A 57,671-nucleotide genomic window follows, 5' to 3' on the forward strand; every position below is an offset into this window, starting at 1 on the left:
ACCGGGGTTTCCGGCGGTTTCTGCTTCGCGGCATGGAGAAGGTGACGCTTGAGGTCGGCTGGCTTTCACTTGCCCATAATGTGCTGAAGCAAGCCGCAGTGGACCAAAAACGCAAAGCAGCGATTCTCCAATAACGGGAGAATCGCTGCTTTGCTGACTTTTGTGGTTTTTTTAGAATGAGAAGGGTTGTCTCTAACGTCGAAATCTACTTTTGGGACAGCCCCTTCTTTTGTCTTTTACTATAATATGACGCTATATTAAATCATGATTAGCTATATGGCATTATTGCCGGGTTCCTCCTGAATCCATTGGCTTGGCAGCGTCTGATAAAAGGCCAGCAAGGATAACACCGATAAGCACCGCGATCATGGCGTGTAAGAGACCGAAAGACTCTCCCAGAAATCCTAATCCTGGGGGGCCTACTAAAAAGGCAATGTATCCGGTGGTAGCCACTGCACCCACTCGCTTTTGACAATGCTTATTAAAAGTATAATAATAAACTATACTATAATTTAATATCTGGCATTTGTCCAACTTCATGGAGTGAAATGAAAACCTTTTAAACAGGAAGGAAAGTGTACATGGCAACGAATAAAGATAATATGTTAGAAGGCAAATTATATATGGCTGGTGGAAAAGAATTAGCAAAGGATAGCAAGAAATCGAGAATGCTTACCCGCTTGTTCAATAACAGTACGGAAGAGCAACAGGAGTACCGGGTAGAGCTACTTAAACAACTGTTCGAGTCTACAGGTCAGGAGATATATATCGAACCCCCATTTCGCTGTGACTATGGCTGTCACATTACAGTGGGCAATCAGTTCTATGCCAATTATGACTGCATCATTATTGATGTTGCGAAAGTAACAATAGGGGATCATGTTTTTTTCGGCCCCAGGGTAGGTGTATATACGGCTGGGCATCCGATAGATTCAGATGTACGCAACACCCTGCTCGAATTTGGTAAACCGATAACGATTGGGAACAGTGTATGGATTGGCGCAAATACCGTAATCACTCCAGGAGTGAATATTGGAAATAATGTAGTTATCGGGGCGGGATCTATCGTTACCAAAGACATTCCTGATAATGTGGTTGCCGTAGGAAATCCATGCAAAGTGCTAAGGGAAATTACAGATGAAGACAGACGGTACTGGGAAAAGCAAAAAAATGATTATTACGCTGACATTGAGGACTAAGGTACAAAAAAACTCATCTGAACGGTTTATATAAGCAGAGGAAAGGCTCGCGATTCTGTGTATATATTTTTCCATCCATGCTACAATAAAAGTATCTAAATAATTGCCTGTAATCATACATAAATAGATCGGTTACCGTGTTCGGGAGCGGTCTTATTTGTGTTTTCAGACCAATGTAAATACATGAAGTGACCTAAATGAGGTGGGACATAGATGAGTAATGTGGAAAATAAATCTGAAACACCTGAGAGTTCCGGCAAATCCGGTTCTTTGCTGCCTGCTGCACGCACAGGTGAACGGAAAATAGAGCATGTCCGCCTTTGTTTGCAAGAGGACGTGGCAAGCCAAGGCATCACGAATGGACTGGAGCGCTATGCCTTTAAACACTGTGCACTGCCTGAACTGCATTTTGATGAGGTACGTCTGGACACTACTTTTCTGGGGCGCGCAGTGCGAACGCCGCTGCTGATTAGTTCCATGACAGGCGGCAGCGCGGAGACGGGAGCGATTAATGAGCGCTTGGCAGAAACAGCGGAAAAACGCGGCTGGGCGCTGGGAGTAGGCTCGGTGCGAGCTGCGGTGGAAAAAGAAGAACTGGCTCCGACCTTTGCGGTTCGTCGCTTGGCACCGAATATTCCGATCCTTGCCAATCTTGGAGCAGTGCAGTTGAACTACGGATTTGGCGTGGACGACTGTCGCCGTGCGGTAGAGATTGCCGGAGCGGACATGCTTGTACTGCATTTGAACGGATTGCAGGAGGTTTTTCAACCTGAGGGGAATCTGGATTTTGGCGGATTGCTTGGACGTATTGAAGAGCTGTGCCGCCAGCTTTCAGTGCCCGTAGGCGTGAAGGAAGTAGGCTGGGGTATAGATGGCGAGACGGCTTCGAGACTGTATGATGCGGGTGCAGCTTTTATTGATGTCGCGGGCGCAGGCGGGACAAGCTGGAGTCAGGTGGAAAAATTCCGCAATTCTGATCCTGTACGCCGTGCGGCGGCGGAAGCATTTGCGGATTGGGGAAACTCCACCGCAGATTGTATCGTAGAGGTCAGGGCGGCGCAGCCGAATGGCGCAGTGATTGGCAGTGGCGGACTGAGAGACGGTGTCGATGCAGCCAAGGCGCTTGCCTTGGGCGCTGATATGGCGGGTTTCGGACGGTCGCTGCTCGGATCGGCGGTCGCCTCCACAGAGGCGCTGGAAGCGCGGCTGGAGCAGGTGGAGCTGGAACTGCGCACAGTCATGTTTGGCATCGGGGTAGATGGGATTGAAAGTCTTAAAGATACGACTCGATTAAGAAAGAAGGCGAACAGATGAGTGGATTCATCAGATTCATTCCTATGAACGACGAGCAGTATGATCGTTTTGAGCAGCGCTCGCTTGTGGATTACGCAGAGGACAAAATTCAAGCAGGGACGTGGACGGTGGAGGAAGCACCGGAACGGGCTAGGGAAAGCTTTGGCAAGTATTTGCCAAAGAGACTGGATACTCCCCATGCTCACCTTTACATGCTAATGTATTCGGATACGGATGTTGTGGAGAGCCAAGAGGAAGCGGGCTATATCTGGTTCAATATTACGGATAGTGCACAAGGAAAAGAAGCTTTTCTGCTGGATATTCTCGTCTACGATTCATATCAGGGGCGGGGGCTAGGCACATTGGCGATGGGGGCTTTGGAACAGGAGGCTCGCAGGCTGGGAGCCGTGCGCATCGGTTTGCATGTATTTGGGCATAATGAACGGGCTTTGCATGTGTACCGCAAGTCAGGCTATCGGGTTACGGATATTCAGATGAGCAAAGAGATTTAAATGAAGAAGTAGAGGATATAGCAAAATCCTGAAAGTCACAGTCGTATGCTTGCCGCAGGTATAGGTTCTCATATATAATGTGGGTTGGTAAACTAACGGATGGCATAACGCACATTTTATATAAACGGGAGTTGTTCTGATTATGGCTTTAAAAGCGGGGATTGTGGGCTTGCCGAACGTGGGCAAATCAACACTGTTTAACGCAATAACGCAGGCGGGTGCGGAATCCGCAAACTATCCATTTTGTACGATTGATCCGAATGTAGGTGTAGTTGAAGTACCGGACGAACGGCTGGATAAGCTGACTGAACTGGTTGTGCCGAACAAAACGGTGCCGACGGCTTTTGAATTTGTTGATATTGCAGGACTTGTACGCGGCGCGAGCAAGGGCGAGGGTTTGGGTAACAAGTTTCTGGCTCATATTCGTGAAGTGGATGCGATTGTGCATGTGGTACGTTGTTTTGAAGATGAGAACATTACCCATGTGGATGGCAAAATCGACCCGATCAGTGACATTCAGACCATTAATCTGGAACTGATTCTGGCAGATATCGAAAGCGTAGACAAGCGCATTGAGCGTTCCCGCAAAAACATGAAGGGTGGCAACAAGCAATACACCCAGGAAGTTGAAGTGCTGGAGCGGATCAAGGAATCATTGTATGCTGATAAGCCTGCGCGCAGCGTGGAATTGTCGGATGAAGAACAGTTGATTGTACGTGATCTTCATTTGCTTACGATGAAGCCTGTACTGTACGCAGCTAATGTCAGCGAAGACGGTGTAACGGAAGCCGACAGCAATCCATATGTGCAAAAGGTACGTGATTTTGCTGTAGCGGAAAATGCAGAAGTGGTGCCGATTAGCGCCAAAGTAGAATCTGAAATTGCCGAGCTGGAAGGCGAAGACAAGGCGATGTTCCTGGAGGAACTGGGACTGGCTGAATCCGGTCTGAATCGTCTGATCAAAGCCGCTTACCGCTTGTTGGGTCTGTATACGTATTTCACAGCAGGTGTGCAGGAAGTACGCGCATGGACCATTCACAAAGGAACTAAAGCACCGGGTGCTGCGGGCGTTATCCACACGGATTTTGAACGCGGATTTATTCGTGCCGAGGTTGTATCCTACAATGATTTGGTCGCTGCTGGCTCTATGAATGGGGCTAAGGAACGTGGTCAGCTTCGTTTGGAAGGTAAGGAATATGTGGTACAAGACGGAGACGTTATGCATTTCCGTTTTAATGTATAACATTAGGTTTGCAGTATAAAACATTGTTCTAAATAAAATAGTCGCTGCCTGTGTTGGGTGGCGGCTTTTTTTATTGAAATTATGGTTGTTATTCAATTCATGAATTAGAAGTATTTTTAGTAGCTAATTAATTAATTAGTTGGTATAATAAAGAGCTGTAGCCAGTGAATTTGAATCTGGCTTCATATTAATTTAACTGAAGAGGTGAATCGCTTGTTGGACCGATTGCAATCATTGGCGGACCGCTACGATAAACTGAGCGAACTGCTCTGCGATCCGGATGTAGCGAACGATAGCAAGAAACTTAGAGATTATTCCAAAGAACAGTCTGATTTACAGCCTGCTTATGAAGCATATACCGAATATAAAACTGTCGTTGAAGAGCTGGACGCTGCTAAAGCCATGCAGGCGGAAAAGCTGGACGACGAGATGCGTGAAATGGTGAAAATGGAGATTGATGAGCTCAGTGCCCGCAAGCGGGAGCTGGACGAGAAAATCCGCATTTTGCTGCTGCCGAAGGACCCGAATGATGATAAGAATGTGATTATCGAAATTCGCGGTGCAGCGGGTGGTGACGAAGCGGCATTGTTCGCAGCGGATCTGTACCGGATGTACACTCGTTATGCCGATACCCAAGGCTGGCGTGTAGAGCTGATGGATGCGAACATGAATGACCTTGGAGGTTTTAAAGAGGTTATTTTCATGATTAACGGACGCGGCGCATACAGCAAAATGAAATTCGAAAGCGGAGCACACCGCGTACAGCGGATTCCGACGACGGAATCCGGCGGACGTATTCATACATCTACATCTACGGTATCCGTTATGCCTGAGGCCGAAGAAGTGGATGTTGAAATTTCCGACAAGGATATCCGCGTAGATACGTTCTGCTCCAGCGGTGCTGGCGGTCAGTCCGTTAATACGACCAAGTCGGCGGTACGTGTAACGCATATGCCAACAGGCATTATGGCAACCTGTCAGGACGGCAAATCCCAAAACTCCAACAAGGAGAAGGCACTCCAGGTTTTGCGTGCCCGTATTTCGGATATGCTTCGTCAGGAAGAGGAAGCCAAATATGCAGGCGAGCGTAAGAGCAAAGTGGGTACCGGAGATCGCAGTGAGCGCATTCGTACCTACAACTTCCCGCAAAGCCGTGTAACAGATCACCGCATCGGGCTGACCATGCACAAGCTGGATCAGGTGATGAACGGGGAGATCGAAGAAATCGTATCGGCGCTCACGATTGCAGAGCAGGCTGATTTGATGGAACAAGAGGTTTAAGTTTTGGGACACGAACGCGATCTTGTGTATCGAATGTCGTCGGAACGGAGCATGAGTATCAGAGAAGCCTTAGTTGAGGCTTCTTCTTTTTTAGGGAGCTGCGGCGTGCTGGAGCCGCAGCATAACGCCCGCCTGCTGCTGGAGCATGTGCTCGGGCTGGAAGGCACGGCGTTCTACGCTGCGCTGGGCGATCCGTTCCCAGCCTCGGGCAAAGAGGCGTGGGAAGCGGTTATAGCCCGCAAAGCAGCGGGTGAGCCAGCGCAGTATATTATCGGACGGCAGGAGTTTTATGGCCGTCCGTTCGCGGTTTCGCCGTCGGTGCTGATTCCGCGCCCTGAGACAGAGCTGCTCGTCGAGGCCATACTTCAGCACGGCGACCGGCTGTGGCCGGACGGCGCTCCGCAGGCGCTCGATATCGGCGCGGGCAGCGGGGCGATTGCCGTCACGCTGGCGGCTGAGCGGCCCCGTTGGCGCGTGGCGGCGGGGGATATTTCCGCCGCAGCGCTGGAGATGGCGGCGCATAACGCCGCTGCCAACGGCGCAGCCGTAGAGCTGCGCGAAGGCGACCTGCTGGCGCCGTTCGCGGGAAAGGCGGTGGACATCCTGGTGTCCAATCCGCCGTATATCCCGGCCGCCGACATCGCAGGCTTGCAGCCGGAGGTGCGCGATCATGAGCCTCGCATGGCACTGGATGGCGGGCCTGACGGGCTTGGCCCGTATCGGGCGATGCTGGAGCAGCTTGAGCTGCTTCAGGCTCCGCCGCGGCTGATCGGATTCGAGCTGGGCATGGGACAGGCCAGAGACGTGGCTGGACTGCTGGAGCAGGCAGGTCATTGGAATACGATTCTGATCGTTCCGGACCTTGCTAGAATCGAACGCCATGTCCTGGGCGTTGCGGAATAATGCTGCATTTTCTTTTTGCGAGTCTTTCCTTTAGAATAAAAGGAGTATGACCGAGAAACGGCTCAGGGGGAAATCATGCTTCAGAAATTGAAAAAAATTGACGGTCCGGTTATCTTCATTCTGGTTTTGCTGATGGCGATTAGTATCATAACGGTGTATAGCGCGGGTAGAGGCCCTACCAACATTGTGGAGCACGGAAACGACTACCAGAAAATGATCGGGTATTATATATTGGGTTTTGTGGCTGTTTTGGGTTTGGCGTTGGTGGATTTTCGTATTTTTATTAAAAAGCGCTGTATGTATATGGCGGCGGAATATTCCTGTTGGCTCTCGGCTTTTTTGGCGGGACGGTTAACAACTCTCAGGGCTTTTTGAAAATTGGTGGCTTGAACCTTCAGCCTGCTGAGGTATTCAAGCTAGTGCTTATTATTTTTCTGGCTTATATGCTGATAAAGAAGCGCAAGAGCAAGCTTTACTTCATACAGGATGTACTTCCAGTTGCTTTAGTGAGCTTTGTACCGTTCGCTATGGTCATGGCGCAAAATGACTTGGGTAATGCGCTCGGGTACATTGTCATCGTTCTCGGTATGCTGTGGATCGGTAATGTGAAGGCCTCCCATGCATTGATCGGATTTACGATTTTTGCAGTTGCCGCAGGCGGCGGGATCAAAGCGTATATTTCCTTCCACGACCAGATTGATACCTTTATGAAGGGCATTGGCCGTAGTCACTGGGTAGAGCGTCTGGACCCTTGGCTGGTACCGGAAGAAGCGACAGCGAAGGCATCTTATCATACGAAAAACGCCAAGTTGGCCATTGCCTCTGGTGGAATGATGGGCAAAGGCTTTTTGCAGGGGACTTCGGTGCAATCTGGTCGTGTGCCTTACACCTATGCGGATTCTATTTTTGTGGTCGTAGCGGAGGAATTTGGCTTTGTCGGCTCATCGGTGCTGCTGCTGCTATATTTTATTTTGATACACCGTATGATCCTGATCTCGCTGGAATGCCGTGATCGGGCTGGACCCTATCTTATCGTCGGCATTGTGTCCATGCTGCTGTATCAGATTTTTGAGAATATCGGCGCGTTTTTGGGCATCATGCCACTGACGGGGATTACGCTCCCTTTTATAAGCTATGGGGGTACGTCGTTGCTCATTAACATGGCTAGTATTGGCTTGGTTATGAGCATTAAGGTACACGGTCAGGAACTGGAGGACGATCTGCCACAGCCTTCCAGAGTGAACTTGACGAAGGCGAAAAAAGCTTAGTGTGTACAGATTGTGGATAGATACAGCTTTGTGTTTTATGGTGAGAAAAATAGTGAGATGCAAAAGGGTCCAGATTGTGAAATCTGGGCTTTTTCGTATACGCGGGTTACTCCCAAGCTTTGGTACGCAGATCCATGTTGCTCGATGTAGGGCTATGGATGTTTTTTTAAATCTTCATGAACATTTTACGAGATTGATAGGTTTAGCCTCTCCCAAACCGGACAGACTGATAGACATGATAGAGTTTGGGGGGATTTGGGATGAGAAGCTGGACCAAGCAAGTTGCAATGATACTATTTTGTATTTCGATATTAATGATGTCGTGGGAAGGTCAAAAAACAGATGCCGCCATGACACCAGGGTCAAGAGGGCCTGTAGGGGCAGGGATGGCCACGACAGGAGCGGGCGTCATTCCGCATGATTCCATCCGATTGCGTATTTTGGCCAATTCGGATCGCCCGGAGGATCAGTTGGTAAAACGTGAAATAAGGGATTCCATCGTACAACAGATGGATGCGTGGGTCGGCAAGTTGGAAAACCCGCAAAGTTTGGAGCAAGCCAGAGTGCTGATTGCTGATCATTTACCCGAAATTGACCGTTTAGTAGGCGCGGAACTGGCTCGACGGGGCATTTCGTACGACCATCAGGTGGAATTGGCAAACGTACCTTTTCCGACCAAGATGTACGGTGGGCTTGTTTATCCGGCAGGAGATTATGAAGCGCTTCGGGTTACGCTGGGACAAGGCAAAGGGCAAAATTGGTGGTGTGTGCTGTTTCCTCCCTTGTGCTTTATTGATGCGAGCAGCGGGGAAGCAGCAGCACAAGCGGTCTCGGCAAGAGCGGACCAAGGAGGCGGACGGACGAATGCCGCTGACAAGGAGCCGGAAGTACGGTTTTTTCTATGGGATGCGTTGACGGGGCTGTGGGCATGGGCGAGTGGCTTGTTTGCCTAAGCGTCGTGAGCTGTAGAAAAGAGAACAACGGGTGGATGATTCCGGTATGTTATAATGAAATATAGGTTTTACAGCTATGAGACATGGACAGATTCGGTTCAGATAAGCTGCCAAGGCAAGTTCTTTGACGATAGAGCAAACTGAGCAGGACTGTATGACAATAACGTATGGGATGATCTGATATGAGCGATAAATTGAATCAAATACAAGGTTTGTGCGGAGAGTCGGCGCAAAAGGAAAAATGTGAATCGGTACTGGATGAACGGGGGCTTCATGAGCTAAAGCCGCCGTTGGCGGCTTCCCATACGAATTGGTGGGACGTCAGAGGCTTGGTGGTTAAAGGAGATTTCTCTGGTGAAGTATTATCCGGACAAGCCCTTATCGCGGCGGAAAAAGGCATTCGTGAGGCTGCTGTGCTGCTGCAAGCAGGAGAGACGGTAGCGTTCCCTACCGAGACGGTGTACGGCTTGGGCGCGGATGCGCGTAGCACGGAAGCGGTAGAATCAGTATTCGCCGCCAAAGGGCGTCCTTCCGATAATCCGCTGATCGTGCATATTTCCGACCCTGCCCAGTTGGATGGCATGGTAACGAAAGTAAATGATACGGCGCGGGCGCTGATGAATGCGTTCTGGCCGGGACCGCTAACGCTGGTGCTGCCCGTAATTCCGCAAGCACTGTCGCCCCGTGTGACGGCGGGGCTGGACACGGTCGGCGTGCGCATGCCAGATCATCCGGTAGCGCTGCGCCTGATTGCGGAAGCGGGCTGTCCGCTGGCTGCGCCAAGCGCCAACCGCTCGGGCAGGCCCAGTCCGACCCTTGCACAGCATGTGCGGGAGGACCTGGAGGGCCGCATCGGCGGCATTTTGGACGGTGGCCCCACGGGTGTGGGGCTGGAGTCCACGGTGGTGCAGGCCGGTGACGACGGAACCGTCACCATCCTGCGCCCCGGCGGCGTGACGGCCGAGCAGCTCGCTGCGGTCGCTCGCGCCGTCGAGCTGGACCCGGCGCTCGCCGCTGCTTCGCCCGGCGAGGACGCCGATAGCCCGGCACCGCGTTCGCCGGGCATGAAGTACACGCACTACGCGCCACGAGGCCGCTTGAGCGTAGTGCAAGGCCCGTCATCCGCGGAGGTGACGGGCTGGATTTGCGCTGCGCTGGCGGAGGCGTCCGCGAGTGGAGAGCGCACGGCGGTGCTCGCGTTCGACGAGCATGCCGCCGGCTATGCCGGAGAGCGCGTTTACACGCTGGGCAAGCTGGATGAGCTCCATGAGGCGGCGCAGCGCTTGTACGGCGTGCTGCGCCGCTGCGACGAGGAAGGCGTCACCTACATCTTGGCGGAAGCTTGTCCGCCGAAAGGACTGGGAGACGCCGTTATGAACCGCCTGCTTAAAGCAGCAGGCCATCGGGTCGTCCGTCTCTAGGACGATCCGGACACTATCCAAACATTTCCTATACATGCAGTCCCCACGTTTGCATGGATTGACCTTTTCGGCATAGTTGGCCCCTCTCCTTATCCCGGTACAAGCATGGTAAACCGTATGCTTGTACTGTTTTGCTTCTTGTCCGCATAACGTGTACAAGAGCGGACGGATATTGGGGGATGGAGTATGCTGGCAGCCTCTGCCCATGTCGGGCAGATTGTAACGATTCTGGTCATGGCTGTAGCGCTGGGGATGGATGCGTTATCGTTAGGCGTGGGGATCGGCATGAAGGGGATACGCTTGCGAGACGTGCTGCGGATCAGCACGGTCATTGGTTTTTTTCACATACTGATGCCATTGCTGGGTATGTTCACAGGCCATTATATGAGTTCTTTACTGGGTCATGTGACGACCTATTTTGCAGGGGGATTGCTTATCCTTTTGGGCGGGCATATGGTGTATAATTCCTTCAAAGGTGACGGGGGACAGGCGCTGGACCATCGTTCGCCCCTGGGCCTTTTACTATTTTCGCTTGGGGTGAGCGTCGACTCCTTTTCTGTCGGGGTATCACTGGGCATGTTCCAGAGTGATTTGGTGCTGACCGTTCTGACGTTTGGCTTTTGCGGGGGAGCGATGGCGATGCTGGGACTACTGTTAGGCCGCAAGGTCAGCCGCAATCTGGGAGACTATGGAGAAGCGGTGGGCGGTGCCATTTTACTGGCGTTTGGCTTTATGTTTATGTTTTGATTTTGGGGCGGACAGTGTAAAATAAATACAGGATTTTAGTAATCCTCTGTTTATATATTTTTTAACTTACGGGGGGGTGAAGACGTTGAAACATATCTTATTCGTTTGCACAGGGAACACCTGTCGCAGTCCAATGGCTGAAGGGATGCTGCGCAAGCTGTCTGCTGAGCACGGGCTAGGGTTGGAAGTGCGCTCGGCGGGAGTAGCCGCGATGGAAGGTACGCCCATTTCCCGACATGCAGAGGCAGTGCTTCGTGACCATAATGTCTCGGATCAAATCACCTCAACTTCTTTGAACGGTGGGCTTGCCGAGTGGGCACATCTGATTTTAACCTTGACCCAAGGGCATAAGCAGCACGTCATCCAGCGCTTTCCCCAAACGGTGGGCAAAGTGTTTACGCTCAAGGAATATGTGGAGGACCGGGATTCAGTGCTGAATGATGTACAGGAGCTGGATGGTCTGTACGCTTCGCAACAACTGATGGGATCATTAGGTCAGGAGCTTTCGGCACGGGAGCGTGAGCGGATGATTGAACTGCGTCAACGTATTCCGGGCTTTGATATTTCCGATCCGTTCGGCGGGTCGCGTGAAGATTACGATGTCACGGCTGCGGAAATCCGAACGGCGCTGCACAAGCTGGTGGACAAGCTGAAGGCTTTGTCCGAATAAAGTTTGTATCACTCATCTATTTTGTACGGGATCTGTTGATTTTCGGCGGTTAATCCGTTAAGATAAGGTGGAAAAACAAGAATCCGGTGTAACTGGCGACAAAAGTGGGGTTAACCACGATGGAGCACCGGATATACGGCCGGTCGCCTGGGCAAAAGAGCAAATCCACATAGGCTGTGGACTGCTCTTTTTTCGTATATGAGCTAGGTCCGGCCTCCAGTGTCCTTCCGTCCAGACAAATGGCTATTATTCTTCCGCATGCTGTTACTTCGAGTATCCAAACCGAGAGAGGGTCCTTTAAGCAGTTTTTCCATTTTTCCTGCTCGAAATCCGATTCATCGGCTATAATATAGTCAGATTGTGATATCAGGAGAGAGTGTGTTGAACATGGGGCATAAGCCTGTGCCCAGTCTCTGTGGGGCTGTTCAACCAAAGGAGGTTCCAATGGTAGGACAATTGGATCATGAGGTTACGCTTGAAGTACAGACCGCTTCTGTCGTGAAGGAAATCGCAGAAACAGCCAGTCTCAAAGCTGGTCGCCTGTTGGTTATCGGCGTAAGCACCAGTGAGGTGGCGGGAAGCCGGATTGGCACGGCGGGAGCGCTCGATGTGGCGCAGCAATTGCTGGCTGGAGTGGAATCTGTTCGCAGGGCGTACGGTTTTGATGTGGCGTTTCAATGCTGCGAGCATTTGAACCGTGCGCTGGTGGTTGAACGAGCCGTGCTGGAACGGCTGGGACTGACGGAGGTCGCCGCTGTTCCCGTTCGTACGGCAGGCGGATCTATGGCTACCGCCGCCTATCGTGCGCTGGAAGATGCATGTCTGGCGGCGAATGTACAGGCGCATGCGGGGGTAGACATTGGTGAGACGCTGATCGGTATGCATTTGCGACCGATTGCCGTTCCGTTTCGTCCAGGCCTTCGCTGGATTGGCGAAGCGCGTGTGACGGCGGCATTCACTCGTCCTCCGCTCATTGGCGGACAGCGAGCAGTGTATAGTCTGGAGCAAGAAGGCGGCGGAAGCTGCGACTAGCATTTGTATTTTGGCTTGGACTGCATGTTTGTACTGATCTTTTTTGCATTGATGATGAGGTGCCCAACAGAGGAGCAGGCGCTTGCCTGTATACCTGACAATTGACCATGGAGAGGGAGTAATCAATCATGATGGAACATCTGCGTAAAAGTGACCCGGCAGTGCTGGAAGCAATGGGACTTGAACTGAAACGACAACGCCACAATATCGAGCTGATCGCATCCGAAAATATCGTCAGCGAAGCGGTAATGGAAGCAATGGGCTCCGTATTGACGAATAAATATGCTGAAGGTTATCCAAGCAAACGCTACTACGGTGGCTGTGAGCATGTGGATATCGTCGAGGACATTGCACGCGACCGTGCCAAAGAACTGTTCGGTGCAGAGCATGCTAACGTACAGGCTCACTCGGGAGCGCAAGCGAACATGGCAGTATATCTGGCAGCTCTTAAACCTGGAGATACCGTACTGGGTATGAACCTGGCGCACGGTGGCCATCTGACACACGGAAGTCCGGTTAACGCCTCCGGCTTGCTGTATAACTTTGCCGCTTACGGCGTACGTGAAGACAACTTCCGCATCGACTATGATGAAGTGCGCAAGGCAGCCTTCAAGCATCGCCCTCGTCTGATTGTAGCCGGAGCGAGCGCGTATCCGCGTACCATCGATTTTGAAGCCTTCGCTTCCATTGCCAACGATGTGGGCGCTCTGTTCATGGTCGATATGGCACATATCGCGGGTCTTGTGGCAGCGGGTATTCACCCAAGCCCGGTTCCACATGCTCAATTTGTTACAACAACGACACACAAAACGCTGCGTGGTCCGCGTGGGGGTCTGATTCTGACTCGCAAAGCGTGGGCACAAGCAATTGATAAAGCGATTTTCCCAGGTACTCAAGGGGGTCCGTTGATGCATGTGATCGCATCTAAAGCTGTTGCCTTGGGTGAAGCGCTCCAGCCTTCCTTCAAAACCTATGCGCAAAACGTAGTTCGCAACGCCCAGGTGCTGGCTGAGACATTGCTGGCTGAAGGCATTAACATTGTATCCGGCGGTACGGATAATCACTTGATGCTGCTGGACACGCGTAACTTGAACATCACTGGAAAAGAAGCGGAGCATGTACTGGATTCCGTGGGCATCACGGTCAACAAAAACGCGATTCCTTTCGACCCGACTAGTCCATTCGTTACCAGCGGAATCCGCATTGGTACACCTGCTGCAACATCCCGTGGTATGGATGAAGAGGCTATGGTCAAAATCGGTAAAATCATTGCTGAAACTCTCAAAAATCCGAAGGATGATACGGTATTGTCTAAAGCCAGCCAAGCTGTTGGCGAACTGACAGACAAATTCCCGATCTACCCAGGTACTCAATACTAATCTATTTACTTGTTTGATAAGGCTGTTTTTCTTCCGTAAGCCGGAGGAGAAACAGTCTTTTTTTTGATTTCTAACGACTCGAAACTTACATTTTTGGGTAATAAGCGATTACGGTAAGGATTTGTCTGCGCTTTCCTTCATGATCTACAACAAAGGAGTGATTGCATTGAGTCAAAGAAAATCCGCGCAGTTATTACAGCAGCTCATATTTGTAGGACCGTTGGCGTTGTTTTTCGTCTTGATTATGGTCATTCCATTCCTGCTGGGTCTGTATTATTCCATGACGAACTGGGATGGAGTATCTGAAAATGTTCAGTGGCTCAGGTTAGGGAATTACGTACACATTTTCAGGGATGATCCAGACTTCCGTAATGCGTTCTGGTTCACGGTCCGTTTTACCGTATGTGGTGTGATTCTGACCAACCTGATCGGCTTTTTCCTGGCGTATGTTCTTACAAAGCCGTTGCGTACCCGTAATGCGCTGCGTACTGTATTTTTTATGCCTAATATGATCGGAGGTTTGCTGCTGGGCTTCATCTGGCAGTTTATCTTTGTGCGCGGCTTTTCTGCGGTGGGAGAGGCTACAGGACTGTCCTTCTTCAATCTGCCGTGGCTTGGTGACGGGCCAACCGCTTTCTGGGGAACCGTCATTGTATTTGTATGGCAATATGCCGGCTATCTTATGGTTATTTACATATCCTCGTTAAATAATGTCCCTCATGCTCTTATAGAATCTGCCCAGATTGACGGTGCGAGCCGCAGACAGATTTTGCGTCATATCGTGGTGCCGTTAATTATGCCAGCCGTAACCGTCTGCCTGTTTCTGGCGATATCCTGGTCCTTTAAAGTATTTGAGTTGAATTTGGCGCTGACCAAGGGCGGACCCTTCAAGTCGACGGAGTCTGTTGCGTTGGACATATATAATGAAGCGTTTACAAATAACCGCCTTGGATTGGGTACAGCCAAAGCCATTATTTTCTTTGTCATCGTTGGGATCATTACCAGCATTCAGGTGCGTCTGACGAAGAAAAAGGAGGTCGAAATGTAATGGGGAAAACATCAAACTACCGTTTGGGCATTTGGGTTGCTGAAATCCTGCTCATTGTGATCGGGTTGATCTTTCTGGTTCCGTTCTACTTTTTGCTCGTCAATTCCGTTAAATCCTTTGGCGACATTTTGGCTCATTCTGCCTCGTGGCCGATGACCTTCCATTTTGAGAACTATGCGAATGCCTGGAATAAAATAAATTTTCCTACAGCACTGGGGAATTCGTTAATCGTCACGATTGTCAGCAATGCACTTCTGCTGCTAATCAGCTCGATGGCTGCTTACCAGATGGTTCGGCATGATACACGTTTTAATCGCTTCCTGTTCGGTCTGCTCGTGGCTGCCATGGTGGTTCCCTTCCAATCTATCATGCTGCCTCTGATGGAGGTGTCCAACGTACTCAGCCTGAACAACAGTATACCGGGCCTGATTTTGTGCTATTTGGGCTTTGGCGCGCCTTTATCCGTGTTTCTATTTCATGGCTTTATTAAATCGGTGCCTATTGAGGTCGAGCAGGCAGCGAGGGTAGATGGTTCCTCTCGGTACGGTGTGTTCTTTCGCATCGTTTGTCCGCTGCTGCTGCCCATGTTTGTAACCGTGCTTATTATGAATACTTTATGGATTTGGAATGACTATCTGCTGCCTTCGCTTATTTTGAATGATCCCGAGCTGCGCACGATTCCCATTGCCACCTATATGCTGTTCGGCCAGTATACCAAGCAATGGGATTTGGCGCTGCCAGCGCTGGTGTTAGGGATTACGCCTATTGTTGTGTTTTTTCTGGTGATGCAAAAATACATCGTTTCCGGCATTGCAGCCGGTGCGGTCAAAGGATGACGGGAGGGATAACCGATGAACAAGACAGCGCTGCTTGTCCTTTCTCTGATCGTGCTGCTCGCATGTACGCTTTCGGGTTGTGGAAATACGCAGGCTCAACAGGGCGGGACGAAGACAATACACATCTATCAGTTCAAGGTAGAAATTTCGGAGCCGCTGAACAAGTTGAAGGCAGATTATGAAAAAACACATCCGGGCATCAAGCTGGATATACAGTCTGTCGGAGGCGGAACGGATTACGGAGCTTCGTTGAAAGCCAAATTCGCATCGGGAGATCAGCCGGACATTTTCACGAATGAGGGATACCAGGACCGCGATACGTGGTTTGAGTATTTGGAGGATCTGTCGGATCAGCCATGGGTCAAGGATTTGGATGATTTCGCCCGCAAGCCGATGACCGTCAACGGTAAAATTTACGGACAGCCTATGAATCTGGAGGGCTTTGGTTTTGTTTATAATAAGGATTTGTTCAAAAAGGCGGGCATAACGAAGCTTCCTCAGACGATAAATGAGCTGGAAGAAGCGGCTAAACGCCTGAAGGCTGCGGGGATTACACCGTTTGCTAACGGGTATGCGGAATGGTGGGTGCTGGGGAACCATTTTATTAATATCCCGTTTGCCAGACAGCCGAACCCTGAGACATATGTGGAGGATTTAAACAAGGGAATGGCCCGCATCCCCGGTAACCCTGTGTTTGATCAGTGGGTGAAGCTGCTTGACCTGACCCTGAAATACGGTAACCGTAACCCGCTTACGACGGATTACAATACACAGGTGACGTTGTTTGCGACAGGAAAGGCTGCGATGATGCACCAAGGGAACTGGACTCAGCCGCAAATCGATGGAATTAACCCGGATCTGAATCTGGGCATCCTGCCCACGCCCATTGATAATGATCCGTCCGAAGGGGGCAGACTCGCTGTGGGTGTGGCATCCAATTGGGTGGTGAATAAAAATTCGCCTGTGAAGCAGGAAGCAAAGGATTTTCTCAACTGGCTGGTCACTTCGGAAACGGGCAAGCATTACATCACCAAGGAGTTCAAATTCGTACCCGCCTTTAGAAGCATCCCCTCCAGTGACGAGACGACAGGTGATCTGGGTGCTGAGATATCCAAGCATGTGAAGGAAGGAAAGATATGGAGCTGGAACTTTCAACGTTTCCCGAAGGGACTGAATCAGGATCTCAGCAGCAGCATGCAGGCCTATATTGCAGGGGTTATTACGAAGGACGAAATGCTCGGGCAATTTCAGGGGGCATGGGACAATTTGAAGTTTAGATAAAAGATTGATACTGTATCAGGACACAATGCCTGTAGCTTGGGTGGGTAGTCCGAAGTTCAAAGGCTTTGACGGTCAAGTGCCGTCAGAGCTTTTTTTTATGCACTTTTTGTATGACAAAAGTCACCCCTGAAGTGGGCAAAAGTTTGCTTTTTACCTGTCATATCTTCCTCTTGACAAAAGGTTGCGGTGGCAGGTGTTAAATCAATCAAGGGAATGTTATAATAAACAGGATTTACAGGCACGCATTGCATCTGTGCTTATTTGGTTTGTACAAATAGGTTACATAGATCCTTTCCATACAGGATGTTCAATATTCTGGTGCGAAAGAACGTGACGATAATACCGGAGGGAATATATCATGGCAAAACTGGTGGTTTGTGATCACCCTTTGATCCAACACAAACTTACATTTATCCGCGATGTGCGGACCAACACCAAGGATTTCCGCGAGCTGGTGGATGAAGTAGCAACATTGATGGCTTATGAAATTACGCGGGATATCCCGCTGGAGAGCATTACGGTGCAGACACCGGTTGCTGAGACGGAAGGTAAAGTGATTTCCGGTCGTATGCTGGGCCTCATTCCAATCTTGCGCGCAGGCCTGGGTATGCTGGATGGCGTTGTCAAACTGCTGCCGGCAGCAAAGGTAGGGCATGTGGGACTGTTCCGTGATCCCGAGACATTGCAGCCTGTGGAATACTATACGAAGCTGCCTACAGACGTGACTGAGCGTGAATTGATCGTGATTGATCCGATGCTGGCAACAGGCGGCTCGGCGATCGCGGCTATTGATGTGTTGAAAAAGAGAGGCTGCACCCAAATTAAAATGATGAATTTGATTGCCGCTCCCGAGGGAGTCAAGGCTGTTCAGGATGCCCACCCCGATGTAGATATTTATGTTGCTGCACTGGACGAGCGTCTGGATGATCACGGCTACATTATTCCTGGTCTTGGTGACGCGGGAGACCGTTTGTACGGAACCAAGTAAACGGCCTCTGGTCATTCGGCATAATATATGGGCGTTACGGACAAGTCGTTTTTCATAGGAGAACGATCTTGGAGTCGGGCGTTTATTTTGAAAAGGGGTTCAACAGAAAATGTCCAAAATCAAAGTGATGACTATTTTTGGCGTGCGTCCGGAAGCGATTAAGATGGCTCCTCTTATTTTGGAGCTTCAACGTCACCCCGAGCATATCGAGTCTGTAGTATGCGTAACGGCTCAACATCGCCAAATGCTCGATCAGGTTCTGGAAGTATTTAATATTCACCCTGACTATGATCTGGATGTGATGAAGGATCGTCAGACGCTTAATGAAATTTCGATCCGTGTGCTTCAAGGTTTAGAGCCTGTATTACGTGAGGCAAAGCCGGATATTGTACTCGTTCACGGCGATACGCTGACGACTTTCCTGGCCAGCTATGCGGCCTTTATGCAACAGATCGAAGTGGGGCATGTGGAAGCGGGCTTGCGGACGTGGAACAAACTATCTCCATACCCTGAGGAAATGAACCGTCAACTGACAGGAGTGCTGTCTGATCTTCATTTTTCTCCTACATCTTTATCGGCCGGAAATTTGCGGAAGGAAAATAAACCTGAATCGCGAATATATGTAACAGGCAATACCGTGACTGACGTATTTCAGTACACAGTTCGCCAGGATTACGAGCATCCGGTGTTGGAATGGGCTAAAGGCAAGCGTCTGATTCTGATGACGGCACACCGTCGGGAGTCCCAGGGGGAACCACATCGCCAAATTTTTAGTGCGGTCAAACGGATCGCGGACGAGTTTGAGGATATCGCTATCGTGTATCCGGTTCATCCGAGTCCGGCTGTGAAGGAGCCTGCATTTGAGATTTTAGGCAACCATCCGCGTATTAAGCTGATTGATCCGCTGGATGTGGTGGATTTACACAATTTTTATCCGCACACTCATCTCATTCTTACTGATTCCGGTGGTCTTCAGGAGGAAGCCCCTTCATTCGGCGTGCCTGTACTGGTACTGCGCGATACGACCGAAAGACCGGAAGGCATTGAAGCGGGCACACTGGAGCTGGTGGGTACGAGCGAAGAGAACGTGTACAATCGGACCAAGGCACTTTTGACAGATTCCGCGTTGTACGAGTCTATGAGCCAGGCAGCGAACCCTTACGGCGACGGACAGGCATCAGTAAGAATTGTCAATGCGATTTTGCACCATTATGGTGTTCAATCCGAACGTCCTAAAGAATTTCACACAATGTTCACAAAAGGTGTTCGTCCGATATAATTATTCTTTACAAGGCAAGCATACAGTTAAACTGTACGGTTACCAAGGGATACGGCATTTTAAGATGCTTTTGTCGACTGATTTTATACTTTAGGGCGCTAAAATATCTCAATTGACAAAGCATCTTATATTTAAGTAAAATGGACTGGAATTGCAGGGGTGACATGGAAAAGTGGTCAAACCTTCCAAGCAAAACAACAACCGAAATAACACCGGAAATGCCTTCAAGGCAATTGGACTGGTGAGCGCTATCGGCATTGATTTAGCCGTGTGCACACTGGGTGGTTTTTATGCCGGAAAGTGGCTAGAAGCCAAACTTGGTGGTTCCGGAATTTGGATTGGCGTAAGCGTTCTCGCAGGCTTGGTTGTAGGCGCATTGAGTATTGCCCTTGTGATCGGAAAGGTATTGAGGGATAACCATGAGTGAGATGACCCGAATGCAAAAAATGTTATGGATCGTAGCGCTTTGTATTATGGCTCTGTGTTTCCTGGTCTCCGCCTTCATGCCCCAACATCGTGACATTGCTCACGGAATCATTCTGGGAACGGGAGTAAGCTGTCTTAATGTGCTGTATATGGCCTACAAAATTCGACAGGTTGCGAGTGCGGCCGCCGGTGAAGGCAAGAAGAAAAGGGTGGGCATCGGCTTTGGAGTTCGTGTTGCGACCTCTATTTTGGCGGTAGTGCTGGCGATAGAATTTCCGGCCTATTTCCATGAGATCGCTGTAATGGCAAGCCTGGTAACTGGACAGTTTCTTCTTTTAATTATAGGCATCATATTCGCGCTACAGGAAAAATGATGGCTCAACTGAGAAAGGGGTGAGAAAACATGTTGCATGAATCACCGATTATCGAATTGGGCGGGTTTAACATTGACTTGTCCGTCATTATTATGCTTTTTGTAACTTGCGCGATTGTGTTTGGACTGGCTTTTGCTGCAACGCGCAATTTGTCTGTGGACAATCCAAGCAAGCTGCAAACTTTATGGAATGGGTCGTTGAGTTCGTTCAAGGACTGATTACCAGCACGATGGATTTGAAAAAAGGGAAGCCGTTCCTCTCCTTGGGGATGACGCTGATCATGTTCATTTTTGTCGGAAATATGCTGGGCTTACCATTCGGTATTGTGACCGATTTCGATAATACGCAAAGTGCCCAAGTATTTGGACACCAAATCATTCCAGTCAAGGAAGCATTAGAACAAGCACAGGCGGCTCATCCGGGCGAACCTGCCCACGTGGGTGTCAGCTGGTGGAAATCACCTACCGCAGATGCAGGAGTGTCCATTGGTCTGGCATTGATGATCTTTGTGCTGGTTCATTTCCTGGGAATCTTCCGTAACACCAAAGCATACTTCAAGCATTACATTCAGCCATTCCCTTTCTTTTTGCCAATTAACCTGATTGAGCAGTTCTCGAAACTTTTGACACATGGTATGCGTCTATTCGGTAATATCTTTGCCGGCGAGGTTTTGATTAGTGTGCTGCTGAAATTGACAGCAATTGGTGTTGGAGGGTGGATTGCCTCTGTATTGGGGCTGGTTGTATGGCAAGGATTCAGTATCTTTGTCGGCAGTATTCAGGCGTTCGTCTTTACTATTTTGACGTTCGTGTATATTTCACAGGCAATCGATACACATGAAGAAGAGCATTAGGTCATTTCAGTTTCCGGTTTTTAGTTAAGTTCAGGAGTGCGCTTCGCTCTTAACTGCATATACATGTACAACACAAATACACATCTCTAAGGAGGATTTTTAAAATGGGAGCTTGGGCATTAATAGCAGCAGCTATCGCAGTAGGTTTGGGTGCGCTCGGCGCAGGTATTGGTAACGGTCTGATCGTAAGTAAAACAGTTGAAGGTATCGCTCGTCAGCCAGAAGCAAAAGCTTCATTGCAAACTGTCATGTTTATCGGTGTAGGTCTGGTTGAAGCACTGCCAATCATCGGTGTCGTTCTGGCATTCATTTTCTACGCAGCAGCTTAATTGAATGGAAGCAAGGTTTGGCGGGGAAGGCACAGCCATCCGCGCCTTCTTTGTTCGTTTGAAGAATGAAAGATCCAGGACTGACGTTCACCGGAAAGGAGTGACTTCAATTGAGTTTAAATTGGACAAGTATCGTTTTTACTATAATTGCATTTTTGATCTTGTACTGGTTGCTGACCCGTTATGCATTTGGCCCCCTCTTTTCAATTATGGAGAAGCGGCGAGAGCTTGTTTTGAAGCAAATAAATGAAGCGGCACAGACGCGTGAACAGGCTACTGCCTATGTTGAGGAGCAAAAGCAGGCTCTCCAACAGGCACGTAAAGAAGCCTACGATATTATTGAGCAGTCGAAACAAACAGGTAGCAAGCAAGCGGAGCAAATTATTGTTCAGGCCAAGGACGAAGCTGTCCGCCTGAAAGACGAAGCTGTTCGTGAGATCACAAGCGAGCGCAATAAGGCAGTTGCCGAGCTGCGCAGCGAAGTGGGCCGGGCTTCAGTACAAATCGCTTCCAAGCTGATTCAAAAAGAAATCAAGGAAGACCAAGTCCAGGGAGAGCTTGTCGACCAGTACCTTAAAGAGGTAGGAGGCAAAGCATGAGCCGGGATACGGTAGTTGCCAAACGGTATGCGAAAGCTTTGTTTGAAGTGGCGGAGCAAGAGCAAACCATTATGGAGACCGAGCAAGAGCTGCGTGCTTTTGTAGAAGCTGTCTCCGGGGATGCTGAAATCCGTAAGTTCATCAACTCTCCTAACATTACGGAAGCGGTCAAGCTTCAGGTTCTGGCTGACAGTTTTGAGAGCAAGCTGTCTGCCCCACTGATCAACACGATTAAGCTGTTGATCCAGCGCAGCAGAGCAGATTTGTTCGAATCTCTTCTCGCTGGATACCTCGATATTCAGGAGTACAAGCTGGGACTTGCCCATGCAAAGGTGTATTCCACTTATGCGCTCAGTGAGCAGGAAAAAACAGCGGTAGCCGAGCAATTCGGAGCCCGTGAACATAAAACAATCCGTGTGGAAAACATAGTGGACCCGAGTCTGCTGGGCGGATTGAAAGTGGTTATCGGCGATACACTGTACGACGGCAGTCTGGCCGGCAAGCTGGATCGTCTCGAGAAATCCTTTAACAGACGAGTATAGAAGATAGGGGTGAACACACTTGAGTATCAAACCTGAAGAAATCAGTTCATTGATTAAAAGTCAGATTGAACAATATAAAAATGATATCGAGGTCGTTGAAGTCGGCACTGTTGTTGAAGTCGGCGACGGTATTGCCCGCGTCTACGGACTGGAAAAAGTCATGTCCGGTGAATTGGTTGAATTCGAAAACGGCGTTTTGGGCTTGGCGCTCAACGTGGAAGAAAGCAATGTCGGTGTTGTTATTCTCGGTCAATTCTCCGATATCCGTGAAGGCGGCCAAGTGAAACGTACAGGTCAGATCATGCAGGTTCCTGTAGGGGAAGCATTGATCGGACGTGTTGTTAATCCACTGGGACAACCAGTAGACGGTAAAGGCCCGATTGCTACAACGGAATTCCGTCCGGTAGAAAGCCAGGCTCCAGGCGTTATGGCCCGTAAATCGGTACATGAGCCAATGCAGACGGGGATTAAAGCTATTGATGCGATGGTTCCGATTGGTCGCGGTCAACGCGAGCTGATCATCGGTGACCGTCAAACAGGTAAAACCTCTATTGCGATTGACGCGATTTTGAATCAAAAAGGCAGCGGCATGAAATGTATTTATGTTGCCATCGGCCAAAAGCAATCTACGGTAGCTCAAGTCGTTGAAACCTTGCGTCGTCATGGTGCTTTGGAATATACGATTGTCGTTACAGCGGCAGCTTCCGACCCATCACCATTGCTCTATATCGCACCTTACTCTGGCTGCGCTATGGGTGAGTACTTTATGTACAAAGGCGAGCACGTGTTGGTTGTATACGATGACTTGACCAAACAAGCGTCAGCTTACCGGGAACTTTCCCTGTTGCTGCGTCGTCCACCGGGCCGTGAGGCATACCCAGGTGACGTTTTCTATCTGCATTCCCGCTTGCTGGAACGTGCGGCAAAGCTGAATGACGAGTTAGGCGGCGGATCGCTAACTGCGTTGCCATTCATCGAAACACAGGCTTCCGACGTATCTGCCTATATTCCAACGAACGTTATTTCCATCACAGACGGACAAATCTTCCTCGAAGCTGACTTGTTCTATGCAGGACAACGTCCGGCGATTAACGTAGGTATTTCTGTATCCCGTGTAGGTGGTTCGGCTCAGATCAAAGCGATGAAAAGGTTGCAGGTTCCCTGCGTCTGGACCTCGCCCAATATCGTGAGCTTCAAGCGTTCTCCCAATTCGGTTCTGATTTGGACAAGTCCACCAAAGCTCGTCTGGATCGCGGCGCGCGTATGATGGAGATTTTGAAACAGGGTGTTAACCAGCCGCTGGCTGTAGAGCAACAGGTTGTGAGCTTGTACACTGCGGTAAAAGGCTTCCTGGATGATATTCCTGTAGCAGACGTGAAACGTTTTGAGAAAGACTTCCTTTCTTATATGGAGTCTGATCATCAAGATATTCTTCAATCTATTCGTGATACAAAAGACTTGGTACCTGATAACGATGCGGCTCTCATAGCAGCTATCGAGAAATTCAAAAAATCATTTGCCACGTCGGTTTAATACATTGGAATTTGCCAGTTTATGACGAGAAGTGTCCTAAGGAAGCGTGCCCTCCGGGCTGTGGCTTCCTTGGCATGTTTTATCCTCAATAACAGGCCCTTTATGATTAGTCCGGCTGGACTGTCCTTCATCATGGACAGCCGGATATCCAGAACCGGTTTACGAAGTTAGTTTTGACTTTGTCAAAGCTAAGTGAATGCTTACGAAGTAGCTTTGGCTTTGCCAAAGCTTGAAGGTGGTGAAATCATGGCAAAAGGTATGCGCGAGATTAAACGTCAGATCAAAAGTGTGCAGAGTACGAAGCAGATTACGAAAGCGATGGAGATGGTAGCTGCATCCAAGCTTAGAAAAGCTCAGGAGAAGGCTGAGGCGGCTCGTCCTTATTCGGAAAAGCTTAGGGAAGTTGTGACCAGTATTGCTGCGGGGTCAAACAACGTTAAGCACCCGATGCTGGAATCGCGTCCGGTCAAAAAGACGGCATATCTCATCATTACATCTGATCGTGGTCTGGCTGGTGGTTATAATGCCAACATTTTGCGGCAGGTTACACAGACAATTGCGGAACGTCACCGTTCACAGGATGAATTTACAATTTTCATTATTGGACGAAAAGGACGGGACTATTTCAGACGCCGCGAGTTTCCTATTGCCGAGTCGGTAACAGATCTGTCGGATACACCTGCTTTTGCAGATATCAAGACGATTGCCAACAAAGCTGTGCAGGGTTTTGAGCTCAAAGAATTTGATGAGCTGTATCTATGCTATAACCGCTTTGTTAATGCATTGACTCAGATTCCAACCGTTGACCGTCTGTTGCCTATGGCGACGCCGGATTCCGCTGCTGCTGCATCCTCGATTAACTATGAGTATGAGCCGTCACCGGAAGGAGTGCTGGAAGTGCTGTTGCCGCGATACGCGGAAACACTCATCTATGGTGCTTTGCTGAACGGTAAGGCGAGTGAGCTGGGAGCAAAAATGACAGCAATGGGATCTGCCACTAAAAATGCTACGAAGCTGATTGGTGAGCTGTCGCTGACCTATAACCGTGCTCGTCAAGCGGCTATTACCCAGGAAATTACGGAAATCGTGGCAGGGGCAAGTGCCCAGTCTTAATGGGCTTTTTTTGCGGACTGCTGTATAGCTGGTCCTATACTAATATGATAATTTGCGGGCGCAAAACAAATCGTGTAGTTCGGATTTGCGGCTGTGCAAGCTTGTAGGAGGGAAACCAAAAGATGAACAAAGGACGCGTAGTGAGCATCATGGGTCCGGTTGTCGACGTTGAGTTTGAACGCGGACAGCTTCCGGAAATCCTGAATGCCATTCATATTGGGACTGTGCTGGAGAACGGAGTCAAAGTTGACCTGACGCTCGAAGCATCGAAACACCTTGGTGACAACCGTGTGCGTTGTATTGCCATGTCTTCCACAGATGGTCTGGTTCGTGGAGTTGAAGCAATCGATCAGGGAGCACCTATTTCGGTACCTGTCGGTGAAGCAACTCTGGGACGCGTATTTAACGTACTTGGAACGCCAATTGATAATGGTACTGATTTGAGTGAAACAGCTAGAAATCCGATTCACCGTCAGGCTCCTGCCTTCGATGAATTGACAACTCAAGCAGAAATGCTCGAAACCGGCATTAAAGTTATCGACCTGCTGGCTCCTTACGCCAAAGGCGGTAAAGTCGGGCTGTTTGGCGGTGCCGGTGTAGGTAAAACGGTAACTATTCAGGAATTGATTAACAATATCGCTCAGGAACATGGTGGTATTTCCGTATTTGCAGGCGTTGGTGAACGCACACGTGAAGGAAATGACTTGTACCATGAAATGAGAGATTCCGGCGTTATCAACAAAACAGCGATGGTGTTCGGACAAATGAACGAGCCTCCAGGCGCGCGCTTGCGTGTTGCCCTTACGGGTCTGACGATGGCGGAGTATTTCCGTGATCAGGAAGGCCGTGACGTGTTGCTCTTTATTGATAACATCTTCCGCTTTACCCAAGCTGGTTCCGAGGTTTCCGCCCTCTTGGGACGTATGCCTTCGGCAGTAGGTTACCAGCCTACGCTGGCAACTGAGATGGGTCAATTGCAAGAACGGATTACTTCTACTAAAAAGGGTTCTGTTACTTCCATTCAGGCGATCTATGTACCTGCGGATGACTACACTGACCCGGCTCCTGCTACAACGTTTGCCCATTTGGATGCAACGACAAATCTGGAGCGTAAAATTTCCGAAATGGGTATCTACCCAGCGGTTGATCCACTCGCGTCGAGCTCCCGGATTTTGTCTCCGGAAGTTGTGGGTGAAGAGCATTATAATGTAGCACAAGGTGTAAAACAAATTTTGGCCCGTTATAACGAGCTTCAGGATATCATTGCTATCCTGGGTATGGACGAGCTGAGTGAAGAAGATAAAATGCTGGTAGCCCGTGCGCGCAAAATCCAGCGTTTCTTGTCCCAACCTTTCCACGTTGCCGAAGCGTTCAACGGCTTTCCGGGTAAATATGTACCGGTTAAAGAAACTGTACGAAGCTTCAAAGAAATTCTGGAAGGCAAGTATGATCATCTTCCAGAAGCGGCCTTCCTTTTTGTAGGGGCCATCGAGGAAGCGGTAGAAAAAGCCAAAACGCTGTAGCATACAGGCGAAGAATAGCCGAGCCTTACGAAGTGAGTTGTCTGCGGGCAGCTTTCAGGAGGGATTCAAGTGAGCACATATTTGTTGGAGATTGTGACGCCGGAGCGCCTGGTCTTTGCAGAACAGGTAAACAGCATCAGTGTTCGCGGCTCGGAAGGCGATCTCGGGATTTTACCCGGACACCTTCCCTTGGTCACTCCCTTGAAGATTGCGCCGGTACGTATTAAAACTGGCGGTCAGACAGAAGTGATTGCAGTCAATGGGGGCTTTGTTGAAGTCCGCAAGGATAAAGTGGTCATTTTGGCTGAAAGTGCGGAGCGTTCCGAGGATATTGATGTGGAGCGTGCCCGTGCGGCAAGGGAGCGGGCAGAGCTGCGGCTCCAGAGCAAGCAGGAGAAAGTAGACCATCATCGGGCGGAGGTAGCCCTGCAACGGGCACTTAACCGTCTGAATGCAACAAGCATCAGAACCAATAAGAATTAATATTGGGTTTAACTGGATTGTAAAAGGGTTCGGCATGGTATGCGGATGGAATGACAGGGAGACCGCTTCATAGTTTCTGCCAAATGATGTTCCGGCAGAAGAAGAGGAGGTAGCCTTTTCCTTCCTTCGATCACTGTGATCGAGCCCTTTTTTTAGATATGATTTCCAAAAGTACAGTCCTATTTCTTGCCTAATAGCTAGGTACATAGTACCTTTTAAATTCACGAAACAGAAGAAAATGTTCGTATTTTGTCGAAATAATTGTCCTGAAAATAGAATTAGCACTGGCATATTAGGCGTTCGCCGAGTATTATAAAGAAGTCTGTGACGCAGGTGGGAGGGATTACGGATGAACGGGAAGCAGCAATTGGCTGAACAGTTAAGTCAATCGGCGAGTATGACCGCGCTAGTCTCCATGATCGTGTCGCTCATTTGTATAGCGCTAGCTTGGTGGGCCTTACAGAGCTTAAAGCTGGATTTGTTCATCAGGCATCCAAAGGGACCACAGGGCAGATTGCTGCACTTGTTTCTTGCCATTATTTTGGGACAACTGGTGTCCGGGTTTCTGTTAAGCTATATCTCATGGAGCCAGATGCTTTAGAATGTGTTTTAACATGAAGAGGGCGGGTTATATGACTTTATGGCTGTGTATCTGCGGGAATTGTCGAATAACATCGTGCCATATTGTCAACAATGGTAAACAAAAGAACTATACGTGTATAGCTGGTCGAGCAGGCTAGAAGCACAATAGTCGTCATGTGTAAAAAACGCTTGTATACTTGATTTAATCAGTGTTATGATGGCAGTTAGGGTATTAGTAAATTCTTGTTTTTTTATGTAATGAAAAAGCAAGGCATGAAAATAGCGGAAAATGTTCTTTTTTTCCATGATGGAAAAGGGAAATGACGCGCGGAGGGAACCATAGATGAGCAAATTTATCGTCCGCGGTGGCAACAGATTGACCGGGAGTGTCAAAGTCAGCGGAGCCAAAAACTCAGTTCTGCCGATCATCGCCGCTTCTCTTTTAGGAGAAGAAGGAGAAAGTGTTATCATTGATGCACCTCCTCTAGACGATGTGATGACCATTAACAAAGTGCTGGAGTCCTTAGGAGCAGGCGTTACATACCAAGACGAGGTCATTCGTGTTGACGCGCGGAAGATAATTTCCTGTGAAGCCCCTTACGAGTGGGTTAGGAAAATGCGCGCATCGTTTTTGGTTATGGGGCCGTTGCTTACACGTTTGGGACACACAAGAATTTCGCTTCCAGGCGGATGTGCAATTGGTACGCGACCGATTGATCAGCATTTGAAGGGTTTTGAGGCATTGGGCGCCGAGATTAGTCTGGGCCAAGGATTTATTGAAGCTAAAAGTAACGGACGTCTGCGCGGAGCCAAAGTTTATTTGGATGTAGCCAGCGTAGGTGCGACCGAAAATATTATGATGGCCGCTACTCTAGCGGAGGGCATTACCACCATTGAAAATGCTGCCAAGGAACCTGAGATCGTTGATCTTGCGAATTTCCTGAACGGTATGGGTGCCAAGGTGCGCGGTGCAGGTACAGGCGTTATTCGCATTGAAGGTGTTGAAAAGCTGCACGGTGTGAAGCATACGGTCATTCCCGACCGGGTAGAAGCAGGTACTTACATGGTTGCTGCTGCGATCACAGGCGGGAACGTATATGTAGAAGGCGCGATATCGGACCATTTGGGACCGGTTATCTCCAAGATGGAAGAAATGGGTGTAACCATTCAACCGGATGAAAATGGAATTCGCGTAATTTCGGATAAACCGTTAAAGGCCGTCGACGTTAAAACGTTGCCTTATCCTGGTTTCCCTACGGATATGCAGTCTCAGATGATGGCACTTCAACTTGCCGCTGAAGGAACCAGCATTATCACGGAAACCGTATTTGAAAATCGTTTTATGCATGTGGATGAATTTCATCTGATGAATGCGGAGATTAAAGTTGAAGGCCGTTCCGCTATTGTAACCGGCAATGCTAAATTGACAGGTGCAAAAGTGACCTCAACAGATCTGCGTGCAGGTGCTGCCTTGATTCTGACTGGGCTGATTGCGGAAGGTACAACGGAGGTTTCCGGCGTACATCATATCGACCGTGGTTATGTTCATCTGGCTGAGAAGCTGACCGGGTTAGGCGCGGATATTTACAGAGTAACGGTTGAAGAGCCCAAGCTGGGTGCTTCCAGTGCTGAGCGCGTCATACCAGAACCGGCATCAGGGAATCTGTTCAAGATTCAGCCTTCCCTGGCCTAAGCTTTAGCGTATATAGCCTCATGCGGCTAATACATGTTGTAATATTTACGAACAAGTGAGAAACCAAGTCCATTATGGACTTGGTTTTTTATGTTTTCAGTCTGTCTTTTTCATTCTTTCAGTTCTCTTAAAAGGGTTCTATCAAAGTGGACGACCTCATATGATTGAAAATATCTGCTGGAGCATATCGTTGCTTCCAGCCGGACTCTAGCCCTTTGATGGAGGTTTCAGCTTATGAAAGATTCACAGGTTCGTATTTGTATACCCATTCATCATGCCAAGGAACATCGCCGGGTTTCACCTGTGGGAGACAGCCACGGCTCTATAGCTGTTGCACAGGCAGGGCGTCCTGTGCAACAGCAGACCGTTCCGCCGGGCGCGTCAGCTCCTGACAGAGTGACCCTCACCGCCCGACGTGCGGCGGCGGTCACTCCCGCGCAGCGCCCTATCCCGGCGTCGTCGCTCGCCCCCGGGGCAGTCACGACCCGCGAAGCACGCGGCAGCCAGCCGTCCGTGCCGCTGTCGTATCTGCGGCCTGCCACCGGGCATGTCCCGCGCTGGGGCAGTCACCGCCCGTGGCTGCCCGCCGCGGCTATGGCGGGCCTGCTTGCGCTAGCGCTGGTGGTGCCCGCACTAATGGCGTGGCCACGCCACACGGCGCAACCGTTACCGCCTGGCAACCGCACGGCTACGCCAGCGGTTGCGAAGGGCGAGGCGCCTGTTACACGCCTGCCGGGCGTCCCGCCCATGCCTGCGGTGCCCGCCGCGCCAGCGCGCAGCGTACCAGCGGCGGCAGAGCCGGACGTGCGCGTGTACGTCACGTCCACCGGTCGCACGGAGACGCTGCCGCTGGAGCAATACATTGTCGGCGTAGTAGCTGCCGAAATGCCGCCCAGCTTCGAGGGCGAGGCGCTGAAGGCGCAGGCCATTGCCGCGCGTACCTTCATTGCCCGCCGTTTGCTGGCTGATGACACCAGCGGCGCTCCGGCGGGGGCGGATGTGACCGATACGGTTAAGCACCAAGCCTACATTTCCAAAGCCAAACTTAATAGAGAGTGGGGGCATGCTGGCAAATCCGCAGAACTGGCCAAAATCCGGCAGGCTGTACGCGACACCAAGGATACGATCATGGTATATGAGGGCAAGCCGATTACCGCTTCCTTTTTTTCTACCAGTAACGGTTATACTGAAAATTCAGAGGATGTATGGGCCAAGGCTGTGCCTTATTTACGGAGTGTGTCAAGTCCATGGGACAAGCAGCTTGCGCCCCGTTATGCAGAAACCGTCACACTGAGCCGTCAGACTGTGTTTAATAGATTGGGTTTGAGCCGTACGGCGATGGCCGCTTCTGCCGGAGGAGGGAGTATACCGGAAATTCGGATACTTTCCAAGACAAAGGGACATCGGATCAAGCAGATCGAAGTAGGGGGCACTATTTTTACAGGGCCGGAAATCCGAAATAAGTTGGGATTGCGTTCTGCTGAATTTACGTGGAAGGCGGAAGGGGATCGGATCGCCATTACAACCTACGGATACGGACATGGTGTCGGTATGAGCCAATGGGGAGCTAACGGAATGGCCAAGGAAGGACATACCGCCACTCAAATTCTCCTTCACTATTATACGGGCGTTTCCTTTGCCCAAGCCTCTCGTATTCTAAGTTAGTAAATTTTTCAAAACTTTGAAGTATAAAAGAGTTGCACCCGGTAACACTGGTTACTGAGGTGATGAGCAAATGAGTGAACAAAATAAAAACCAGAACCAAAATCATGAAGAAACACCCAAAACCTTTCAGGGTGGAAGGGCTTCACGGCCGTCTTCGTGGAAAAAGCTGTTGTCCAAAAGGTGGGCATACCCGGCAGCCTACATTGCCGCAGCAGCCATTATACTAACTTTAGTGTGGGTCTATCAGGATGCCAGCCAGAAGTCTTTCAAACCTGACCCAACTAATTCATCGGTACAGAATACAACAACGATCAATACCGATGTTACCGGACAACAGCCTGAAAGTATGGAAGTCGTTGCCCAGTCGGAAAATCTCGCATGGCCGGTAGCAGATGCTGCCGCAGTACAGGTCGTAAAGCCATTCTTTGACGAAAACGCGACTGCTGACGAACAGGCGGCTGCGATGGTAGAGTACGATAAAACCTTTACCGCCAACACCGGGATTGATCTTTCCCGCGCCGATGATCAAACGTTCGAAGTGAGAGCTGCCCTCAGTGGTAAAGTGACTCGTGTGGAACAACACCCGCTGGTAGGCAATGTGGTGGAAATTACACATGATAATAATCTCAGAACCGTGTACCAAAGCTTGAACGATCTGAAAGTAAAAGAAGGCGATCAAGTAAAACAGAACGATGTCATCGCTTCGGCGGGTCGTAATGAACTTGAAAAGGATTTGAAAACACATCTGCATTTTGAAGTGTATCAGGATGCCAAGCCAGTGAATCCAACCGGTCTGCTTCCTAAAAAATAAATTAGCCATAGCTTTTCATGTAAAGTGGGGGATCATCATCCCTCGCTTTTTTCTTGTGCTTTTGTAGTTCATGGGGTCAACATCAGTTGCTTTTGCCAAATAAATAGGCCTTCCGAAGCATGTCTTCCCGCCAAACCGCGAATATATAGGCACACTCCTCATATAATGTACCAAACTATCCACAGTAGGGAGGCGGGAGCGTGCACGATTACATCAAGGAACGGACCATCAAAATCGGTCGCTGTATCGTGGAAACAAGGAATACGGTCCGTACGATTGCCAAGGAATTTGGTGTCTCCAAGAGCACGGTGCATAAAGATCTGACCGAACGGCTGCCTGAAATCAACCCGGACCTTGCAGATCAGGTGAAGCACATTCTCGAATACCATAAATCCATCCGCCATCTGAGGGGAGGGGAAGCGACGAAAATCAAGTACAAAAAAACGAGCGGCAAAAGAAGGGAGATCCTCGTTTCAGGCAAGTCCTAAAAATATATAGTGAATTGGCTGGCAAAGCCATTGAATCAACCCCCTGAAGTATGATATGTTAAAAGATGGTACAAGATCGAAAAATGACATGTAACCGTAGGTTTATACATATATTTGCCGCTTCTTGTCGAATCTCAGCTTTTTAAAATATCACTTTGGGGGCCTTTTTAATATGTTCAGTAATGATATCGGTATCGACCTCGGTACGGCCAACGTGCTTATCCACGTCAAAGGGAAGGGGGTTGTTCTTGACGAACCTTCCGTTGTTGCAATAGAAAGCGATACAAAAAGAGTTCTGGCTGTCGGAGAGGAAGCGCGCCGTATGGTTGGACGTACTCCCGGTAATATCATAGCTATCCGTCCACTACGCGACGGTGTCATCGCCGATTTTGAAGTGACCGAAGCGATGCTAAAATATTTTATCAATCGGGTAGGAGGAAAAAGCTGGTATAGCCACCCTCGTATTCTGATTTGTGCGCCGACGAACATTACCTCAGTGGAACAAAAAGCGATTCGTGAAGCGGCGGAGCGTAGCGGGGCCAAAGAAGTATTTTTGGAGGAAGAGCCAAAAGCAGCTGCCATCGGGGCAGGAATGGATATTTTTGAGCCTAGTGGCAATATGGTTGTGGATATTGGTGGTGGAACAACAGACGTTGCGGTCCTCTCTATGGGGGATGTAGTAACGGCTTCTTCCATTAAAATGGCAGGAGACAAGTTTGATTCCGCCATCATGAAATATGTGAAAACAAAGTACAAGCTTTTGATCGGGGAACGTACGGCGGAAGATATTAAAATCGCCATCGGTACCGTGCATCCGAGCGGACGACAGGCAGAAATGGACATCCGGGGGCGGGATATGGTATCCGGATTGCCTAAAACGTTAAGTATTTCTGCGGCTGAAGTGCAGGATGCGCTCAGAGATCCTGTATCAGCGATTGTGGCTGCGGCCAAGTTTGTATTGGAGCAGACTCCACCGGAACTGTCAGCAGACATCATTGATCGTGGTGTTATTTTGACTGGCGGCGGCGCGTTGCTAAGCGGTTTGGACGAGCTGCTTGCCGAGGAGCTGCGTGTTCCGGTACTGGTTGCTGAAGATCCGATGCATTGTGTCGTCAAGGGCACAGGAATTATGCTGGATAATTTGGATCATGTCGTTAAGAAAAAGTTCTAATCTGCCGATAGTGATTATAAGAGACTCGTGTACGATCAGGCAGGCTATCTAGGTTTTGGCTTCCATGCCTCCGTACGAGCAGATTTTTGACCAGGAGAGTACAGAATTGGGGTGCACGATACATGTTGAGAGGTTTATATACTGCGGCCGCCGGAATGACAACGCAACAACGACGCCATGACACCGTGACGCAAAATATTGCCAATATGAACACACCGGGATACAAGCAGGAAAATAGTGTTCAGCGTTCTTTTCCCGAAATGCTTATTTCGATGACCGGGGGCAATCCGAATAACCCGGACCGTACGGTCGGCAAGCTCAATACTGGCGTTTTTGCTGAGGAAAGCCTCTCCCCTTACATTCAGGGGGCATTGAAGGATAGCGGACAAGCTACGGATTTCGCAATACAGTCCAATATTAACGTGAACGACCCGGCAACCGGTCAGCCTATGGCTTTTGATCGGGCGGGGAAATTCATCAATGCTAACGGTGAAGTCACCTATCGTCCGGAAGCGTTTTTTACGGTTCAAGACAGCAACGGTAATGTACGCTATACACGTGATGGGCATTTTCAGGTAAATGGAACGGGTGCGTTGCTCTCGTCGACTGGTTCAGCAGTGCTGGATACGAATGGCAAGCCGATTCAATTGACGGGTGCTGTTTCAGCGCTTAAAGTAAATGAGCGGGGCGAATTGGTGGACAAAGCCTCTAATCAGACGTTGGGAACGACGCTTGGAATCAGTGTCATTGACCGTCCATACCAGCTCGTCCGTGAAGGTAACGGGAATTTCCGTCTGAATGATACGGACGGTGCTACGGCCAGAACGATGACTGCGAATGATGTGGTATCTGTTCGTCAAGGCTATCTGGAAGTATCCAATGTGGACGCTTCGCAGTCGATGGTGGATATGATGGCTGCGTTAAGAGCGTATGAAGCGAATCAGAAGATCATTCAATTTTATGATAAAAGCTTGGACAAGGCCGTTAATGAAGTAGGCCGTGTATAACAGGGGGTAAGTGATGAACAACTCCATGATCGGCGCAATGGTGTCTATGGCCAGTGTGCAGCAGCGCTTGGATTTGATTGCCGATAATATCGCCAATGTCAATACGGTTGGTTATAAGAGTAAACAGGGTTCTTTTGAAGATGTGCTGGCCAATGTGCAGCAGCAGCCTTCAACGTATCTCCAAAATGGACGGGCTATGCCGCTTGGCTATAATTTGGGCTACGGTGTGAAAGTAGCCTCGGCTATGAAAAATATGGAGCAGGGACCGCTTAAAGAGACGGGCCTTCCTACCGATCTTGCGATCCAGGGCAATGCCATGTTCGAAGTTCAGGGAAATGGACAGAAGGCTTGGACGCGTGACGGCAGCTTTCAGTTTGTTCCAGATCCGAATGACGGCAAAACGATGTTGCTGACAACTTCTGAAGGCTATCAAGTGCTGGATAACAATGATGTTCCTGTAACTGCTCCGTCTGGCTCCAAGGTAGCGATTAACCCGGACGGTGAATTGCTTATTCGCCCAGACGGAACGGGAAATCCAATAGTTGGTCAACGGATCAAGCTGATGGATGTGCAACGTCCAGAAGGATTGGAACAGCGGGACGATAACCTGTTCGTGTTAGCATATGGTGTGACAGAAGCGAATGTATTTGGTGCAGCAGGTGTAGCGGGCGCTGTTCCAGCTGACGTATCTGTACGTTCCGGTTATCTGGAAGAGTCCAATGTAGATTTAGCGGGTGAAATGACGGACATGATGCAAGTTCAGCGAATGTATCAATTGGCGGCACGGGCGCTGACTTCTAGCGACACGATGATGAACCTGGCCAACAATCTGAGGGCATAGGGATTTGGTGATGAAAGAAGAACAACCCAATTCCCGTCCGGTGCCTGAAAAGGCGAAGTCTCGCTGGCGTACTGCCCGTTATTTCGTAATACCGTTGCTGCTCCTATTCTCGCTGCTGGGTGGTTTGATTGCAGGATATGTGATCGTAGGCAAGCAAGGGCTGGCAGGCGTATTTGAATGGAAAACCTGGCAGCACGTCATTGATCTTATATTTGCGCCTTAGTTTACTTTAAATGAGTGGGGGGCGGGAGAAGACCGCTCCGCGTGCAGATTGTTCTTCCGATTGCTGTTATCCCCAGATTCCTTTTGATTTTAAAACATTCGAGGTTTGAATCCGGGGATAAAGGCAAACGCTGCGCTTCTTCAGAACAATTCTGCCCGCTCCGCTGCTACCCGCCATTAGGGCCACTTTTATTAAAATAAACCACCTGCAATTTGTGTGGGTAGTAATAAAACAACAAAACCCTGTGCCAGCGGCGCAGGGTTTTGTTGTGCCTTTAACGGCAGGAGCCTCCAGCGTAGCGCGTATGGATTGCAGCCAATGAAGGCCGTCGCAGAGGCCTTCGGTGTTGTTTCGCCCTTCACGCCAAGCGAGCATTATTGAAGCAGGCTTTCTTTTTGAGCCAAAAGTAACTTGGCGGAGAGGTTTATTTGAATCTGGAGAAGCGGCAGCGTTCGCCTTTGCTCCTAAATTTTAACCTTAAAGGCTTTATAAAACGAAAAAAATTAAGGGGCAACAGCGATCGGAAGATCAAATAAATCGCGCAGCCCGTCCCCTTGACTCAAATTGAAGCTCCGCTTCACCCCATAATAGGAGCACCCAATATGGTACTTCCGCGTAATTTTCTTTTTACACCTGATAACTGTATAATGATGGGGAAGTTTAAACACTGCGGGGTAAAACCAAGCACGGGCAAAAGGGCTTCTTCGCGCCTCAGGTTGCATAACCGGCGGAAAAAGCCCCTTATCTCAACCTCCACTTCTGCAGTAGGTGAAGGATATCTAACATTGTTGCCGTTATGAGCTGTTTTTATGCAGCGCAAGCGGGGTAATATTATGCTTGCAGTAACTCATGACTGAACAGAGTCAAATTTGCAAGCGGGAGGAGTTATTAAGGTAAATGGACAAATTGCAATTGGATGTTAATCAAATTCAGGAGATTATCCCACATCGAGCGCCATTTTTATTGGTGGATCGTATTATTGAGCTGGAGGAAGGGAAAAGAGCAGTAGGCATTAAAAATGTAACGATGAATGAGCCTCATTTCATTGGACATTTTCCGGGGTATCCCGTTATGCCTGGTGTGTTGATCACCGAAGCACTGGCTCAAGTTGGGGCTGTCGCATTACTGCACCTAGAGAGCAATCGTGGCAAAATCGGGTTCTTGGCAGGGTTGGATGGTTTCCGTTTCCGTGGACAGGTGGTTCCTGGGGATACGCTGACGCTTGAAGTGGAAATCACTCGTTCCAAAGGCGCATTTGGCAAAGGGAAAGCTACGGCTAAAGTAGGCGATACGGTAGTAGCTGAGGGCGAAATTATGTTTGCTTTATCTGACCCTCCCCAATAAATAAAGCTCTGCCGACATAAGCACGGCGTCTGAATCGAGTGCATGTGTACATAGAAATCCTGTTTTGACAACCCAAAAATGGAGAGGGGAAATTCCGTATGACGCAGTTGAGTAAAAAAGCATTAGAAGGCATTGAGAGCTGGCTGCAAGACCCTTATATTGATGAAGAAACCAAACAGGAGTTGCGCGCGTTGGAAGGCAACGAGCAGGAACTGGAAGATCGCTTTTACAAAGAGCTGGAATTTGGTACAGGCGGTCTGCGTGGAGTGATCGGGGCAGGAAGTAATCGGATGAACCGTTACGTCATTGGACGTGCGACTCAAGGGCTGGCTCGCTATATTTTAGAACAGCATGCTGGTAAAGAAGGCAAACCTTCGGTTGTCATTGCACATGATTCTCGTCATTTTTCACCAGAGTTTGCTCTGGATGCAGCTTTGGTGCTGGCGGGCAATGGTATCGTGGCTAAGTTGTTCCCTTCCTTGCGTCCAACGCCACAGCTTTCGTTTAGTGTACGTCATTTGGGAGCCAGTGGAGGGATTGTTGTGACAGCGAGTCACAATCCTCCTGAGTATAATGGATACAAGGTATACAACGATGAAGGGGGTCAGCTTGTTCCAGATCAGGCTGAACAGGTAATTGGTTATATCCGTGAGGTTCCTTCTTTTGCCGACATTCGCAGTCTGACACGTGAAGAAGCAGAGGTACAGGGATTGTTGGTTTGGCTTGGAGAAGAGGAAGATGAAGCGTTTGTAGATACGGTAGCCAGTGTGAGTGTAAACCGTGAGCTGATTGCAGCCGGTCCAGGCAAAAACTTCAAGGTTGTGTTTACACCTCTTCATGGCTCAGGCAATGTACCGGTTCGTCGCGTGTTGGAGAAAATCGGTTTTGAGCAGGTACATATTGTGCCTGAGCAAGAACAGCCGGATGCTGAATTTTCTACTGTCAAATCACCCAACCCGGAAGAACGCGATGCCTTCAAGCTGGCGATTGCACTGGGTGAAAAGATTGGTGCGGACCTGTTGATCGGTACAGACCCCGATGCGGATCGCATGGGAGCAGTTGTGAAAAACCGTGACGGCGAGTATGTAGTATTGTCCGGTAATCAGTCTGGCTCGATCATGGTCTACTACTTATTGAACCAGCTAAAAGAAACGGGTAAGCTCCCAAATAACGGAGCTGTCATTAAAACCATCGTAACGAGTGAAATGGGCGCAGTGATTGCTGAGCATTTTGGAGCAACGGTATTCAACACGCTTACGGGCTTCAAGTACATTGGTGAGAAAATGAATCAGTTCGACCAAACGGGTGATTATACCTACCTGTTTGGCTATGAGGAGAGCTACGGCTATTTGGCAGGCAATTATGCCCGTGACAAGGATGCGGTCTTGGCGGCTATGCTGATCGCTGAAGCTGCTGCTTATTACAGCACACAAGGTAAGACGCTCTATGATGTTTTACAAGAGCTGTACGAGCAGTTTGGCTACTTCCTTGAGAAGCTGGAGTCTCGTACCCTTAAGGGTAAGGATGGAGTGGCACAAATTCAGGGCAAAATGACCGATTGGCGTAGCAACGCGCCTCAAGAGATTGCAGGCGTGAAGGTAGATAAGGTACTGGACTACTCACAAGGTCTGGACGGACTTCCACAGGAAAATGTACTCAAATTCTTACTGGAGGACGGTTCGTGGTTTTGCCTGCGTCCTTCGGGCACAGAGCCCAAAATCAAAGTATATTTTGCGGTACGCGGTTCCTCGCTGTCAGACGCGGAGCAAAGAATCAGCCACCTGGTCGATGCTGTTATGGCTCGCGTAGACGCTTGAGAAAAATCCCTTTATAATAGAATAGGTTAAGGTAATTGGATAAGATATAGTAATCGGTGACCTCTCACGGCAAAGGGCAGTACGCCGTGGAGGTCATTTCTGTATTGCAGAATAACCTGGAAGAGGCTTTGGGAAAATAGGCTTATTCCGGCAACGGAGGATTTTGCAAAATTCAATGAGTGACCTACCAAAGGGCTGAGTATGACAAGGTGGGCAGCATTGAATTTTGCAAAATCCCGAATATTAAGGAGGTTCTTTGGTGTATCAGAAATGGCAGTATTGGAATACGGCTTCTCGAAAATGGTTATGGATTTTGGTGGCTGTCGGCTTGCTGGCTTCCATTCCAGTCATCGCCGATCGTGTGAAGACAGAATCCTCGAGTAAAAAAGTAGAGATTGTATTCGATTATCGGGATTTGACGGAGGCAGCCTCGTATCAGGCTCACCCGCAGGACTATCTGAATGAGCAACTTGACCGCTTACAGCAAGCGGGTGTGAACAGCATGGCGATGTATGAAAGTACGTTGGATGATTTCCGTAAAGCGGGTCGAGTTGTAACCTATACGACTCAAAACGTTGCCGATATGGAAAAACGGCTTTCACCTGCAAATGAGAATTTTACGTATATTGTTTTCGCTGACAAAGAAAATGCCAACGCATTAAAGCCGTTGATTTTACGTACGTTTACAAGTCTGGACATCAATGTAAAACCTTGGACTTATCAGGGGCAGGAAGGGTTAGTTGTGGAAACATCTCCAGAGGATGCGTATCTCAAGCCCATGCAGCCTGACCCGATTGCGATGAAGCAGCTTCGGAGCAAAGGATTTTTTATTGTTCCACGGATGAGTGATAGTCTTCCTTACAACCAGGAGTTGACGGAAGAGATGCTTGCTTCCTTTCAGCAGAATGGTGTAAAACGCATTTTGTTTGAAGGTGATTCAGTCAAAGGCTTCACCGATAACGAGAAAGAGCATAGCTTAGCGGCATTTGCTAAATTGTTGAACAAATACGATATTGGCCTAGCTGCTATCGAAAACTTAAAAAAACCGCAAGCAGGCTTCAATAAGCTCGCTTACGATATCCACTATAACGTTGTGCGTTTATACTCATTGAGCGATAAAGATTCAACGCTTGATGTGGAAACGTTGGCCGATCGTTTTGCACTGGCCACCAAGGACCGTAATATTCGCATGTTGTATCTGAATACCGCGCCTAGCCGTAGTATTGCTGAAGCCAAGGTGAAGGATTCGGTAGATAACCTGATCCACAGCTTGGACAAGCCGGGTAACGTTGTACAACGGATGGAGAAAAAAGGGTTTGAACTCGGACAGGCTGAACCGTTCCAAGTCGTCGATTCTTCCATTCAGCGCTATCTGAAAATGATCGTCGTACTGGGTGCACTGGCATTCTTCTCCATTATGGTGTCCTATTTCGTCCCGGCATTGACTTTGCTGGCATTTGCACTCGGTTTAGTAGGTTCAGCAGGACTTTATGTTCTGAACTCCAGCTTGATGGAGCAAGGCCTGGCCCTACTCGCAGCGATTAGCGGACCTACGGTTGCAATGATCATCGCTGTGCGTACGATTAGAATTAAACGTGAACAGGGAGCTGAACTTTCTGTAGGTCAGCGTTTGATTCAAACGTTTATACTGTACGTGCAGACGGCGATTTTGTCGCTGGCTGCGGTGCCTTTCGTTATTGCGCTGTTGAACAGTATTGCCTACAGCCTTGTGCTGAACCAATTTAGAGGTGTAAGCTTGCTTCACATTTTGCCGATTTTTTTGGCGGCGATATATATTTTCTTTTATCGTGGCGTTTCTATACGAGAGGAAATTTCCAAGCTGCTACGTACGCCGATTACTGTATTGTGGGTTATCGCACTGGCTGTTATCGCAGCCGCAGGTTATTACTATTTGACTCGTACCGGAAATGCGGGTACGGTGTCGAACACGGAGCTGGTTTTCCGGAATTTTCTTGAGAATGCATTTGGTGTACGTCCGCGTAATAAGGAATTCTTGATGGCACATCCACTATTTATTGCTGGTGCGTTCCTGGCGTTGAAATATCGCAAAGCGATCTATTTGCTGATTATCGCTGCTATTGGTCAAGCCTCTATGGTGGATACCTTTGCTCACATTCACTCTCCAGCGGCATTGTCGCTTAGTCGCGGGCTGTTAGGATTGGGCTTGGGCCTGGTGCTGGGAATCATCGCAATTGTCGTGTGGCAAGTGCTGGAAAGGTGTTGGAAGAAATGGTCACCACAGCTCAAACGATAATCATCTCGGGTTATTACGGCTTTAACAATAGTGGAGATGAGGCGGTGCTTAAGTCGATTTTGACAGCTTTAGAGGAGGAGAGTCGTCAGGCGGGGATTACAATCAAGCCTGTTGTTCTGTCTTCTGATCCCGCTTGGACACAGAAAATGTACGGAGTAGAAGCTGTACCACGGATGAGTCTGGGGGAAGTTCGTAGAGCGATTAAAAACAGCGATGGGCTAATAAGTGGCGGCGGGAGTTTGCTCCAGGATGCAACAAGCCCTAAAACTATTCCGTATTATCTGGCGATTCTGAAACTGGCCCAATGGGCTGGAAAGCCGACGTTTGTATATGCTCAGGGCATTGGTCCGGTACAACGGAAGATATTTTATCCTATGATTCGGTCGGTGTTTCAGCGCTGCGAATATGTATCTGTAAGAGATGAACAGTCTGCGGCGCTACTGGGCACCATGAAATTAAAACGTCCTGTTGTTGAGGTCGTTCCCGATCCAGTAATGGGGCTTCCATTGCCCTCCAATTCCGAAGGTTTGCAAGGAGCGGCTGTCGAAGGAGAAGATGAACTTCCAATCGTTGGTGTGTCCGTACGTTACTGGGACAAGGAACGTCGTGAATTAACGGCGATTGCGGATGGTTTGAAGAAATTAGCTGCTGGGCGCCGTGTACATTTGCGCTTTTTTCCTTTCCATCTGCCAGACGATGAGCAGGCTTCAAGGATGGTCATGGATTTGTTAGGGGATATTAGGGAAACGGGCAGCCGTGTTAGTATATGTGAGCAGGTTACCGATCCTCAGCAGATGTTGCTGGAAGTCAGTCGTTGTAGTTTGATGATCGGGATGAGATTGCACAGTCTGATTTATGCAGCATCCCATCAGGTGCCCCCGTTGGGGATATCCTATGATCCGAAAATTGACCATTTCCTCGGCCGCGTCGGTAGCCAGCCTGTAGGCACCACAGAAGCGCTGAATGGTCAAAAGCTGGCTGATGAGGCTATACGATTGCTGGATCAGCGGAGCCAATGGATCGAGAGCCAGGGAGCGGCAATTGCTTTGTTGAAGAGCGAGGCCCGTTTGCCGGCACAGCATATCATTAATTACTTGTGTCGCAAAGGATGATGGATACAGTGACAGTCGATAAGGTTACGAATGTGCCTACCGTCCCGATTTTCGGTGTTCCGGTATCAAGGCTTAATATGGAAGATACATTAAATGTATTGATCCAGGCGATAGAGTCTCGCCGTCCGCATCAGGTGATTACTGCTAATCCGATTATGGTTATGGCTGCATTGGATAATCCAGTGTACATGTCCGTGATGAAGCAGGCGGAGCTCGTCGTCCCGGATGGGACCGGCGTGGTCTGGGCCGCAAATTATGTAGGGCATCCAGTACCTGAACGAGTGGCGGGTTTTGACTTGTTACATGAATTACTTGGAGCTGGAGAAAACTATCATTGGAAAGTTTATTTGCTCGGATCGACATCCGAGGTGATTCAAGCGACTGCACAACGGGTACATGAGCTTTATCCTGGAATTACGGTTTGCGGCAAGCGTGACGGATTTTTTGGACCGGAAGAGGATGAAGCAGTGATTGCAGCTATTCGTGAAGCAAATCCCGATTTGCTGTTTGTAGCACGTGGAGCAGACACGCAGGAGCCCTGGATTGGTAAATATAAAGAACAATTGGGTGTTCCCGTAATGATGGGGGTGGGCGGTAGCTTCGATGTTATATCCGGTAAAGCCAAACGTGCACCTAAATTGTTCCAGAAGCTCAGAGCTGAGTGGTTGTATAGGCTATTGAAAGAGCCAAGTCGGTACAAAAGAATGCTTGCGTTGCCGAAATTCGCCGTGAAAGTGATGCGTGAAAAAGAAAACGTCACAAAAGTGTGATAAATAGCTTGAATCTGCCTTCAAAACCCGCTAATTTGCCAGAATATGAAGCTTGGTATTTATTTTCGATCAGAGTATAATTCAATGCGGTTACATCTGAAAAGGGATTGCTTTAAAATTGGGGGTCGAATGATCAAATGCTATTGATCTATATTATTGGTTTCATCATGGCACTGGGACTTGCGCTGTTATTGACACCGCTCGTCAAGAAATTTGCTGTGAAGGTTGGAGCCGTCGATGTGCCGAATGCCCGAAAGGTACATACCCGAATTATGCCGCGTCTTGGCGGTCTGGGGATTTTCCTGGCATTTCTTTTGTCCTTATTGGCGATTTTGCCTTTTGTGCCTGAAGGATTGCTGTCCTCAAGGGATATTAACTTTATCGCAGCCTTTCTAATTGGCGGAACGTTGATTACATTGATTGGTGCCCTCGATGATCGTTTTGATCTTAATGCAAAATTGAAATTTTTGGCTCAAATTGCCGTTGCGTGTATGGTTGTATTTGCTTTTGATATTCGTGTTGATTTTGTGAACGTGCCTTTTCAGGATGCATACTCTTCTTTGGAAAGCTGGATCTCCATCCCGCTTACAATTTTCTGGATTGTAGGTGTAACGAATGCCATCAATTTGATTGACGGTCTGGATGGACTGGCTGCTGGTGTTTCAGGAATTGCAATCGGAACGATTTTTGTAATGTCTCTTCTGATGGGCAACTATATGGTTGCTATGCTTTGCCTTGTGCTGCTGGGTAGCATTATCGGATTTCTATTTTTTAACTTTCATCCTGCAAAAATATTTATGGGTGATACAGGATCTCTATTTTTGGGCTTCTGCCTGGCGATGCTGTCGATGCTTGGATTCAAACAGATCGCTATTGTATCGTTTATTACGCCATTGATCATTATCGGCGTACCTTTGTCAGATACATTCTTTGCAATCATTCGTCGCAAGTTGCAGAAAAAACCGATTTTCTCACCAGACAAAGGTCATTTACATCACTGTCTGCGTGAATTGGGCTTTAGCCACAGACAGACCGTATTGATTATTTACGCTATTGCTGCATTTTTCGGTGTATTAGCCGTGATTCAATCATATGCTGCGCTTAATGAAGCGAACTGGGTTATCTTTGTCGTGATATGTATAATGATGTTCTTCTTACAGATCGGCGCCGAGGTTATTGGTCTTGTCGGCAAAACCAAACGTCCGGTGATTAACACCCTGATTCGGTTGCTGGCTAAGCCAGATTCCCAGACTCGGTCGAAATTATAATTTTTTATTTTAAAAGTAAGTCTTCAAGCTTGGCGGTATACCGCGGGTTTGAGGGCTTTTTTGTTCTTCGTTATGAAAAAAACTCCCTCCTTTTTTGCGTATTTACTAATTTTTTGTATGTTCGCTACCGATAAAAAAAGTATTGAATGATTACGTGCCCCAAGGTGCGACAGAATCAAAGGAGGACAATGATTTGAAACGATTGCTATCCATGTTGCTGACGGTTGGTCTCATCATTGGCTTGGTGCCGGCGGCCCTGGTAGGTACGGCTCATGCTGCGACGGGAACTTATTTTATTTTTCCAAATGAGAAATACGACGCGGATTCGGCCAGAGTGGTGAACACCGACCGTGTTACAGTTAATGGTACGATTAATGGAGTGAACGGAAGCACCATTTCCTATAGTGTATTCCAGCTCTCCAAAAATGGAACGACCTACACCGAGGTTAATAAAAATGAGAGCCAAAAGGGCGGAATTACGGTCGCTGGTTCCACGCTTAAAATTACAGACATTAAACTCTTTCCTGGTTTGAACCGAATTACGTTCCAAAGCAGCCAAAATTCGGCTGATATGAAGGATTCTATTTATATTGAGTATCAGGACGGACCCAAGCTCTACGATTTGTCTGCAACGTTAAATGGCGAAACAGAGCAATTGATTGAGAACCAAACAACTGTTTTGACTGATGCAAAGAATAGTGGTACGGATGACGTCAAAGTAGTTATTCAAGGTACAGCGCCCAACGCTGACAATGTAACGCTGACGTCTGCAAAAAGTAGTAACACATATACTGTTAATAGCTACACAGGCTATAAATTAACAGGTAGTGTCGTACTCAGCCCTGGTAAAAACGTAGTGACTATCAAAGTAGGTAATGGCACTCAGGCCCTTACGGTTACACGCGAAATTACAATTTATACAGGAAAACCTGAATTTTCTGATTTGAATTTGAATAAGGATGGCAACGTGTCTACGGATCTGACCACTTCACCAGACTTTACGGTGGCAGACACCAGCGGAATTGTTTTAAAAGGTAAAGTGTTAGTCCCAGGGGGGGCTTCCGATCCGAAGGTGGCTACCATTAATGCACGGTTTATTGATGTAAGCAACAACGGTAGCGCTGTTGGTAGTACCAGCGGTGTAGATGCTACGATTGATACGGCTAATGTGACAACTTCAAATGGCTATAGAGTGTATCCATTTCAGGTGAATGTACCTACTGATGCTGTCATTGATCATGTAACTGGAGCGTTTCTGGGGTTAACTTTTGATGATAGTAGTACACCTCCAGCGGCATATCCTGTGCAATTTACATTGCGCAGCAGCACACAACCTTATATTGATGATGTTAATTACCTTTCCGATTTTAATGTTCAATTGTTGAACAGAATCAATGGGTCTGGATCAGATCAAACGACAGCTATAGCAGAAGCCCAAAAGTTGTCCGGTAATTCTATGAAAAATAAAACCACAGATGCGCCGTCTGTTCCTGTAGGTTTGGAATTTATCGTGGTTAACGGGGCTCCAACTTCGATTAGTGAGCTTTCCGGCGTAACTGTACACACGGTAGGTTCACCTCAAGATGTGGTTAGGACGATTAATGGTAAGTCAACACAGGTGAAGAAAATTGTTGCTTACATTGACTCCCTGCCAAAAGAGGGCACAAACGCACTGAATTTTTACCTGAATGGAGACTCGACCAAATTGATCAAAGCGACAGTGAATCTGTTGCAGGGTCCATTCATGAAATACGATACGATTTATGACGGACAACAAATTCCGTTGAATACATCTAGCGCAAACTTGAATACCTATAAATTAACCCAATTGGGCTACTTTAAAGGTAAACTGCTCGACGTAAGTAATGCATCAGATATTCATTACACAGGCAGTAACCGAAATGTATTCCTGTATGTAAACAATGTATTGGTTGATCTGGATGGCACAGGAGTGAACTTTAAGCTCGCTTCATCCTCCGAGAATGCGGCAGCTAATGCACTGGCGAATGGGAATAATGAAATCAAGTTTGTATACAAACCGGGTATTGAGTACGCCAATACAGTAAAAGTAAACTTTACACAAACGAATATACCGGTAATTCCTGTTGCAAACACACAAGGTATTATTCCGTTTTCTCCAGTTAGCGGACTAAGCAGTGCGCCGAAATACAGCGAAATTGCACCAAAATCCAAAGATGCTAATTTCAAAAAAGTGGATGACACGAATTACACTACATCCCTGAAAAATATCAATGTTTTTGGTACCTTTAGCATTGCTGATTTGGGAACTGCAAACCAGGTACCGAGTGCGTTAAGCGACATCACCAATAAAGACCAATATATTTTGGAGATTAAAGGATCTGACGGCAGTGAGGTCAACTGGACTCTTAATAATCAGTTCTACTCAGCCGAAGATGCCAAGACAGTGTACAATTCCGGTTCTACTACGGATAAATTCAGCAGCAAAGATTTAAAGGATCTGCTGGTTTATTATCATCCGGATAAGAAGTATTTCAGCTTTGTACTGAAAAACCAAACGATTCCACAAGATGGAACAGCAGTAGCCTACAATATTACCTTGTACAACAGTGGTAAAAGCGGACCATTTGCAACGTTCCGATTGCAAGTATCCGGCCAATCCACATCTTTTGATATTTTGCGTCCACTCCCTGAAAAGAGAATCGTGAATCAAAACTTTGTGCAAGTTGTAGTGAACGCAGGTAATGCAGATAGTGTTATGGTAGGTAAGGAAACAGCGGTTCAAGAGGGATTTGACTCTGACTATGATGGCACCATTGATTATCCTTCAACATACAAAGCCATCGTTACAGGGCTGAAACCTAATAAAGACAATAAAATTGATGTAGTGGTTACGGTAGGTAAGGACAAACAAAAACAAACCATTACCGTAAAATATGTGCCTACTAATATTCCTGGCGAGCAGTTTATGGAAGCCATGAAGACATCACACAAAGTGTTTGATGGTAATCTTACACTTGCTTTTGCCAAGGGGACGAGCCTGATTCGTCGAGATTATGATCAGCCTCAGCAATTCAAAAACCAGGTCTTCTCCGGACACACTTTGTATTTTGCGATAGCGAACAGCGAAGATGGTGTCGTGGACCGACATGAGTTTGAAACTGAAAAGGCATTATCGGACATGCAGAGCTTGATCGCAGATGGAAGTAAATATTTTAATAGAGATTTTCCAGATCGTTATACCAAATCAAGTCCTGTATTCTGGATTGACCCAGGTGTAGCAGATGATATCAAAACAGATGCGTATGATCCTGTAACTTACGGTGCTGATCCATACCAACTGGCCAATAAGTCACAAAACGACAGTAGCAAGATCAAAAACTTCTACTGGCGTGACCCAGCCAATGAACTGGTACCTTCTAAGCGTGCTACATTAACGCTGACGTATGATAGCAGTATCGCTCAGGATGCAGGGAAACAAATGACGGTGTTCTATTTTGATTCTGATCTCAAAGACTGGCAGAACATTGGCGGTGTTGTAGATCCGAAGAAACATACCATTAAAGTACCGTTTGATCGTTTCGGCTACTATGTAGTTGCCAAGGTTGGAGAAACGTATAGTGATGTTATTAAACACAAATACGCGAGAGACTATATCGAGGCCATTTTGGCTAAGGGTGTCATGAATCCGATTGATCCAATTAACAGCTTTGGACCTGACAGCTACATTAAAAGAGGCGAATTTACTACGATGATGGTCAAAGGCTTGCAAATTCCACTTAACTACAGTGGTGCGAAGCATTTTGACGATGTGTCAGTTTCAAATGCAATGTCAGCAGATGCCCTTTATGATTATCGCTATATCGAAACGGCTGCACGCGCCGGTATTGTAAAAGGTTCGCAACCGAGAATCTTTATGCCGGAAGATGTCATCACACGTCAAGATGCTGCGGTCATCATTGCCAAAGCATTGAATTTGAAGCTGGAAACAGATCATGACAAGATCATGAAGAATCTGTCTAAAACCTTTAAAGATGCGGACAAAATTGATTACTATGCGCAAGCATCTGTGTTGGCTATTGCCAAGAAGGGCTTTATCACAGGTTCACCTGTTGATGCCAGCGATCCCAAAAAAGGATATATGTTTAATCCTACATCCCTGACCTTGCGTGGTGATGCAGCCATTATTGTAGCTAAAGTTATGGCTGATAAAAAGCTACTTCCTAAGATCTAGATCCTTAAAAAACTGAATTTATCGAACATCCCTCCATGTGAAATTGGAATTCCCTTTCATATACATGAGAGGGATGTTTTTTAGAAATCAGCTATTTGACTGGGATTAAGGGCCTATGCCATAATAACAATGAGCAGAAAATTACAGGTGAGGATCACGCCGTTTTTTGTTCTGTAATCCTAATGAGAGCCTGTAATTTAAATGCTTTTTTTTAAGTGTTTATCTCAAAATGTGTTTATTATTTTTTTATATGTTTTTTTTGCGCATTTATCTGAAACTTTACGCCTATTTCATCGTAGTAGAGGATTAGTGTGCTTAAATATTACATAGAGAAATGAGTGGGGAGTGATGAGATGTCTCAGTTTTCAATACGCCGTCCTGTAACAGTATTTATGTTAATTATTGCTTTGTTAATCGGGGGCGGTATTTTTGCGTTAAGGCTTCCTGTCGAGCAGATGCCGGATATGAAGCTGCCTATCGCTGTGGTAGCGACCAGTATTCCGAACTCGACACCGACAGAAGTTGAGGAATTGGTGACCAAACCTATTGAAAAGAGTCTGGCTTCTATTGAGAATGTGGATACGATCCAGTCCGAATCTTCAGAAGGAACATCTATGGTCATAATTCAATTTAATTGGGGAGTAGATATAAATCAGGCAACCCTCGACATGCGAGATAAAATTGATGGGGTTCGAGGCTCTCTTCCAAAGGCCGCAAATTCACCGCGCGTACTTAAATTGGATCTCAACGCAACGCCGGTTATTACGCTCTCTCTTACAGGGGACCAGGATATTAACAAGCTGAAGCCTATTGCGGAAGATATCATTGAGCCGCGTCTTGAAAGAATTTCGGGAGTAGCTTCAGTCAGCATGTCAGGTGGGCAAGAACGGCTTGTGAAGATTACCGTAGATCAGGCCAAGCTTCAAAGCTATGGCATTACGCTGGATCAAATCAGCCAAGCGCTATCGTCTAATAACGTAGCTGGTTCTGCTGGTTCGGTGTACCGAGGTAATACAGAAATCCAACTTCGGGTTCAAGGTGAATACAAAGCTGTTTCAGAAATGGGTGAAACGCCAATTCCAGTAGGGAAGGGAAGCGTTAAGCTAAAGGACATTGCGACAGTTGAAGATTCCTTGGATGAAGTTACAACCATTTCTACCTATAATGGAAAGCCAAGTATCAATATTTCTGTTACTAAAGCTACAGGGGGGAATACCCTTTCAATCGCCAATTCTGTGAAGGATAGTTTAGATTCAATACGGAAGGAATTACCTCCGGGAACTCAACTGGAGATGGTAACAGATGCTTCCAAACCCATTAGCGACTCCGTACACTCATTAATAGAGCATGCTATATTGGGGCTTATTATCGCAGCCATTGTATTGCTGTTATTTTTGAATAGTATACGTTCTACTATTATTGCTTCTATCGTTATTCCAATTTCTTTCGTAGCAACGTTTATGATGATGTATTTCACCGGACAAACTATTAATGTTATTTCACTGAGCGGTTTGCTTCTGGGGTTAGGATCCTTTGTCGACTTTGCCGTTGTTATTATTGAGAATATATTTAGGCAGCGACATGAAGGGAAAAGCATGCTACAAGGGGCTATTGATGGCTCCAAGCAGGTGGGTAATGCCGTTATGGCATCTGCACTTGCGCAGATCGTAGTATTTTTACCAGTTGTTTTTGTTGACGGAATTGCGGGAGTTCTATTTAAACCGCTGGCATTAACTGTTATTTTTTCTCACATTGCAGCTTTGGTGGTTTCTCTTCTGATTGTTCCAATGCTCGGCTCACGTTGGTTACCTACCATACCGGATGAATCAATATACTCTTCAGGTACTTATAAAGGTATAAACCCTATTGTGTGGTTTAATATTGGCTTCGAGAAGTTTAAGGGTGGCTATCGACGTATACTGAAGTGGGGAATTAACCATAGAAAATCTGTGTTAATTATTACTTTATTAATGTTCGTGGCAGCTGGGGCTCTAGTTCCTTTCGTTAAGGCTGAATTTATCCCAGCATCCGATACTGGGGAATTCACAGTTAATGTGAAACTTCCTAATGGTACGGTCTTGGAAGAAACGGAAAAGGTTGTTCAAGATATAGAAAAAGAAATTTTGAAAATTCCTGATCTGGATAAAATGACAGTGACTGTTGGTTCTGGTGGCAATTCTGCCTTTTCTGGTGCAGCTCCAACCAACTCGGCAGATCTAAGCGTAACGCTGAAGGATGGGCATCAGGCAACAGATGTTGTAGTTGATGGCCTTCGTAAGAAATTTGATAGTATTCCGGATGCAGAGATTACAATGGCGTCTACAACAGGCCTTTCAAGCGGTGCGGCTGTTAACATTAATTTAAAAGGTGACGATATTGACGTACTGAGAGAACTTTCAGACAATCTCGTTGCTGACGTGAAAAAGATACCGGGTACCGTTAATGTCAAAAGTAGCTTGAGTGCGGTTCGCGAAGAATATGAGATTACAGTTAATCGGGAGCTTGCTAGTCGATATGGCTTATCAGCAACCCAAATCTTGTCTGCAGTGAATACTTCTTTTAATGGATCAGTCGCCACAAGCTATCGTACAGGTGAAGATCAGATTGATGTGAAGATATCGTTGCCAGAGCAGAATCGCCATGATTTGTCATATCTACAAGCCTTACGGATTACCACTTCACAAGGTATTGATGTACCTTTGTCTTCAGTAGTAAGTATTGATAAACGGACTGTACCAGATACTGTTACTCGTGAAGACCAAACGCGTCAAGTGCAGATTACTGCTGATATTGGCGGAACAGGGGATATTCTTACTATTAATCAAAAATAGATGCTCTTTTGAAGAGTACTCACTTTCCAGAGGGCTACAGTGCAGATACGGGTGGCGGCCAGAATGAACAAATGTTGGAGTCCTTTACGAACTTGGCGATAGCTATTTTGCTATCTGTCGTGCTCATTTATATGGTTATGGCAGGACAGTTCGAATCGTTGCTTACACCGTTTGTTATTATGTTTTCGGTTCCGCCTACGGTAATTGGTGTGCTTATCGGTTTAGCTGTAACCGGGGCGAGTCTCAGCGTTTCAGCTTTGACGGGTTATATCATGCTCGTCGGTTTGGTCGTCAACAATGCCATTGTTATGATTGACTTTATAATTCAGCTCCGAAAAGAAGGCCAAGATCGGGATGAAGCTATTATTCATGGAGCGGCTGAGCGGTTGCGTCCAATTTTAATGACCACGCTGGCTACTGTACTTGCTTTGCTTCCAATGGCATTCGCAACAGGAAGTGGCAATGAAACACAAGCACCTATGGCAGTTGTCGTTGTGTTCGGATTGTCCTTCGCTGCTGTTATTACATTGATTCTTATTCCGGTAGTCTACGTCATGATGGATAATATGATACAAAAACGTAAGAATCGGAAAGTGAAAAGACAAGCGAAGAGAGAATTGAAAAAAGAAGCGAAACTACAAAAAAGCGTTCATATATAAGGTGAGGTGGAGAAACATAATGAATAAAAAAAGTGCTCTGATTGCTACAACTTTGCTTTTATCAGTTGCATTAGCGGGTTGCGGTGGGGGGAGGCCCCTGCCGCACCAACTACGGCGCAGCAAGCCACTCCGGTCCAGGTGGCAAAAGTGACCAAAGGTAGTATTAACGATTCAACAGGTATTATTGGAAGCTTTGCTCCCAAAGAGACGGCTCAGGTGTCTCCGAAAATTAGTGGTAAGATTCAAAGTATTAATCTTACAGTGGGGCAAAAAGTAAGCAAAGGCGACACACTATTTACTATAGATCAAAAGGATTTACAGGACGCGATTAAGCAATCTCAGGAATCGTACCAGGTTGCCTTGGCCAATTTAAAGCAGGCTGAGTCTGGCGCAGCGCAATCGGTGCAGCAGGCAGAATCCAGCGTGGATCAAGCCAAAAGTGCGCTTGTCCAGCAAGACAACACCATCACCCAAGCTCAGACCAGTCTGGTAGATGCTCAGAGTTCCGTGCGTGATGCTCAAAATACGCTCAATCGCAACCAACAGTTGTTTAGTGCGGGCGCTCTATCTCAATCCGAGTTAGAGCAGTCTCAAATAGCGCATAGAAGGGCTTTAACTGCGGTGGAGAATGCACAGATCACACTTCACAATGCACAAACGTCCAAGGAAAGTGCGCAAACAACATATAGTAATGCTCAAAAATCATTACGTCTTGCACAACAGAAAACGGGCATTGACGTAGCTCGTGCTTCTGTCAATCAAGCTAAGTCCAGTTTAGACACGGCACGTAGTCAACTGGTGGATGCTGTAGTCAAAGCTCCAATTTCCGGCACGATATCGGTAGTAACAGGAACCCAGGGGCAAATGGTTAGTGCACAATCCGCGGTTGCTACAATAGCGAATACCAATCCTATTATTACTAAAGTCAACGTTTCTGAATCTGAGCTTCTTAAGTTGCAGGTGGGTTCATCTGTGACTGTAGGTGTGGACTCCTTAGATAAGCGAATTGAGGCCAGAGTATCGGCCGTCAATCCAGTAATGGATAATGATCTCAAGGCCTATCCTGTCGAGATTTCGGTTCCTAATGGTTCAGGTGAATTAAAATCAGGGATGGTTGTGACTGTATACATGAAATCAGAAGCTCCTAAAAACATTTTGGTATCGCAGGATGCCATTACGGAGCAGGCAGGGAAAAAGTATGCTTATGTAGTGGAAGGAACTGTGGCTAAGCGGGTAGAAGTGCAGACAGGCCAGGAAAGTGCCAAACAGGTTGAGGTAACCAAGGGGCTTGCTGAAGGACAAAATGTTGTCGTTAAGGGAGTTAGTCTGCTTACGGATGGCGCGAAGATTAATGTAGTGAAGTAATTTGTCTCGGCTATATTTACAGTAAATCACTTGTTACTCCGTCATTCCTACTACTTAAAGTGTATTAGAGTATTAGATTTCAAGGGAATCTATAGTCTTTATGTACTTTATATATTCTATGGGTAATTCTTAACGAATATACTCCATTAAAGACTGGCTTAAATGTACGGAAATAATCCTTGTACATTTAAGGCTGAGAAGGTAAAAGTTGTAGGATGACGGAGGAACAGGTTCAATAGTATAATTATGACTGTAGGGAAGCGGAGTACATATTCAAAAAAAATAAAATTTTTTTTGAAACGGACGCAACTTTTTGAACCCATGCTACGTCTAATTGGGTGAGTATGAAACAAAGGGGTACAAAAGCGTAAAGACATAATTCGCTAAAAAAATTCTTTACGACATTGTCATCACATTGTATAATACTGGAGTACGTCATAAATGGACGCTTTCTTTCAACTAGATTCCAAGCTTCTGTGATATTGTCACAGATATCATTTTATAAGGGTTCTCATAAAGCTCGGAAAGGAGGTGTAACGACTGATGAGTGACAAGATCCGACAAAAAGACAAAAATAATATTTCTGGTTATATTCAAGGAGGAGAAAAAAAGGTTATGACAAAGTTTAATAAAAAAATGATCAACGTGCTGGCAACAGCAACATTGGTTGCTGGTGTTGCAGCTCCAATCGCAGCACTGACTGCACCAACTGCAGTTCATGCATCTTCCAGCTATACTTCACTGAGCACTCCAAGTATCAACTCAGACCAACAAAATAATGCTGTTTTGGGTAGAGCGAAAGTAAGTATTAGCCAAGCTTCTATTGCTAGCGGTGCTTCTTTCACTATTACTTTGCCTAAAGGCTTTGATTTTGGTAAATCCGGAGATCTTCAGGTTGGCCGTGCTACTTCCGCTACTGACGCTACTTATGGCTTGGGTGTATATCTTGATCCACAAGATAACTCTGATTCGGACAACATTCCAGCTACTGGCTATAATGAAGCTACTGCATTGAAAGTTGAGAAATTGACTGATAACTCTGCAAAAGTAACACTGAACTTTGATAACTCCAAAGATACTGCTGATGTATATCTGAACTTTGCCAACATCAATGTAAGTGGACCTAGCAATGGACCTGTAAAAGCTACAATTGATGCTTCTTCCCTAAGTGGTTTGACTAGCGGTGAAGTTACAATTGCAAACGTAGTATCTTCCGGTCAAGTATCTTTGTCTGCTGCGGATACTGTTTCTAACACAGACAACTTCACTGCGACGTTGAAAGTGAAAGAACAAACAGCAGGTGCTTTGGCTAACAATAATAACATCAAATTGAAATTGCCTAGCGGTTTTAAATGGAATGCTCCAGGAAGTGCTAGCATCCTCTTTGGGGATATCGCATCTGGTGATGTAGTTTCTAAAGTCGATGGTGACACTCTGACTTTGTCTTTGAAAACAAAAAGTAGTAAAGAAACAACATTTAACCTGCCTTTGAGCTTCTACGTTGACGATGAAACTAACGCTAAAGAAGGCGATGTTACTGCTAACATCTCCGGTAACACAACTACTGACGTTAGCTCTCTCATAGTTGGTAACTATGGTCAAATCGGCGGGGGCGTTTCTGTAGCTACTCCAACGACAATCCTTGCTGGTCATGACGAGCAAAAAATCGGTGACATCGTAATTAAAGAAAAAGTTGCTGGTTCTTTCGTTAACAACCGTACTGTAACATTGCGTTTGCCTGAAGGTGCTCGTTGGCAGTCTACTTTCGAAAGTAACACTCCAGGAAGTAACTTTGCTGGATCTTTCGAAAACACTAACGGCTTGGGTGGAGCAGATGTGTCTTATACAGATTCCGACAAACGTACTTTGAGATTGACTTTCAAAAACGTTAACAGTTCTAAAGATCCAGGTACTTTGAAACTGAAAAACGTTGAAGTTGCAACGCAACCAGGTTTCTCCGGCGATCTGAACGTTGATGTTGCTGGTAGCCAAGGTCTGAGCGGTTCTGTTAAGGTTGCAACTGTGAAACAAGCAGTTACTCTGGCTGCTGCTTCCAAACCAACCCTGACAATCGGTCTGGGCGACCAACAAGTTGGCGACATCACAATTACTGAAGCAGCTAAAGAAGCTTTCGTTAAGAAAGATGGCAGCCGTGAAGTAATCTTGGAATTGCCAACAGGCGTACGTTTTGCTGCTACTCCAGAAGTTAAAGTAACAGCTGGTGACGTTAAAGTGAAGAGCGTGTCCACTGATACTTACGGCGAAAGCAACAAAGGCCGTCTGAGCTTCTACATCGATAGCGAAAGTGCTACACCAAGTACAATCACAATCTCGGCTCCTAAGCTGACTGTTGACCGTACTGTAGCTCAAGGCGACATCGTTGCTAAGCTGAAAGGTAGCGCTGTTTCTTACACTGCATACAAAGGCGCAACTGACAACACTCAAAACTGGAAAGACAATAACACTGCAGCTGCTGAAGTAGCAATCGCAACTGTTGGAACTCCAGCTCCAGGTGCTACTAAATCCAAAGCTGTATTCACACTGGGAAGCACTGCTTACACTGTGAACGGCGAATCTAAAACAGCTGATGTGGCTGCTTATGCTGAAAACGGACGCACTTACTTGCCAGTACGTTATGCAGCTGAAGCTCTGGGTGTATCCCCACAAAACATCCTGTTTGACAAAGCAACTTCCACAGTTACCTTGATTAAAGGTGACCGCGTTGCTCAAATCAAACTGAACACTAACCTGTTGACTATTAACGGTTCTGTGGTTCGTATGGACGTTAAAGCTGTAACTAACAAAAACCGTACTGTACTGCCTATCTTCTGGGTGAGCAGAGCGCTGGATGCATCCATCAACTATGATGCAACTGCGAAAACAGTAACTGTTGAAAACAACAACTAATTTAAGAGCAACTCTTTTGAGTTAACTGAATTAGATGAGAAGAGGGTTCCTTTTGGAGCCCTTTTCTTTTATTAGTCATATTGACAAAGGAGAGAAATTATGAAACGTTTTGGAGTAGCGGTACTTTCTACATTGGTTCTTTCTTCTGCATTTGCCAATCTTGCGGGAGCTGAAGCAGGTGATATAAAAGTTATTATTAACGGTGTAACCCAGCAATATACGCAAGCTCCTGTTGTTAGTCAAAATACAACCTTGGTACCTCTTCGTGGAGTTTTCGAAAGTTTGGGAGCGCAAGTGGATTGGGATAGCAAAGCTAAAAAAGTAACGGCATCTAAAAATGAGGATACATTGACTTTGAATGTGGGTTCTAAGCTTGCATATAAAAATAGTGCTCCTGTACAACTGGATGCAGCTACTCAAATCCAGAAGGGTCAAGTACTCGTTCCTTTACGCTTTGTGAGCCAATCATTAGGCGCCAAAGTAAATTGGGATAAGACTACACGAACAGTGACCATTTCAAATCAAGTAGATGGAAGTACTACTGGTGAAACCAATAGTTTGTCCAGTAAGCCTTTCACAGCTCCTGTGACTAAAGTTACTTATGATACCTACTATAATGATTCTTTGACCTATGATGATGCAGTTAAACTAGCTGTAGCTGATAGTACTTCAGTTAAAACAGCGGAAACTAATATTGATCAATCTGGTAAAATTATGAAAGAGACGGGAAAGAATATTGATTTTGTTCCTGCAGAAGCCGGTGATGAAGGACAAGATAAAGCTTTTAAAGGATATGCTCAAACCAACCTTAACTACGAGGCTGCAAAAAAGAATTTGGACATGACTAAGGAAGGTATTCAATACAACGTGAAGGATCTTTATAACAAGCTTCTTCAAAAGCAAAATGCCGTTAAGCTGGCTGCTTTAAATATTGAAGATGCTGAGCGCAAGCTTAAAGTTGCACAAATTAAAAGAGATAATCAAATGTCAAGTGACTATGAGGTTACACAAGCAACCAATCAGTTAACTCAGAATCAAGCTGCTTTAGAAAAGGCTAAAAAAGATCTGGATAGTGCTTATGTATCACTGAATCAAGTGATTGGCTACAAACCAGAGCAACGTTATGAATTGAAGGATAAGCCTGTCTATTCTGAATTTAAAGATAATGTGGAAACTAAGGTGAGCCAAGTACTTACTAGCAGCACTGCTATTTGGTTAAGTGAACAAAAAGTAGATTTAGCTGAATTGAGCTTGAAGCTCTACAATTTTAGTACACCAGGAAATACAACATACGAGGCTGAACAGCTTAATGTAGAGAAGGCTCAGTATGCTACAGAGGGCACGAAGAGACAGCTTGAAGAAGCTGTAAGAACGCTTTACAACAACATTAAAGGATTGGAAAGTCAATATTCTCAAATTCAAGCTGGCTTGGTAAGCGCTAGAAGTGCAGCCGATATGGCTAAAAAGCAATTTGATGTTGGCTTGGCTACTGAGCTTCAGGTTTATGAGGCTAATCTGAAA

At 47.3% G+C, this 57,671-nt stretch carries 44 protein-coding genes, 5 pseudogenes and 1 riboswitch (2 of these 50 cut by a window edge); all 49 genes and pseudogenes read left to right on the forward strand.

The annotated features are described in order from the left end of the window. Window positions 1-134, forward strand: the final stretch of a protein-coding gene (locus tag ASL14_RS14730; protein ID WP_134912148.1) for an IS1182 family transposase. Its footprint begins 1,426 nt before the window's first position; only the last 134 of its 1,560 coding nucleotides appear in the window; its start codon lies off the left edge, out of view; it ends in the stop codon at window positions 132-134. A gap of 447 nt (window positions 135-581) precedes the next feature. Continuing rightward, a complete protein-coding gene (locus ASL14_RS14740) occupies window positions 582-1,199 on the forward strand; it encodes a sugar O-acetyltransferase (protein WP_134912149.1) in 618 nt (205 codons plus the stop codon). A 213-nt stretch (window positions 1,200-1,412) separates the two neighbouring features. After that, window positions 1,413-2,513, forward strand: coding sequence for a type 2 isopentenyl-diphosphate Delta-isomerase (fni, locus tag ASL14_RS14745; protein ID WP_134912150.1), 1,101 nt, complete (start codon window positions 1,413-1,415; stop codon window positions 2,511-2,513). Further along, complete coding sequence (locus ASL14_RS14750; protein WP_134912151.1) at window positions 2,510-3,004, forward strand: GNAT family N-acetyltransferase; 495 nt, start codon at window positions 2,510-2,512, stop codon at window positions 3,002-3,004. The genes fni and ASL14_RS14750 overlap by 4 nt, the downstream gene beginning before the upstream one ends. Window positions 3,005-3,146: 142 nt before the next feature. Beyond that, window positions 3,147-4,247, forward strand: a complete 1,101-nt coding sequence (ychF, locus tag ASL14_RS14755) for a redox-regulated ATPase YchF (RefSeq protein ID WP_014278491.1) — start codon at window positions 3,147-3,149, stop codon at window positions 4,245-4,247. 213 nt (window positions 4,248-4,460) lie between these two features. After that, a complete protein-coding gene (prfA, locus tag ASL14_RS14760) occupies window positions 4,461-5,528 on the forward strand; it encodes a peptide chain release factor 1 (protein ID WP_025683383.1) in 1,068 nt (355 codons plus the stop codon). A 3-nt stretch (window positions 5,529-5,531) separates the two neighbouring features. Then, window positions 5,532-6,431, forward strand: coding sequence for a peptide chain release factor N(5)-glutamine methyltransferase (gene prmC, locus ASL14_RS14765; RefSeq protein ID WP_134912152.1), 900 nt, complete (start codon window positions 5,532-5,534; stop codon window positions 6,429-6,431). Between the two features lie 75 nt (window positions 6,432-6,506). Continuing rightward, window positions 6,507-7,699, forward strand: a pseudogene (locus ASL14_RS14770) (FtsW/RodA/SpoVE family cell cycle protein). A 260-nt stretch (window positions 7,700-7,959) separates the two neighbouring features. Then, complete coding sequence (gene spoIIR / locus ASL14_RS14775; RefSeq protein ID WP_134912153.1) at window positions 7,960-8,652, forward strand: stage II sporulation protein R; 693 nt, start codon at window positions 7,960-7,962, stop codon at window positions 8,650-8,652. Between the two features lie 182 nt (window positions 8,653-8,834). Beyond that, window positions 8,835-10,073, forward strand: a complete 1,239-nt coding sequence (locus tag ASL14_RS14780; protein ID WP_134912154.1) for an L-threonylcarbamoyladenylate synthase — start codon at window positions 8,835-8,837, stop codon at window positions 10,071-10,073. 186 nt (window positions 10,074-10,259) lie between these two features. Continuing rightward, a complete protein-coding gene (locus ASL14_RS14785; protein WP_134912155.1) occupies window positions 10,260-10,820 on the forward strand; it encodes a manganese efflux pump MntP in 561 nt (186 codons plus the stop codon). Window positions 10,821-10,905: 85 nt separating this feature from the next. After that, entirely contained in the window at window positions 10,906-11,490 is a 585-nt protein-coding gene (locus tag ASL14_RS14790) for a low molecular weight protein arginine phosphatase (RefSeq protein WP_134912156.1), read from the forward strand. Between the two features lie 78 nt (window positions 11,491-11,568). Further along, window positions 11,569-11,650: riboswitch (ZMP/ZTP riboswitch) on the forward strand. Window positions 11,651-11,934: 284 nt separating this feature from the next. Next, window positions 11,935-12,522 (forward strand): TIGR01440 family protein, encoded by a 588-nt coding sequence (locus tag ASL14_RS14795; protein ID WP_134912157.1) that lies wholly within the window; start codon window positions 11,935-11,937, stop codon window positions 12,520-12,522. A gap of 128 nt (window positions 12,523-12,650) precedes the next feature. Then, complete coding sequence (gene glyA / locus ASL14_RS14800; RefSeq protein WP_134912158.1) at window positions 12,651-13,901, forward strand: serine hydroxymethyltransferase; 1,251 nt, start codon at window positions 12,651-12,653, stop codon at window positions 13,899-13,901. Between the two features lie 166 nt (window positions 13,902-14,067). After that, the gene (locus ASL14_RS14805) at window positions 14,068-14,949 is read left to right on the forward strand and encodes a carbohydrate ABC transporter permease (protein WP_134912159.1); all 882 of its coding nucleotides are present in this window, start codon (window positions 14,068-14,070) and stop codon (window positions 14,947-14,949) included. Continuing rightward, window positions 14,949-15,785, forward strand: a complete 837-nt coding sequence (locus ASL14_RS14810; protein WP_134912160.1) for a carbohydrate ABC transporter permease — start codon at window positions 14,949-14,951, stop codon at window positions 15,783-15,785. Before ASL14_RS14805 ends, ASL14_RS14810 begins: the two co-directional genes overlap by 1 nt. A gap of 15 nt (window positions 15,786-15,800) precedes the next feature. Next, the gene (locus ASL14_RS14815) at window positions 15,801-17,066 is read left to right on the forward strand and encodes an ABC transporter substrate-binding protein (RefSeq protein WP_134912161.1); all 1,266 of its coding nucleotides are present in this window, start codon (window positions 15,801-15,803) and stop codon (window positions 17,064-17,066) included. A gap of 358 nt (window positions 17,067-17,424) precedes the next feature. Continuing rightward, window positions 17,425-18,054 (forward strand): uracil phosphoribosyltransferase, encoded by a 630-nt coding sequence (gene upp / locus ASL14_RS14820; protein WP_013312332.1) that lies wholly within the window; start codon window positions 17,425-17,427, stop codon window positions 18,052-18,054. Window positions 18,055-18,163: 109 nt separating this feature from the next. Next, window positions 18,164-19,333, forward strand: a complete 1,170-nt coding sequence (gene wecB, locus ASL14_RS14825; RefSeq protein WP_134912162.1) for a non-hydrolyzing UDP-N-acetylglucosamine 2-epimerase — start codon at window positions 18,164-18,166, stop codon at window positions 19,331-19,333. Between the two features lie 172 nt (window positions 19,334-19,505). Next, complete coding sequence (locus tag ASL14_RS14830) at window positions 19,506-19,760, forward strand: AtpZ/AtpI family protein (protein ID WP_134912163.1); 255 nt, start codon at window positions 19,506-19,508, stop codon at window positions 19,758-19,760. Then, window positions 19,753-20,133, forward strand: coding sequence for an ATP synthase subunit I (locus ASL14_RS14835; RefSeq protein WP_044646220.1), 381 nt, complete (start codon window positions 19,753-19,755; stop codon window positions 20,131-20,133). Before ASL14_RS14830 ends, ASL14_RS14835 begins: the two co-directional genes overlap by 8 nt. 29 nt (window positions 20,134-20,162) lie before the next feature. Continuing rightward, window positions 20,163-20,986 (forward strand): annotated as a pseudogene (atpB, locus tag ASL14_RS14840) (F0F1 ATP synthase subunit A). A gap of 104 nt (window positions 20,987-21,090) precedes the next feature. After that, complete coding sequence (gene atpE, locus ASL14_RS14845) at window positions 21,091-21,315, forward strand: F0F1 ATP synthase subunit C (protein WP_014278475.1); 225 nt, start codon at window positions 21,091-21,093, stop codon at window positions 21,313-21,315. A 110-nt stretch (window positions 21,316-21,425) separates the two neighbouring features. Next, window positions 21,426-21,914 carry a F0F1 ATP synthase subunit B gene (gene atpF / locus ASL14_RS14850; protein ID WP_134912164.1) on the forward strand — a complete coding sequence of 163 codons (489 nt, stop codon included), beginning with the start codon at window positions 21,426-21,428 and terminating at the stop codon, window positions 21,912-21,914. Continuing rightward, on the forward strand, window positions 21,911-22,456 hold the full coding sequence (locus ASL14_RS14855; RefSeq protein WP_134912165.1) for a F0F1 ATP synthase subunit delta: 546 nt from the start codon (window positions 21,911-21,913) through the stop codon (window positions 22,454-22,456). The genes atpF and ASL14_RS14855 overlap by 4 nt, the downstream gene beginning before the upstream one ends. A gap of 19 nt (window positions 22,457-22,475) precedes the next feature. Further along, window positions 22,476-23,989 (forward strand): annotated as a pseudogene (gene atpA, locus ASL14_RS14860) (F0F1 ATP synthase subunit alpha). 246 nt (window positions 23,990-24,235) lie between these two features. Then, window positions 24,236-25,102, forward strand: coding sequence for an ATP synthase F1 subunit gamma (atpG, locus tag ASL14_RS14865; RefSeq protein WP_044646224.1), 867 nt, complete (start codon window positions 24,236-24,238; stop codon window positions 25,100-25,102). Window positions 25,103-25,224: 122 nt separating this feature from the next. After that, window positions 25,225-26,625: a F0F1 ATP synthase subunit beta gene (gene atpD, locus ASL14_RS14870; protein WP_025683772.1), complete on the forward strand. Its 1,401-nt coding sequence runs from the start codon at window positions 25,225-25,227 to the stop codon at window positions 26,623-26,625. A 69-nt stretch (window positions 26,626-26,694) separates the two neighbouring features. Continuing rightward, the gene (locus ASL14_RS14875; protein ID WP_025683771.1) at window positions 26,695-27,108 is read left to right on the forward strand and encodes a F0F1 ATP synthase subunit epsilon; all 414 of its coding nucleotides are present in this window, start codon (window positions 26,695-26,697) and stop codon (window positions 27,106-27,108) included. Between the two features lie 349 nt (window positions 27,109-27,457). After that, window positions 27,458-27,709: a DUF1146 family protein gene (locus ASL14_RS14885; protein WP_025683770.1), complete on the forward strand. Its 252-nt coding sequence runs from the start codon at window positions 27,458-27,460 to the stop codon at window positions 27,707-27,709. 324 nt (window positions 27,710-28,033) lie between these two features. Next, on the forward strand, window positions 28,034-29,383 hold the full coding sequence (gene murA / locus ASL14_RS14890; protein ID WP_134912166.1) for a UDP-N-acetylglucosamine 1-carboxyvinyltransferase: 1,350 nt from the start codon (window positions 28,034-28,036) through the stop codon (window positions 29,381-29,383). Between the two features lie 234 nt (window positions 29,384-29,617). After that, entirely contained in the window at window positions 29,618-31,048 is a 1,431-nt protein-coding gene (spoIID, locus tag ASL14_RS14895; protein WP_134912167.1) for a stage II sporulation protein D, read from the forward strand. 70 nt (window positions 31,049-31,118) lie between these two features. After that, a complete protein-coding gene (locus ASL14_RS14900; RefSeq protein ID WP_134912168.1) occupies window positions 31,119-31,859 on the forward strand; it encodes a stage II sporulation protein SpoIIQ in 741 nt (246 codons plus the stop codon). Window positions 31,860-32,059: 200 nt separating this feature from the next. Further along, window positions 32,060-32,347: a sporulation transcriptional regulator SpoIIID gene (gene spoIIID / locus ASL14_RS14905; RefSeq protein ID WP_007432737.1), complete on the forward strand. Its 288-nt coding sequence runs from the start codon at window positions 32,060-32,062 to the stop codon at window positions 32,345-32,347. A gap of 172 nt (window positions 32,348-32,519) precedes the next feature. Further along, window positions 32,520-33,518 (forward strand): rod shape-determining protein, encoded by a 999-nt coding sequence (locus tag ASL14_RS14910; RefSeq protein ID WP_044646231.1) that lies wholly within the window; start codon window positions 32,520-32,522, stop codon window positions 33,516-33,518. Between the two features lie 122 nt (window positions 33,519-33,640). Beyond that, window positions 33,641-34,525 (forward strand): flagellar hook-basal body protein, encoded by an 885-nt coding sequence (locus ASL14_RS14915; RefSeq protein ID WP_134912169.1) that lies wholly within the window; start codon window positions 33,641-33,643, stop codon window positions 34,523-34,525. A gap of 13 nt (window positions 34,526-34,538) precedes the next feature. Then, a complete protein-coding gene (locus ASL14_RS14920) occupies window positions 34,539-35,366 on the forward strand; it encodes a flagellar hook-basal body protein (RefSeq protein WP_134912170.1) in 828 nt (275 codons plus the stop codon). 10 nt (window positions 35,367-35,376) lie between these two features. Continuing rightward, on the forward strand, window positions 35,377-35,589 hold the full coding sequence (locus ASL14_RS14925; protein WP_134912171.1) for a DNA-directed RNA polymerase subunit beta: 213 nt from the start codon (window positions 35,377-35,379) through the stop codon (window positions 35,587-35,589). 897 nt (window positions 35,590-36,486) lie between these two features. After that, a complete protein-coding gene (fabZ, locus tag ASL14_RS14930) occupies window positions 36,487-36,933 on the forward strand; it encodes a 3-hydroxyacyl-ACP dehydratase FabZ (protein WP_013312312.1) in 447 nt (148 codons plus the stop codon). A gap of 98 nt (window positions 36,934-37,031) precedes the next feature. Continuing rightward, window positions 37,032-38,750, forward strand: a complete 1,719-nt coding sequence (locus ASL14_RS14935) for a phospho-sugar mutase (RefSeq protein WP_134912172.1) — start codon at window positions 37,032-37,034, stop codon at window positions 38,748-38,750. Window positions 38,751-39,009: 259 nt separating this feature from the next. Continuing rightward, on the forward strand, window positions 39,010-41,025 hold the full coding sequence (locus tag ASL14_RS14940) for a DUF5693 family protein (protein ID WP_134912173.1): 2,016 nt from the start codon (window positions 39,010-39,012) through the stop codon (window positions 41,023-41,025). Next, window positions 41,001-42,137, forward strand: coding sequence for a polysaccharide pyruvyl transferase CsaB (gene csaB, locus ASL14_RS14945; protein ID WP_134912174.1), 1,137 nt, complete (start codon window positions 41,001-41,003; stop codon window positions 42,135-42,137). Before ASL14_RS14940 ends, csaB begins: the two co-directional genes overlap by 25 nt. 8 nt (window positions 42,138-42,145) lie before the next feature. Beyond that, entirely contained in the window at window positions 42,146-42,907 is a 762-nt protein-coding gene (locus ASL14_RS14950) for a WecB/TagA/CpsF family glycosyltransferase (RefSeq protein WP_134912175.1), read from the forward strand. Window positions 42,908-43,044: 137 nt separating this feature from the next. Then, the gene (locus tag ASL14_RS14955; RefSeq protein WP_134912176.1) at window positions 43,045-44,175 is read left to right on the forward strand and encodes a glycosyltransferase family 4 protein; all 1,131 of its coding nucleotides are present in this window, start codon (window positions 43,045-43,047) and stop codon (window positions 44,173-44,175) included. Between the two features lie 193 nt (window positions 44,176-44,368). After that, window positions 44,369-48,388: an S-layer homology domain-containing protein gene (locus ASL14_RS14960; RefSeq protein ID WP_134912177.1), complete on the forward strand. Its 4,020-nt coding sequence runs from the start codon at window positions 44,369-44,371 to the stop codon at window positions 48,386-48,388. A gap of 353 nt (window positions 48,389-48,741) precedes the next feature. After that, window positions 48,742-51,878 (forward strand): annotated as a pseudogene (locus tag ASL14_RS14965) (efflux RND transporter permease subunit). A gap of 19 nt (window positions 51,879-51,897) precedes the next feature. After that, window positions 51,898-53,243, forward strand: a pseudogene (locus ASL14_RS14970) (efflux RND transporter periplasmic adaptor subunit). 543 nt (window positions 53,244-53,786) lie between these two features. Further along, window positions 53,787-56,150: a copper amine oxidase N-terminal domain-containing protein gene (locus ASL14_RS14975; protein WP_134912178.1), complete on the forward strand. Its 2,364-nt coding sequence runs from the start codon at window positions 53,787-53,789 to the stop codon at window positions 56,148-56,150. Between the two features lie 99 nt (window positions 56,151-56,249). Continuing rightward, window positions 56,250-57,671: the 5' portion of a stalk domain-containing protein gene (locus ASL14_RS14980; protein ID WP_134912179.1), read on the forward strand. Its footprint extends 114 nt past the window's final position; 1,422 of the gene's 1,536 nt are visible here — the first part of the coding sequence; it begins with the start codon at window positions 56,250-56,252; the stop codon falls past the right edge of the window.

The organism is Paenibacillus sp. IHB B 3084 (assembly GCF_001447315.1).
Lineage (GTDB): Bacteria > Bacillota > Bacilli > Paenibacillales > Paenibacillaceae > Paenibacillus.

Coding starts and splice junctions, on each gene's coding strand:
- ASL14_RS14740 (WP_134912149.1), top strand. CDS start 582: ATGGCAACGAATAAAGATAATATGTTAGAAGGCAAATTATATATGGCT.
- fni (WP_134912150.1), top strand. CDS start 1,413: ATGAGTAATGTGGAAAATAAATCTGAAACACCTGAGAGTTCCGGCAAA.
- ASL14_RS14750 (WP_134912151.1), top strand. CDS start 2,510: ATGAGTGGATTCATCAGATTCATTCCTATGAACGACGAGCAGTATGAT.
- ychF (WP_014278491.1), top strand. CDS start 3,147: ATGGCTTTAAAAGCGGGGATTGTGGGCTTGCCGAACGTGGGCAAATCA.
- spoIIR (WP_134912153.1), top strand. CDS start 7,960: ATGAGAAGCTGGACCAAGCAAGTTGCAATGATACTATTTTGTATTTCG.
- ASL14_RS14780 (WP_134912154.1), top strand. CDS start 8,835: ATGAGCGATAAATTGAATCAAATACAAGGTTTGTGCGGAGAGTCGGCG.
- ASL14_RS14785 (WP_134912155.1), top strand. CDS start 10,260: ATGCTGGCAGCCTCTGCCCATGTCGGGCAGATTGTAACGATTCTGGTC.
- ASL14_RS14795 (WP_134912157.1), top strand. CDS start 11,935: ATGGTAGGACAATTGGATCATGAGGTTACGCTTGAAGTACAGACCGCT.
- glyA (WP_134912158.1), top strand. CDS start 12,651: ATGATGGAACATCTGCGTAAAAGTGACCCGGCAGTGCTGGAAGCAATG.
- ASL14_RS14810 (WP_134912160.1), top strand. CDS start 14,949: ATGGGGAAAACATCAAACTACCGTTTGGGCATTTGGGTTGCTGAAATC.
- ASL14_RS14815 (WP_134912161.1), top strand. CDS start 15,801: ATGAACAAGACAGCGCTGCTTGTCCTTTCTCTGATCGTGCTGCTCGCA.
- upp (WP_013312332.1), top strand. CDS start 17,425: ATGGCAAAACTGGTGGTTTGTGATCACCCTTTGATCCAACACAAACTT.
- wecB (WP_134912162.1), top strand. CDS start 18,164: ATGTCCAAAATCAAAGTGATGACTATTTTTGGCGTGCGTCCGGAAGCG.
- ASL14_RS14835 (WP_044646220.1), top strand. CDS start 19,753: ATGAGTGAGATGACCCGAATGCAAAAAATGTTATGGATCGTAGCGCTT.
- atpE (WP_014278475.1), top strand. CDS start 21,091: ATGGGAGCTTGGGCATTAATAGCAGCAGCTATCGCAGTAGGTTTGGGT.
- ASL14_RS14855 (WP_134912165.1), top strand. CDS start 21,911: ATGAGCCGGGATACGGTAGTTGCCAAACGGTATGCGAAAGCTTTGTTT.
- atpG (WP_044646224.1), top strand. CDS start 24,236: ATGGCAAAAGGTATGCGCGAGATTAAACGTCAGATCAAAAGTGTGCAG.
- atpD (WP_025683772.1), top strand. CDS start 25,225: ATGAACAAAGGACGCGTAGTGAGCATCATGGGTCCGGTTGTCGACGTT.
- ASL14_RS14885 (WP_025683770.1), top strand. CDS start 27,458: ATGAACGGGAAGCAGCAATTGGCTGAACAGTTAAGTCAATCGGCGAGT.
- murA (WP_134912166.1), top strand. CDS start 28,034: ATGAGCAAATTTATCGTCCGCGGTGGCAACAGATTGACCGGGAGTGTC.
- spoIID (WP_134912167.1), top strand. CDS start 29,618: ATGAAAGATTCACAGGTTCGTATTTGTATACCCATTCATCATGCCAAG.
- ASL14_RS14900 (WP_134912168.1), top strand. CDS start 31,119: ATGAGTGAACAAAATAAAAACCAGAACCAAAATCATGAAGAAACACCC.
- ASL14_RS14910 (WP_044646231.1), top strand. CDS start 32,520: ATGTTCAGTAATGATATCGGTATCGACCTCGGTACGGCCAACGTGCTT.
- ASL14_RS14915 (WP_134912169.1), top strand. CDS start 33,641: ATGTTGAGAGGTTTATATACTGCGGCCGCCGGAATGACAACGCAACAA.
- ASL14_RS14920 (WP_134912170.1), top strand. CDS start 34,539: ATGAACAACTCCATGATCGGCGCAATGGTGTCTATGGCCAGTGTGCAG.
- ASL14_RS14925 (WP_134912171.1), top strand. CDS start 35,377: ATGAAAGAAGAACAACCCAATTCCCGTCCGGTGCCTGAAAAGGCGAAG.
- fabZ (WP_013312312.1), top strand. CDS start 36,487: ATGGACAAATTGCAATTGGATGTTAATCAAATTCAGGAGATTATCCCA.
- ASL14_RS14935 (WP_134912172.1), top strand. CDS start 37,032: ATGACGCAGTTGAGTAAAAAAGCATTAGAAGGCATTGAGAGCTGGCTG.
- csaB (WP_134912174.1), top strand. CDS start 41,001: ATGGTCACCACAGCTCAAACGATAATCATCTCGGGTTATTACGGCTTT.
- ASL14_RS14955 (WP_134912176.1), top strand. CDS start 43,045: ATGCTATTGATCTATATTATTGGTTTCATCATGGCACTGGGACTTGCG.
- ASL14_RS14975 (WP_134912178.1), top strand. CDS start 53,787: ATGAGTGACAAGATCCGACAAAAAGACAAAAATAATATTTCTGGTTAT.